Here is a 56163-nt window from a genome sequence, read left to right as displayed (position 1 = left end):
CGACCTCTCACACCACCGTACGTACCGTTCGGTATACGGCGGTTCCATTAAGTTTGACGCAGAAATTCATATCGATTATATAAACTTTTCAACCCTCGGTGACTCCAATACAAGTTATTGAGGGTTTTGTGTAAGATTGGACTACAGGCTATTCTCCAATATTTCTTTCTGGAGTTTCCCCATTCATATGCCTTTTGGTCAGGGACACCTAGACCTTTGAGTTTTCTTACTCTTGTCCTCGGTTTCTTCCATTGTTTCCATTCAAGCATACGGAGTCTCCGTCTAATCCACTCATCAAATTCTTTAAATTTACTTGGTGTATCAGCCAATGCAAAATATCCACACCATCCCGTTAGATATTGATTTAGTTTCTCGATTCTAACTTCCATAGGAATTTGTTTAGAACGGGAGGTTAACTCCCGTATTTTAGCCTTAAACCTTTTAATACTTTCATTGGCTATTCGAACCTTCGGTTTCTTATTGACCGTAAAGCTAAAGCCAAGAAACTTTCGTTTCCACGGGCGATCAACTGCTGACTTTTCTCTATTTACTTTGAGCTTTAATTTCTGCTCAATAAAGCATGTAATTGAGTTCATCACTCGTTCTCCAGCTTTCTTCGATTTCATGTAAATATTACAATCATCGGCGTAGCGGACAAACTTGTGACCTCTCCTTTCTAACTCTTTATCAAGTTTATCCAAAAGGATATTCGAAAGAAGGGGGCTCAGTGGACCTCCTTGTGGTGTTCCTTCTTCTGCATCATAGACTACACCATTCATCATAATTCCTGCTTGGAGATATTTCCGTATAAGTTTCAAGACCAGCCGGTCTTGGATTCTACTTGCTAATATCCCCATTAACTTATCATGATTGACTCTATCAAAGAATTTCTCCAAGTCCATGTCAATCACCCATCTATAACCTTCACTTATATATTCCCTTGCTTTACGAACCGCATCATGACCTCTTCTATTTGGTCTAAACCCATAACTATGTTCTGAGAAGGTTGGGTCAAGAAGTGGGGTTAGAACTTGGGCGATAGCCTGTTGAATGAACCGGTCTGTCACGGTAGGTATTCCTAGTAATCTTACTCCACCGTTCGGTTTCGGGATTTCGACTCGACGGACTGGGTTAGGTTGATAGGTACCTTCCCTTAATGAATCACAAAGAGTTTCCCAGTTCTCATAGAGATGTCTTCGTAGGGATTTTACGGACATTCCATCTATGCCGTGACTCCCTTTGTTCTTCTCCACACGTTTAAGTGCTTCTATTAAGTTTTCCCGTGACAGAATCAGATCCATTAACATGTGATATTTCCTTTCGACGTGAACGTAGAAATCTAATTATGTTATTCCTGCTCCACCCTCATGAAGTCCCCTGTGGAATTCACCACTTCCTCCTTCAAGTAAGTCCTTTCGGATTGTCTGCTTCTATACAGGAATTATATGCCTAGTTCTCGTTCTTCCTAATAGTTCAGTCCTTCCCATTCCATCTCGAGTTGGAATGGTACTATGACCTCGGCTGACTTCTGATTGTTCAGCTGTCCATCGCTGGATAGGTTACCAAGGGAACTTGGCGTTCCAATCAGACCTCCCCGGGTAAGAGTACAGTCTTTCCCTCCATCTATCTGCTTCATTTACTCTGTACCACCTTCGGCAGTAAGGACTTCGTTTTGTTGTGCAAACTCATCCAATGGTACCTAGCCTTATATGAAGTTCGTGTTCCTCAGACCGGAGGTTTGCCGCTCGCTTCCTTCAGATTCTGCGTCACCACAGACACCCTTGCGTTAAGCTAACCATTACTACTGCCTTCATGGTTCGGGACTCTCACCCTATAGACTGCACCCATGCCGGGCGCACACAAAAAAATAAGAATCCGAATGAAGGATTCTTCTTTATAAAGGGCTGTCTCATCTGTCCTTATAAAAAAGACAGGCGGAGAAATCATGATTCTCCGCCTGTCTTTTTATTTTCTATCAGAAAGGATATTTAAGTACAGGCTTGCGGGCGGCAAGCGTTTCATCCAATCTCTTAATGACTGTCGTGTGCGGCGCTTCTTGAACAAGCTCCGGCGTTTCCTCCGCTTCCCTGGCAATCTGAATCATTGCCTCTATAAAGGAATCCAGTGTTTCCTTCGATTCCGTCTCGGTCGGCTCAATCATCATCCCTTCTTCGACATTAAGCGGGAAGTAAATGGTCGGCGGATGATAGCCGAAATCCAACAGCCTTTTAGCCATATCCAGTGTCCGCACTCCGAGCTTTTTTTGCCTTCTGCCGCTCAGAACAAACTCATGCTTGCAATGGCGGTCATATGGAAGGTCAAAGTAAGGAGCCAGCCTGCGCATCATATAATTCGCATTAATAACCGCATTTTCCGTGACAGCCCGCAGCCCATCCGGCCCCATTGAGCGAATATAGGTATATGCCCGGACATTGATCCCAAAATTCCCGTAATACGGCTTCACCCTGCCAATTGCCTGAGGCCGCTCATAGTCCATCTTATACTTGCCATCTTTTTTGACAATGACCGGCTTCGGAAGATAAGGAATCAGTTCCTTCTTGACGCCTACAGGACCCGAACCAGGGCCTCCGCCTCCATGCGGCCCTGTAAATGTTTTGTGAAGATTCAGGTGGACAACATCGAAGCCCATATCTCCCGGGCGCGCCTTGGAAAGAACTGCGTTCAAGTTGGCTCCGTCATAATAGAGCTTCCCGCCTGCTTCATGGATAATTTCAGACATCTCTAAAATATTTTCCTCAAAAAGTCCAAGCGTATTCGGATTAGTCAGCATCAAAGCAGCCGTATCAGGGCCAACCACACGCTTCAGGTCCTCGATATCCACCAGCCCGTCTTCGTCCGACCTTACGGTTACCGTTTCCAGTCCTGCTACAGTGGCCGAAGCAGGGTTCGTTCCATGCGCTGAATCGGGAACAATTACCTTCGTACGGTGAGTATCTCCATTCGCTTCATGGAACGCGCGAATCATCATCAGACCGGTCCATTCGCCGTGAGCCCCGGCAGCAGGCTGAAGCGTTACTTCATCCATGCCGGTAATTTCAATTAAATGCTCCTGAAGATCATACATCAGCTCAAGTGCGCCTTGCACAGTATTCGGATCCTGATATGGATGGATATGGGCAAAACCGCTCAGCCTGGCAGCGTTCTCGTTCATTTTCGGATTATACTTCATCGTACAGGAACCAAGCGGGTAAAAGCCGGAATCCACCCCGTGGTTGCGCTTAGAGAGAGCTGTATAATGCCGCATAATATCAAGTTCCGAAACTTCCGGCAGTCTTGCTTCCTCTGTGCGGATATATTCAGCCGGAAGAAGCTCTTCCAGGGCTGTCTCTTCAATATCGATTTCCGGAAGGCTGTATCCAATCCTTCCCGGCTTGCTAATTTCGAATATCAATGACTGATCCTGCTTATTCATGCTGTCCCCCCACTTCCCTTGCAAAAAGATCCATTTCCTCTTTCGTCCTTAATTCCGTTACGGCAACAAGCATATGATCAGCCAGTTCCGGATAGGCGTTCCCAAGATGGAAGCCGCCAATGATCCCCTTCTCCAAAAGTTTTTGATTCGTTTTTTCAAAAGACTCCGGAAGCTTTACGACAAACTCATTAAAGCAAGGTCCATCCAAAACGATTTCAAGTCCCTGTTCCTTCAAGACTTTTTTCGTATAGTTTGCTTTTTGCAGATTCTGTACGGCCATTTCCCTGACCCCTTTTTTCCCAAGGGCCGTCATGGCCACAGAAGCAGCCAGGGCATTCAGCGCCTGGTTTGAACAGATGTTAGAGGTCGCCTTATCCCGGCGGATATGCTGTTCACGGGCCTGAAGCGTCAGGACAAAACCGCGTTTGCCATCTTCATCGACTGTCTGGCCAACAAGCCTGCCCGGCACTTTACGCATCAGCTTCTTCTTCACAGCAAAATAACCGCAATGGGGGCCGCCAAAGGCTGCCGGAATTCCAAACGGCTGCGCATCGCCGACAACGATATCTGCACCCAAGGAACCAGGAGGCGTCAAAACGCCGAGAGACAGAGGATTGCTTGAAACTATAAACATCGCTTTATGTGAATGAACAAGCTCGCCGATTTCTTTTAAAGGCTCAATCCTGCCAAAGAAATTAGGATATTGAACGATAACGCCGGCCGCTTCCTCAGTCAGCAGGCTTTCCAGCTGTTCAAGATCGGTAACACCGGCTTTGTGGGGAATCTCGACAATCTCTACATTTTGGCCTTTTGCATACGTTTTGACCACATCTCTGGACTCAGGATGAACAGAAGCAGAGATCAATATTTTTTTCCTTTTCGTCTGACCCGCACTCAGCATGGCCGCTTCCGCTAAGGCAGTTCCTCCATCATACATGGATGAATTGGCGACATCCATGCCGGTCAGTTCACAGATCATGGTCTGGAATTCAAATATAGCCTGCAGCTCCCCTTGGGAAATCTCCGGCTGGTACGGAGTATAAGCCGTATAGAACTCTGACCTTGACAGGACATGGTCCACAATGACCGGCATATAGTGATCATATACACCAGCCCCCAGAAAGGACGTATATGATTTGGCATCGGCATTCCGCGCTGCCATTGCAGACAGCTCCTTCAGCAGCTCAGGCTCCGATTTAGCCGGTTTTATCTTGTAATCTCCCCTGAAACGGACCTGCTCCGGAATATCATGAAAAAGCTCATCTGCTGACTCAACGCCAATGGCTGCAAGCATTTCTTTTTGATCTTCCTCTGTCATTGGTAAGTAACGATGTTTCATCCTTGATACCATCCCCTCTGTATTAACGTGATCGTTTATAAAATGGTGTCGCTGTCACGACAGCCTTCAGCCTTTTTGAACGGATTTCCACTTCAACCTCGGTTCCCAATTCTGCATATTCCTTATCGACAAGTACCAGGCCGACATTTTTCATGAGCGTCGGAGACTGTGTTCCTGTAGTGACCTCCCCAATCAGCCTGCCGCCGCTGTAAACCGGGTAGCCGTGCCGCGGGATGCCTCTGTCAGCCATCTCGATTCCCACAAGTTTGCGGGGTGCCCCTTTTTCCTTTTGTTCACGCAGAATAGCCTTGCCAAAAAAATCAGCCTCTTTATCTGTTTTTACAGCAAAACCAATCCCCGCTTCAATCGGCGTAATGTTTGGCGAGAGCTCCTGTCCGTACAGAGGAAGTTTGGCTTCAAAGCGGAGCGTATCTCTTGCCCCCAGGCCAATCGGCAGTACGCCCTCTTCTTCTCCCGCCTGCAGAATATCTCTCCAAAGCTTTGGTCCTTCGGCACCGGCACAATATATTTCAAAGCCATCCTCTCCGGTGTAGCCGGTCCTGGAAACCATAGCGTCCGTCCCATTTAAATTCACATGCTCCTTGAAACGGAAAGACTTGATTTCACTTAAATCATCCTTTTCTGCAAGCTTTTGAAGCACCTTTTCTGCAAGAGGGCCTTGCAATGCCAGCTGGGCATACTGTTCTGAAACATTGTTGATTTCTACTTTTTCGATCCTATTTGCCTTTAACCAGTTAAAATCTTTATCAATGTTTGCCGCATTGACCACGAGCAAATAATCCCCGTCTGATTTTTTGTACACAATTAAATCATCGACCGTACCGCCATTTTCATAGCACATCACAGAATACTGGGCACCGCCGATTGGAAGCTTAAGAACATCATTGGTCAGCATTCTTTGCAGGAAGGCAATACTTTCGGAGCCTTTCACCTCAATTTCGCCCATATGGGAAACGTCAAACAGCCCCGCCTTCGTGCGGACCGCTTCATGCTCTGCCTTGATTCCTGAGAATTGAACGGGCAGTTCCCATCCGCCAAAATCAATCGTTTTTCCTTTACTTTCTTGGTAGACCTCAAATAATGGCGTCCTTTTTAAATCCGTCATATGGAATCCCTCCGCTTTACATGTATGGTATTTTCAATGATTTACGGCAAAACTGGGCATAAAAAAAGACAAAGAAAAAAGCCTGTTTCGCTTTTTTCTCTGTCCTGATACCTGAAAGTTTACCTTTTCTAAGGATTTCCCCTTTGGTGGCCGCCTTGCCCAATGAAAACGGCGCTCTCCAGAGTTGCGTCCCGCAAGAGTTCTTTTGCCTGAGAGATTCACTGCTAAGCTTGCTCCTTCGGCGCTACATGGTCGTAGTCTCTCCCCTTGCTTTCATCCGCTTATTCTATTGAATGAGAACTATCAAACAAGGAAAATTCGTTCTTCACGCGTGAAGTCCATTATTCCTTGAGGCAAATGAGCTGTTTGATGATAAATTCACGGAATCCTGAACATAATAAGAGAAATGAAGAGATCATAAGACACCGGCTCAATTAACTGATAATTCAAAAGATACCTTCATCCTACCCTATGCAGGCCTTTCCTGCAATCTATTTTTTCAGTTTAGCAGCCTGTCTTTTCAAAAATTTGGTGCTTTCATCCGGGAAAAGCCGGCGACCCAGAAAGGAGTTAAAAGCATGAAAATCAACATCGTTTCAGAAGAAAACTGGCAGAATGATTTTATTCATAGAATCGAAGAGGACGGTCCATGGGCAAACTGGGAGCTTTATAAGCTTGCTGTCAAAATGGAAGAAGAACTGATTATCCCTGAATTCGAAGGGCTTCAGGCTCCTAAATATCTCCCGCAGCTGACCCCTCTGCCGCATCAGCTTGAAGCAGCCCGGCAGGTTGTTGAGGAAATGAACGGAAAAGCGATCCTGGCAGATGAAGTCGGACTCGGAAAAACCATTGAGGCCGGGCTGGTCCTGAAGGAATATATGATCCGCGGACTCGTGAAGAAGGCTTTAATTCTGGTACCGGCCTCCTTGGTCACACAATGGGCTTTTGAATTAAATACGAAGTTTCATATACCTGCTGTTACGCAGCGAAAAAGCTACGTATGGGACTCCTGCGATATCATTGTTTCCTCTATTGATACGGCGAAAAGAGCCCCCCATAAAGACATCATTTCTCAGCAGGAATATGATCTGATTATTATCGATGAGGCGCATAAGCTGAAAAATAATAAAACGAAGAATTATGAATTCATACAGGGGCTGAAAAAGAAATTTTGCTTATTGCTTACTGCCACCCCTATTCAAAATAAAGTGGAGGAAATTTTTCATCTTGTCTCCCTGCTGAAGCCCGGTCACTTAGGGAGCGCTTCCTTATTTTCCGAAAAGTATAAAGGGAAGGGGCGGAGCCTTCATGATGACCAGCATTTGAAAGAACTCATCAATACGGTGATGATCCGGAACAGAAGAGCGGACACCGGGATTGAATGGACAAAAAGGATCGTCGAAACGGTCATCATCGATTTCTCGCCGACGGAACAGGCGTTATATGATGCCGTTTCCCAATTCAAAATGGAAGCGGACGGCACGAAAGGCAGCGCCTTCTCCTCCCTCACCCTTCAGCGCGAAGCCTGCAGCAGCCGGGAAGCCGTCTATTATACGTTAAAGAATATGAAAGAGAAGCATGAAAACCCATCCCCTGCTCTAGTGGCAGAAATTGATCAGCTGATAGAAAAGGTGAATGAGACGACTCGCAATTCCAAAGCAGAAAAAGCGCTCGAGCTGATTAAAAAAATGGATGATAAAGTGATTATTTTCACCGAATATCGTGCAACCCAGCTATACCTTCAGTGGTACTTCAAGCAGCATGGCATTACTTCCGTCCCTTTCCGGGGCGGTTTCAAACGCGGGAAAAAAGACTGGATGAAAGAATTATTCCAAAAGCATGTCCAGGTCCTGATTGCTACAGAAGCAGGCGGCGAAGGGATTAACCTTCAGTTTTGCAATCATCTGATTAATTTCGATCTGCCTTGGAATCCTATGCGGCTCGAACAAAGAATCGGCCGGCTGCATCGTCTGGGCCAGGAAAAAGATGTGATAATTTATAATTTTGCTACGAAAAATACGATTGAAGAACATATTCTCAAGCTTTTATACGAAAAAATTCATTTATTTGAGCGTGTCATCGGAGAACTGGATGATATCCTGACAAAACTGGATATCGGGAATATGGAAGAATATTTGATTGACATTGTAGGAGAGTCCAGGACTGAGGGAGAAATGAAAGTCAAGATGGACAACCTCTCTTCCCTTATTCAGTTCGCCCAAGAAATGAAAGAAGGTGAAGTTCATGCAGCAACAGGAAATACATGAATGCCTGTTAACCTACTTTTCCGCAAATAATTGTAAGATTGTTGAAAATCATCCTGCCTATCTGACGGTACAGCTCACAATCGAAATGGATAAAGAATTAATGAACCGGCCCTTTTACTGGCATTACCTTGAAAAAACGGGCGGAGTTCCAAATCCGGCTAAATTGACCTTTATTACGGATCCGCAAAACGCGCCGGAGAATGTAAGCGGGGAAAAGATTCATTTTGGCTCTCCCAGGCTGCATCAAATCATGGCATCTGCCAAAAGACTTTCCAGTTTTATCCGGCTCTATCAAAAAAACAGCAGCACTCAAAACTCCTTGTTTCCCTGGCTTTCCATCAATGTAAAAATCTCTTACACATGTGACCGGAGACGGGAAGTTTTCAAATCAGTCGGCCTCAATCTCATCTCCGGAGAAATTCGGGAAGGGTTCCATGCTCAAGTTCAGAAGCTCGACGTTACACCAAGAATCCCGGATTACTCGTATACCCTTTCACCGCTGATTAGGCCTAAAAGCGGATTAAAAAGACTGGACACCTATTTACGGAAAAGCTTTGAGACAGAGGAGCACAGCTGGGCAGTGGCGGCCATAGAAAGGTGGCAAAATGACCTGCAGCTGCTCGAGCATTTTTATAAAGATATGGAGGAAAAGACCGCAAGCTATTATACCGAAAAAGAAGCACTGAAAGCCCAATACGAGCCGAGTATCACCATTGATATCATCAATGGCGGCCTGTTTTACTTAAACGATCAAGCCATTTAACTATAAAAGCGGATACCCGAGAATAAGGCATCCGCTTTTTTTGATGTTTTAACATTATCCATACAGCAAAGAAATAATGATTTCCGATACTGTTTCCCTTCTTAGAAAAAATCAAAAGTTGGTCCGTACCATTACAGATTTTGCGGTGTTTTTCAAAACAATCAGCAGGAGGAGATATATCATTTTCAGAATAGAGGTCAATGTAAGCTTAATTGGAGTAATGATGCTGCTGCGGCACTGCTTTATACATTTCCGTCGAAGGTCTAAGCAGCAAATAATATTCGGTCATTATTGAAGGATATAAATTACCGATACAGTATGAATAGGAATAAGACAAAAAAACTGCAAAACTTCATATAAATATTTTTTGCTGTTTATGGATGTTCATCCAAACCGGCTGCCTCTGAAAGATGCTCACAAATGTTTTAGACTTGTTTTCAGTCTTATAAAAAGACTTCCCAGCTCTATTTTACAAAGGTCTTCCTTTCCTCAGCCACCAACTGAATATGATGCTTTTTTATTCTTCTCATCAGCAAAGACTGCGTAACACCTAAAAGTTTTGCGGCTTTTCTTGTTGAATTTTCTTTCTCCAGGGCCTCTATAATCATCCGCCTTTCTATTTCATCCAGCATCTCGGGCATTGTCGTTTTATTTGAAAGCAGTCCATTAGGCATGACGTTTTGTTTCATCATTTTCTGCGGCAGGTCTTTTTCCTCAATAAGCTCGTCGTCTGATAAAATTACAAGACGCTCCATTAGATTTTCAAGCTCACGTACATTCCCAGGCCAGGAATAGTGCATAAATGTCTTGAGCACCCCTTCTGAGAAGTGCTTCTTTTGATTGTGTTTGCGATTAAAAAGATTGATATAATACTTCGCCAAATTTTCAATATCATCACGGCTCTCACGCAATGCGGGCATTTTCACAGTTAATACATTCATTCGATAAAATAAATCGGATCGGAATGTCCCTTCTGCTGTCATGCTTTCCAAATCCTGATTAGTCGCTGCGATAATTCGCACATCAGCTTTTACAGGCTCCCTGGCACCAATTGGCAAATAGGTTCTCGATTGAATGAAATGTAAGATTTTTGCTTGTAAGCGTAACGGCATTTCTCCTATTTCATCCAAAAACAAAGTACCCCCTTCTGTTGTTTTAATTAATCCTGGTTTCCCCTTTGAAGCGGCACCGGTAAATGAACCTTTCTCGTAGCCAAATAGTTCTGACTCCAGCAGGGAATCAGGTATAGATGCACAATTAATCTTCACGAGAGGCTTTGCTCTTCTTCTGCTTAGCGAATGGATCATTTCAGCTGTCAGACTTTTTCCTGTGCCTGTCTCCCCTACAATAAGCGACATGGTGTCTACAGCCGCAATTTTCTCAATAATTTTATTAGCTGTTACCCTGCTTTTACTTTTCCAGTTAAAATTTTCACATTCCATTTCATCCTTATTGATCTGCATATTTGTAAGCTTTCGAATATATGCGCTGTATTTCTCCAATAACTCTTCAATTTCCTGAAGTTTCGTCGTGTTTTTTACGACCTCTGTTATATCTCGGCAATGAGCGACAGCTGCAATTATAGTTCCGTTTTTATTTTTCACCAAGTGACCTGTGGCAATATACCGTCTTCCCTGGGCAACTTCTTGGACAGCACTGACATTCTTCCCCGCTTCCAGTGCCTTACGGATGACAGATGGTTTAAATAGGCCTTCTTTTTCTAAGTCTCTCACATTTCTTCCAATAACTTTACTCCTTGGAAGACAGAACATGGACTCACTCACCGTATTTATCCACAGGGTTGTTCCTTCGTGGTCTGAAATATAAATGGCATCATTTATAGATTCCAAAATATCGATAAAAAATTCTGAATTTTCGTTAAATAAGTCAAACAATTTCTCCAAATCTTTTCCTCCATTTCATTTTTTGAGTTATTTTCGATTCAATTTGGCCAACGTTTGCCCAATTTAACAAAAAAATCGAGTTGAAAACAATTCAGTTGAGTTATTTTTAAAAAATTCTACTTCTTTTTTTAAATAAATTCTATAAATTTCATGAAAAAACAGGAAAACAGGCCATTTTTTGTTTTTTTATTTGGCATGAATATTGCATCACTAAATGACAGGAGGTGAAAAGTGTGAAAACAGAAATTTTTTTTGATTCTTCCCTAAAGATAGACAAAGAAGAATCTGCACTATATCGAATTAATAAAGAGCGTCTTATGTCTGCGATCATGACGAGTGCTGAAAACGGAACTCTGCCTAAAGGGGGTCTATGCAGATTGGCCCTAAGCGAAGAGGATCAAAGAATAAGAGATTTATTTAAGGATTGGATGAAGGAAGAAAGGCTTGACGTTCGGATTGATGATGCAGGGAATATGTATGGACGAAGACAAGGGAAAAACAAAGATGCCCTCCCTGTTGTAATCGGATCACATCTCGATACACAGCGAGTTGGCGGAAAATATGACGGAGTTCTGGGGGTAATGGGAGCACTTGAAGCAGTCCGAACACTGAATGATTATGGAATAGAGACTGAAAGGCCCATTGAAATTGTGAACTTTACCAATGAAGAAGGAGCCAGGTTTTTACCCTCCATGCTTGGGTCAGGTATTGTGGCAAATGCCATTACCTATGAGGAAACAGAAAAAATCAGAGATAAAGATCAGCTGAAATTTGCAGATGAGCTGAAGAAAATAGGATATAGAGGTTCTGCTGAAAACAGACTGAAGGAACTGTACTGTTATGCAGAGCTGCATATTGAACAAGGTCCGGTACTTGAGGCAAACAATAGGAACATCGGCATTGTCACAGGTATTCAGGGTATCAGCACTCTGGAAGTAGTCATTACAGGGCGGACAAGCCATGCCGGCACTACCCCTATTGAGAATAGAAACGATGCTATGCTGACTGCAGCAAAAATGATTCAAACCGTTTACATGTCATATGAAAGATACCCCGGTTCATTACTGACAATCGGCCAAATACAATCACTTCCTAATGTAACAAATTCGCTGGCCGGTCAAGTGGTATTCTCCATCGACATTCGGCATCCAGAGGATCCAGTGAGGCAGCTGATTACAAAGGAATTAAAAGAAAAACTAAGTACAATGGCACTCATTGATAAGATGAATCTTCATATCAAAGATCTGATGGAAGTAAAAGCCGAAACATTTTCCACAGATATAGTAAAAGAAATTCAATCAGCAGCTAATAGACTCGGCTGCAGTTCAATGAAGGTAATCAGCGGTGCAGGACATGATGCAAAATTTATGAATCAAATGGCTCCTGCAGGAATGATATTCATCCCGAGAATCGGCGGCGTCAGTCATTGTGAGGAGGAATACAGCACAGAAGAAGATATTGAAAAAGGCGTACAAATTTTGTTTGAGCTGGCACTTCGATTTGCAGACCGCAAAGAAAAAATACAAAGATAAGGAGAAGGATAGTATGAAAACAGCAACTGATTTGAGTTTAGAAAAGGTTTTCCAGCAAATAGACAAGTCATGGGATGCAGAAATTAACTTTTTACAAACGCTATGCCAATTTCCATCTACTCTCGGCAATGAAGCACCTGTTCAGCACTTTATTGCTGAGTTTTTGGAAAAAGAACTGGATCTGACGGTATCAAAGGTGATTCCCGATCCCCTCAAGCTATCCTCACATCCAGGTTATTCCGAACCCGAATGGCCCTATGATGACAGACCGGTTGTCATCGGAGAATATCGTTCAGAAGGCGATAAAAAAGGCAAAAGTGTGATTTTCCAAGGACATATAGACGTTGTCAGTCCAGAACCTGTTTCATTATGGGAACATAATCCATGGGGAGCCGATATCGTCGGCAGCAAAATGTACGGCCGTGGAACAGCTGATATGAAATCAGGTATAGCTGCAATGATTTTTGCCTTAAAAGCTGTACGCGATGTCGGAATCAAACTTTCATCTGACGTCATTATTAAAACGGTAACAGAAGAAGAGTGTACCGGGAATGGCGCTCTAGCTGCAATAGAAGAAGGTTTTAAAGCAGATGCTGCCCTTATTCCAGAGCCGCTTGGACGAAAAGGACTAATTGCTCAGGTTGGCGTGATTTGGGTAAGGATGAAAATTAAAGGTTTAGGTGCACATACAGAAAGGGCTGACAAAGCCGTAAGCCCGATTATTGAAAGTTATAAAATGATTGATGCCCTATTAAATTATGAACAAGAATTAAATAATAAGAAAAAACATAAAGATTTCGCTGACCATCCCCATCCTTATAATATCAATATCGGAAAAATCCATTCAGGAGATTGGACTTCGACTGTTCCTTCCGAATGTACGATTGAAGCAAGAGTAGGTTTTCCGCCAGGAATTAACCCGCAGGACATAAAAGACGATTTAAAATCCTTTTTACTGGCAGCTGCGGGAAAAGACGAGTGGCTAAGCGAAAACCTTCCGGATATTACATTTTACGGATTTCACGCTGAAGGATTTTCCATTGACCCGAATCAAGAGTTATTTGATGTTTTAAACAAAGCACATATGGCCATTGGAGAAACACCTTTAGAATTTAGATCCTTTACCGCTACAACGGATGCTAGATTTTATAATCTGTATTATGACATTCCTGCCACATGTTATGGACCCACAGGCGAAGGCCTTCATGCACCGAACGAATGGGTTGACCTCGACAGTGTTAAACAGGTAACCAGAACGTACGCCGCATTTCTGATGAAATGGTGCAAATATCGCGAGAATGAAGAGTAGGGGAAACTAAAAAAACTCAAAAGGCCCGGCCCGCAAACATTGACATCACGAGGGAACCTGTTTACTAAAATATCAAATAAAGTGATGGTGATAAAGGATGTCAACGATAAATACTCATGATAGCATTCCTGAAGAACAGCGAAAGAAACTAGTTAAAAGAGCGGCTTTGGCAAGCGTGGTCGGAACCACGATTGAATGGTATGATTTCTACATTTATGGCACAATGGCCGCATTGGTCTTTCCTAAATTGTTCTTTCCCGAATCGGACCCTTACATTGGGCTGCTCCAGTCATTTACCACACTCTTTATAGGCTTTCTTGCCCGGCCGCTTGGCGCTGCCTTTTTCGGGAATTTTGGCGACCGCCTCGGACGCAAAACATCATTAGTCGCAACCCTCCTTTTAATGGGTATTAGCAGTACGCTCATCGGATTATTGCCCCCTTATGAAAATGTCGGGATTACCGCAGCTATTCTGCTTGTATTTTTACGTTTCTGCCAAGGGTTCGGAGCCGGAGGTGAATGGGGCGGTTCTGTTGTCCTTTCGGTGGAATGGAGCTCTAAAAAAAGACGCGGGATTATGGGAAGCATGACGCAAATAGCATCTCCCATCGCCTTGCTCCTTTCATCAGGAGCCATTTCCCTTACGATCTTTTTAACGGGAGACCACTTTTATACTTGGGGATGGAGAATTCCCTTTCTGATCAGCCTTGTGCTTGTTTTCATTGGATTTATAATCAGACGCGGGGTAGCTGATTCTCCTCAGTTCACAAAAATGAAAAAAGAAAACCGCCTGGCAAAACAGCCAGTGAGAGAAGTTTTCAAGAGATATCCTAAAGCATTATTTTTGGTCATTTTCTCCAGTTTAGCTCAAGGTGTACCTTTCTATGTATTTACTACCTTTGCTATCAGTTATGGAACAGAACAGCTGCATTTAGATAAGCAGTTCCTGACTAATACCATCCTGTTGGTATCTATAGTCGAAATCATTGCAATCCTCTATGCAGCCCATTTATCAGACAAATATAATAGAAAAACGGTATTTTATGTCGGAAGTCTATTAACCATTTTGGTTGCATTCCCATTCTTCATGCTGCTTGATACAAAGACACCTGGATTAGTGATTCTGGGAATGTGTTTATCCATTATTGGCGCCGGAACCGTCTATGGACCTTTGGCCGCCCTTATTGCAGAGTGTTTCCCGGCAGAACTAAGGTATAGCGGAACCTCACTGGGTTATCAAATCTCCGCCGCTGTCCAAGGGCTATCCCCATTACTATGCGTGTATTTATTAAATACATTTAATAGCACTGTTCCAATCAGTCTCTATCTTATTGCCGCCTGTGTTATTTCGATCATCGCGGTATCTCTGTTGAAGAAAAACTCAAATAGAATGGATATGGATATCGCCAGTTAAAAATACAGGCTAGGACGGACAGCTTATAGTCTTCTTACTTGGTCTCAGCCGGCACAAAGCCGCAAAAAACGGATGCCCATATGCGGCATCCGCTTTTGCTATTTGTTTTTTTTCAGCATCATCGATATTGCAAAAGGAACAATCCCGAACCATTCAGACACTTTCGGAGGTTTGTTTTCCTTCCGCTCTCTTCTTTCCTCTTTCCGCTCCTGTTTCCCTTTGCTGAAAAAAATCAGAATTTGTTCTGTTAAATATTGAATATATGCATTTGTTTTCACAGACATCACCCCGTCCCTCAGTATGCCCGAATGATGCCTATCTTATCCGTCAAACGCTGCCGCTTCTGAACTTCATTCCACTTTTTCTGTCATATCCCTCTGGGTCTTATCAAACTTCATAAGTGACAGACTTTTTTGTCCGTCCTTGGAAGTTGCATAAAAGGTCAGGCCAATCTCGCTGACTGACTCGTCCGTTACTTTATAATACACGTCCCCATTTGGGTAAAATAAAAGGCCTTCTTTATAATCCGTTTGCCCCGCTTCCCAGGATTCCCTCCACTCCAGTGCTGCCAGCCTGATCAGATGATCGGCCATTAATTTCCCGGCTGCTTCATGCGTGAATTTTTTGTCTCCCATAAACTGTTCGACGGAATAGAACGTAACGGACAGTAAGATCGCTGACAAGATGAGGACTACAGGAAGGATCATTCCCCTTTGGTTATTCAGCAGCTGTCTGAACCGGCACCCCCTCTGTAAGGACGGGATAAATTTTTCGCTCATAGAGATGCCCTCCTTTATCTTTCACCGAAACAGCGAGCCCCTTCCCTTCCTCCTCTACATGGAATGCGGCAATTTCCTGGAGAAAAACTTCATGACCTGTTCCATTCACCTGTCGGCGGATTTTATCTTGATATTGTTCAATCGTAATTAAGTTTCCGGCATTCATTAAAACAAGCTTGCTTCCCGCGGCCTTCTGCTCTGAAGAAAGATGAATCTCATGCTTCAATTGAGTGCAAAAGATTTCCCATTCTTTCTCATTCAAACCGTCTCCAGACACGGTCTGCTTATTTATTATTATGAAAAGCTGGAGCAGGCACATTGTGATCACCATAAAAATAACGAGAGAAGACAGCATTTCCACCAGGGTAAACCCTTTTTCATTTGGCCGCATCGCAAACCACTTCCGTCTTTCCGCTCTTGGTCTGATATTCAATACATGCTTCATGAAAAGGGCTTGATGGACCTGCCTCTGTCCAAGTTAGGCTGAACGTATGGTTTTGATAGTGAATTCGTTCAGAGGACATGCCTGCATCTCCGGCCATATAGGCCTCCAATCGTTCATACAGCAGCTGGCCCGCATGCAATTTGAGCCAGGAATCGTATTGATCGGCCTGTACCTTCGTCAGGATAGGCAAAACTGAGAGGATAAGAAAAAGGCAGATGGAAAAAGCAGAGATGCTCTCTACGTACGTAAATCCGCTAGACTTTGACAAGCAAAAATTTCCCCTTTCCAATATAAATGGTCAATTTATATTTATTTTTCGGGGTTTTAAACTGTAAGGTCCCGCTGTTAGAGGTGACGCCGGTGGGAGTAAAGCTAATTTTGTTCGGAAGGCTTCCTTTTTGGTAGGCAATGTCCGGAGGAATCGATCGTTTCAGCAGGTTTTTTCCATTATTAGACTGCACAGCATACTGATCCTCTGAAAGATAAAAATGGACGGTTTCTGCATGGGAAAGCGCATATTGCTGACTGTAATAAAGGTCATCCTCAAATTGCTGAATAAACTGCTCATTTTTCAGTTCTTCCCCAAAAGATGGATAGGCCGCAGCAGCAAGACTTGTCAGCATCAGGAAAACAGCCAGGACCACAAGAATCTCACTCAAGGTAAAGCCTGACTGCCTTTTATTTGGCAACCGTTACTTCGCCTCCTGTTCCAATAGACACTTTGTCACCATTTGGACAGGATGTTTCTTTTAAATATTCGCCTTCCAGATCGCTGACGCTTGCCGGCAGCTTCTTATGATCAATCTGATAAGCCTGAACTTGGGATTCAACCATCTTGATAAAAGCTTCACAGCCTTTATCCTGGATAATCGATTGATGCTTTGTAATATTCGGAATGGTGATCAATAACAGAATGCTGATGACGAGAAGCACAACCAGCATCTCTATTAACGTGAAGGCATTTTGCTCTTTTATTTTTTTTACAGCTAAACGAGCATATTTACTATCTTTCATCTCCATTAACGTAAATCCTTTTTGGTTCATATTCCCGCTTTCCTCCTTTAGCTTTTCCACTCTGCTCTGAGAGATCAGGAACTTGCCTAAATCCCCTCCAACAGAGAAAACATCGGCAATAATACGGCCAAGTAAATGGATATAATCAAAAGGCCAATAAAGGAAAAGAGCAGCGGCTGAATCACTTTCATGATCAGATTCATCCGTTCTTCGATCTTCCCTAATAAATAACGGCTGTAGTGAAGAAGCTCTGCATCAAGCCGGCCGTATTTTTGCCCATTCAACGCAATAAGAGGTAAATTTCTCTCAAAAAACGGAGATTCTTCAAAAATAGCTGCCAATGACCGACCGCTGACTAAATCATTCTCGATTTCCAAGCACAACTGTTCGTAAAAGGGCTGCTTCTGATTGGAGGCAAAAATCCGGAGACTCTCATTGATCGATAAGCCGCCGGACAGGAGACCAGAAAGCTGGCTGGAAAAGAAATAGGTGTCATACAGCCTGGCAAAAGTTCCGGCGACAGGAAGTTTCAGCAATTGTTTTCTTTGCTCCAGCGGAGGCATCCGGTCATACCAGAAACGTTTGGTTAAAAAGAGAGCAAGCAGCAGGAGAACGAAGAAAAGAGGAAGTTTGGGAAGAATGGCTGAGAGTACTAGAACAGCCTGCATAAAAAAATTTTTTTCTACATCCATAGAAAGAAAGAGCTGCTCGAATTTTGGAAGAAGAATTCCTTGAAGGACATAAAAGATGGTCAGTACTACCATAAAAAGGAACAAAGGATAGACAAGGAGATTTCTGAGCTTCTCCAGATCATTTGACCGGCTGTGAAAATACTTCCCCCCTTCCTTCAGTGCTGAAGATAAATCACCATATTGTTCACCGTAATATACATAGCTGACCAGCTGAGCATGAAACTGGATATCTAAAAGAACCTGATGAAAGGAAAGGCCGCTCCGCAGTCCAATCATCGCCTTTTCCAAATCCGCTCTTCTATGCTCATTTTCTTGGAATTTCAAAAAATCAACAGCCTGAGCCAGATGAAATCCATTTTCAAGCAATTCACCAAGCTTCGTAAGAAAAGCTGCCTGGTCCTTAAGCCTCCATTTTTGCCGCCTAAGCCTTTTCCATAACATGTTTTTGGAATTCCTCCTGTTCCACATATCCCATGGCCACTGCTTTTCTCATTTCATCCTTCAGCGTTCGATAACATACTGTACCGCTCTGGCCTTTTGCCAATTTCAACACCTCCTGCAGCGGTTTTCCATAGAGAAGCTCATAGATGCTCGCTCTTTTATTCCTTTTGCCTGCATATAGATCCTGACAGGTACAGTCCCCTGAACAAACCGGGCACTTGAGCTCTACCAGGCGCTGGGCCGTGACTGCAATAACACTTTGTTCAATTTCAAGACTGCTGACCCCAAATTCCATTAACCGGGAAACCGCCCCGGCCGCATCCCGGGTGTGCATCGTCGTTAAAATTAAATGCCCGGTCAAGGCTGCCCGCACCGCAATGCGGGCAGTTTCAGCATCACGGATTTCCCCAACCATAATGATATCGGGATCATGCCTGAGTGCAGCCTTCAGCCCAACCGAATACGTAATGCCTGCTTTTTCATTGATCTGTACCTGGAGAACTTTTTCTGAAATGCTTTCGATTGGATCTTCGAGGGTAATAACATGGCGGTCAATCACTTCATTGGTGTGGTGGAGAAGCGAATAGAGGGTTGTCGTTTTGCCGCTGCCTGTCGGGCCGGTAAAAATGATCATGCCGTGGGAATGCTTCAGCAGCGCAATCAGTTTTTTGATAGTGTTCGGAAACAGGGAAAGCTGTTCTAAGGGAAGAATGTTTTGCTGAGGGATGAGCCTGATGACCAGACTTTCAGACGAAGAAGCGGGCAGTGTCGATAAACGGAGGCCTACGATTATACCGTCCTGTTCAACCGTTATAGCGCCGCTTTGCGGCCTTCTCTTTTCCCCTATATCCATGGATGCCAGGAATTTCAGGTGAGATATGAGCCGCTCCGTTTCATCAGGGTCAAGGATTTCCTGCGGAAAAAGCCGGTTATCAATGCGGAATTGAACCAGAGGACCTTCCTTCCGCGGCAGAATGTGTATATCCGAAGCCTTCAGACGGATGGCGCGGGATATAATGACGTCAGCCAGTTTTTCTGTGGCTATCAAATGATTTTCACCTCCTCTGTTTAATTAGATTCGACTTCTTTTTACATTTTTCCTTCTGTTCCTCGAAAAAAATAAAACTAATATAAAAAGACTGGGCTATTTGGGGGAAGAAGTTCGCCAAATCAAAAAGTTTCCTGGCGATTTTAATGTCCTCTTGACTCCCTATCAGCAAAGAACTTACCAATACCATTCCTGTAAATATATCGAAGCCATTACGATTACAAACAAAATAAGAAAGGTCCAGACTGGACCGACTTCACGGTTCTTATCCTTGAGCAACTTAATGAATGCAGCTTCCAAAGCCGCACCTAGAAGTACCATGACAACAAGTGCCAAGATAAACCACCAAAAGGACTTGTCCTCAAAAAATTCAACTCCATAAAAAATGAGGATCAGCAGAAAGATTGAGCTTGCCAAGATATCGCTTAAGTAGTTTTTCTTTCTTCGCCAGAAAGCAGTTTTTAGAATCCATTTAATCTTATTCAATACTTTATCTCTCCTTAGATCGCTGCTACATTTCTATGTGCTTTTGCTAATATTTGTTTTATAAAGTTAAATTCCGCTTCTCTTTATCTTTTTCATGCTGTGCTTAAAAATAAGCCAGTCTCAGCCCTTCGCCTCTCTTTTCGGATCAAGGAGGCGGTTTGCTTAAAAACCAGAACAGCCTAAATGCAAACTAGTTCCATTAGCGGCTTTACTCTCCCGGCCGATTATTTTATAATGGAAATGATTCGAATGATTGGAAATAAAAGGAGGCTTACGAGATGGATCGGATGTTCAGGGTTTGCGGCTTTTGGACAGGTATCATGGCTATTTTCTTTTATTTAGGCGACATGTACCAGACCTCTTTGCTTTTCTTCGGCCAAACCGTTTTTTTCGTTCTTTTGAGTTATCTGAAATTATCTGAACGCATGTACTTATATGTTTTTGGTGCATATCTAACCATTTTCTTCGCAGGATTTACTTATTGGAGTGTGTTCATGATGACCCCGGGAGCTTCCCACTAAAAATACGGATACAAAACCCATGATGGATTTCATGGGTTTTCTGTTTGAAACCGTTCCGTTTTTCTCAGGCTCCTCTCGGATACAAAAAGCCCGGATGAGCCTTTATCAGCGGCCATCCGGGCAGTTTCATTATAATAGCTGACGAAGAAACGGATTGTTTTCCTTCTCATCAAGTATCGTCGTAACCGGCCCATGTCCGGGAAAAACAATGGTATCATCCGGCAGCGGGAGCAGCTTTTCTTCGATGCTCTTGAACAGTGTCGGTTCATCGCCTCCCCTTAAGTCTGTCCGGCCGATGCTGTTTTGGAACAGAGCATCTCCTGAAAATAATAAGCGGTCTTCTTTTTGAAAGTAGGATACGCTTCCCGGCGAATGCCCGGGCGTTTCATATACTTCAAAAGAAAAGCGGCCGACCGTGAGCGTCTGTTCCTTCGTCAATAGATGTTCCGCCGGTTTCATCCTGCAAGGGTTATCAGGAAACCATTTGGCTGAACCGTTCCATTCAGGATCCATCAGCCAGCCCTTTTCTTTTTCATGAATATAAGCAGGAATCGAGTACTTTTCCCGAATGGCATCCAATGCTCCAATATGGTCAAAATGAGCATGTGTCAGCAAGACGGCCAGCGGCTTCAGATTCTTTGTCTGAATGAACTGAATAAGTTTCTGCGCCTCTTCTCCCGGATCGAAAATCACGCATTCTCCTTCTTGATAGGCAATATAACAATTGGTCTGCAAAGGACCCAGCGGAATTTGATACCACTTCATCTTTGATCACTCCATCTCTTGATTGATAGCTCCATTGTACCTCAATTTTTGAGGAAAAGGCAGGAATGAAAATCCCTTCATCCGCCTCGACAAATCAGTAAAAAAACAGTAAACTGTAAACAAATGAAAACATTTCCATATTTAAGGTATAACAGTTAAAGCGGGACATACTATTGTTCAGAAGCAACAACACTCACTAATCCAGTGTTTGAGGGAGGAGCAGGATTATGTTATTAATGGTCATTTTTGGGCTTGTCACCCTTCTTGCCTTGGCTGCTGTCGTTACTTCATTCAAAAACAAAAACATCCTGGGTTTCTTATTTGCAGCGGGAAGCGTCGCTGTCTTCGGTTTCTTTACGGTTATGACAATCGTCCATCATGGATTCCCTGTCACCCATTAATTGATTTGAAAACGGACCAATGGGTAAAAAACAGAAAAGGCACCGAGACATCCCGGTACCTTTTCTGTCATCCAATCCAGTCATGCCTGGCATGACTGGATTTTTTTCTTTTTAAGCCGTTCTCCTTGGTGCATCCGGCGCTGACACATTAAGGCGCTGAAGAATTATAGGAGAGCCTTATTTTTTTATAAGCTGGCGCACTCCACCAGTTTTTAGATCAATTAGTTTTTCATACTTTTTTCCATACAAACAAAATCTTTCATCTGACGAACAGCTGATGGGCTCATTCTCCATGCCCTTGAGCAGTTCTGTCCGTTTCCCTGTCTGCCAGTTAAATTTCAGCAGATTGAATTTGCCGTCATACACGTCAATATTATCGGTTTTCTCCGGCACAAAGGTCAGAAATTCCTTGATTTGTTCATTAAAATCATAGTAAGGGATAATCCATTCAGAAAAACCATCCAGATGGGGGAGCGACATAGAGGCCGTTTTATGCGTGCTTTCATCTGTAAACTTATATGTAGCGCGCCTCCTGTTTTCGGTTTCCACTTGTATGGTCATCAGGACATCCTTCAGTTTTCTGAAATGAACGACGTCAAGCATGAGCGTTTCCGTCCTTCCGCCATCCACTTCCTTCTTGATCAGCGGTGCTGTCAAGGCCGGCTCATCCTGCCGCCAATCCAGGTACAGCATATTCTCTTTGTCATCCCATTGTGCAAATGGCTGAGGATACTCAATCGCCTGCAAACGATCCTCTTCAATGTTCAACACATAGCTATTATAGGACCAATCCTTAGAAAAGACAGAAAGGAATAAGCTATCATCCTTATAGGCATTCCATTCATATGTCAGTTCATAGGCTGGAAGGGTAACCGAACAAAGGCTTTTTCCCATGCGGTCAAACGCTTTGATGGTTGTGTGACCCGTCGATTCGGATGAAGTAGACAGGATATACGATTGATCAGGATTGACAGACACTTCTGTAAAAGGCTCGTTAGATTGATAAAGGACCTTTTTTTCATTCGTCTTCCAATTCCATTTCTGTAAGTCTGTTTCATCCTGGCCCTTCTGCCGGCTGGAAAAGAGCACGGTATCCTGATCCAGCCAACCGTATACAGCTTCAATCTCCTCTCCTTTTTCCGGAGTTAACGGATGGAAAAGGACGCTGTCAGGAGATTCCTCCTTTATTCCCGGCTGGCTTCCTTCAGGTGAAGGCTGCTCGCATGACACAAGAAAGAAGCAGGTGGAGATTATACCGAAAGCCAATAGAAACTTTCGCAAATCCTCATACATTCGTTTCGATCCGGCTGCCCGCTTCCATGCAGCCTCTAACATTTTAATCTCCACGCACCTCCCAAAATATAAATAAAACGCCTTCTATAAGAACCTTTGCCATTAAGCTTCAGCCAAAAACAGCAAGGCATCCGCAAGCGAAAAGTTCCCGCGTTTCATTTGGAGGTCCCTGCCTCTCTTACTAAGAAAAAAACAGCCCAAAAGACGTTTTTTCCCTTTCGGAAAGAGTAACAACCTTACGCCCTTCATTATAAAACAAATTTCTGCCATTGACCGTTAATATGAATCTTTTTTTTTCAGTAATTTTTCTCTCTGTTTCCAGTAAAACTATATTTATAGCTTTCTTAACACCCTTTATTAAGACCTGCCATGAGCAGCGGAAGCGTTTCTTTGTAAATGGACGGCATCATCGACAGCGGAAGCGGATTGATCCCTTTTCCTAATTCAATGGTAAATCCCGGCTTTTTGAATTCCTGAATGAACCAATCTTTAAAACCCGCATGACTGTCGATATTTCTGACAGCCTTATACCCGCTTTTCTCTTCAAATTCCTTTGCCAGTATGAAAGCTTCCTTTGGCTCAAAGCCTCCATATCCCCAATAGAACTCCCTTCCCTGTGTATGCAATGCCAGTACTCTGTCAAAATTCCGAGACTGAGCAAGGGTTTGAAGAGCCATTGCCTCCGGTTCAGATAAAGGATAGTCTCCAGGATAGTCTCGCGGGGCTGGCTGCTTCGGACGCTTTCTCTCCTTCTCAATCTCCCAATTTGCCGGATATTGATTATTTAGATCCACTCCGTTAATGTTCGCCTTCCAATTAAAAAAATTTGTTTCTCCGCCATTCATATCCAGTACATCTGTCTTTCCCTCTGCCGCCTCCATTCCGTGCAGGACAAGATCCACCCCATCCGGATTCACCATCGGAACAATAGAAACCAACACCTTTTTATACAACGGGAGGCATTTTATTCCAGCTAATGCTTCTTCGTTGTTCATCGCCTTCAGAAGCTCATTCAGCCATTTCATTAAGACGGCGGAAGTAATCCATTCGTTCGCATGGAAGGAACCATTATAATGAACGGATTGCTGTCCCCTCCCAAACCTGACCTCCATAATATCCTTTCCGAGCACAGATTGCCCGATAGACTGAACATCGATGAATGAATACGCTTCAGCCAAAATTTTAAGGTCCTCCAGCAAGGCGGAATAGTCATAAAATTTTTCAGCTTTAAAAAGAGGCGACTGGATTCGCACCGGAACATAGTCCTCCGTCTTTTCATTGCATAGTTTGAAATTATCCGGGTGAAGGCCGCACCAAGGGGCAGCTTCGGTAACCGCTTCAGCCAGATGTTCTTTTATCAATTGGTAGCCAGGAATCTTGATCTTCACTCCATCCGGAAGGACGGCGGGGGCATGAGGGTTTGAATCTTCCAATAAAGGCAGCGGGATGTTAAAACACGCACTGTATTTCGCTAAACAGTCACCATACCTGCTGATAATCTTCATCTAATCCCTCCTTCAGTCGTTTTACTTTATGAAGAGACCTAGAAAAAGATGACGTCAGTTCGAATCCCCATCCAGAAATCTCAGCAGGTCTCCGTAGATGATCTGATCGGAATAGTCCAGCTCCCGCCCGGCCCTTTCCTTCTCCTTTTCGCATGAAGCCGGCAGCGTTACTTTTCCCGTCTTTTTGTCATAGCAGGTTTCCTTTGTATAGACTGTCTCTTCTGTAATGAAGCTGCCATCCCGAAGAACCGTCATCCTGCTGTTTCCTTTTGAAAATACATCCTGGCCGAATCCCGGTTCATTCGATTCTATCCCTAATAAATGTAAAATAGTCGGCCTTACATCAATCTGTCCGGATACCTGTGACATCACTTCCCCCTCTTTTCCAGGAACATGGATGATCAAGGGCACCCTTTGCAGCTGTATGGATTCAAACGGAGTAATGTCCTTTCCCATTAATTGGCTCATCGCCGCGTTATGATTTTCTGAAATCCCGTAATGATCCCCGTATAGGATGATAATGGATTTGTCATACAGCCCCTCCTGTTTCAGTTCCTTGATGAACTGTTCTAACGCTTCATCCATATAACGGACCGTCGGAATATAGCGATTCAGTGTAGCCGACCGTGAATCATATTCATCCATCGTCCTCACTTTTTCCGGCAATGTGAAAGGAAAATGATTCGTCAGCGTAATCAGTTTGGCATAAAACGGACGGGGCAGCTCTTTAAGATGGACAGCCGATTGGTGAAAAAAATCTTTATCATTCAGGCCCCAGTTAATCGTGTCTCCCGGGGCAATTCTATAATCTTCCTGATGATAAAACCGATCATACCCTAAGGACTGATACATGACTTCCCGGTTCCAAAAGGATTTTCCGTTCGCATGTAGAGATGCTGTGAAATATCCATGTTCCTTAAGAATTTCAGGCGCTGCCCTGTATTCATTCTGGGCGTGGGTAAAAAATACAGCCCCCCTCCCCAAAGGATAAAGGGAGTTTTCAATGATGAATTCCGAATCAGAAGTCTTTCCCTGCCCCGTTTGATGATAAAAATTTTCAAAATAAAAGGATTCTTTTAAAAAACGGTTCAGGAATGGAGTGATTTCTTCCCCATTTACCTTTCGATTAATGACAAAACTTTGCGCAGATTCCATAGAAATCAGGATGACATTTTTTCCTTTCGCGGCCGCAAACATTTCATTGTTTTCACTTTGCTTACTCTTCAGGTAATGCTGAATTTCGGCCAGTTCGCCGCTGTTTGCCATCGCCTTTTGGGCAGAAACCCTGGATTGGAGAAATACATCGTAAAGATGGTAATGATAGGTTCCGATATTTTTGACAAGCAAGTTTCGGTCAAACGCCCTTGTGAATAATTCAGGGCGTTCCCACTCCGCAAGTGCAAACAGGAGAAATGTAAGGCCCATTGCCGACAGGAAATAAAGCCGGCGCATTCTCTGTCCTGAGGGATAGCTGGAGAACCGATGCGGCCTGAACCATACAGCCAGAACCAGAACGGCCCAATCCGTAAAATATAAAAAATCCGTGTACTCAATGAGTTCATGCATACTGCTGCCCAAATCATTCATATTGCTTGTTTGGAAAAGCAGGGGAATGGTTAAGTAATCCGAAAAAAAGCGGAAGAACAGGAGATTGGCAAGCAGGAGTCCGGTCAGAAGGAAATGGGCAGTCAGAATATAGGCCGTCCGGAGACTCCCTCTAAAAAAGAGACTGATGCCGAGAATAAGCATCAAAAAACTCACAGGATTTAGGAACAGAACAATTTCCTGGAACCAGTCATCCCCTTTTAGCATGAAGCCTGTTTTATAGACTGCATACGTTTTAATCCATAGCAGGATCAAGGATAGATAGAGCAATGAAATACTGTGATGGAAGCCTGCCCTCATTTCAAATCTCCTTTCTGGAGGGGATGATAGGAAAACGATTTCAATTCAGGTGTGCCGAGGGTGTCTCTATAAAGAAAACACCGCCCTGGCTGCTGCTTTATTCACTGCCGGCCAATGAAGATTTAATAAGCCAGGCAGCACCAATCACACCGGCATCATTTCCCAGTGTTGCCAGACTGATGACTGTCGATTTCTTCACACGCTTGAAGGCATACTTTTCAAAGGCACGCCGGACCGGATGAAGCAGAATGTTTCCTGCCTGGGAGACCCCCCCGCCAATCACAATCTTTTCCGGATTCATAACATTCCCTGCATTGGCCAATGCCAATCCTAAATAATCGCTGACCTGCCCAACTACTTCATTAGACAGAGGATCTCCGGCTTCAGCGCAGGCAAATACTAATTTAGAGCTCAATGGATGGCCATCATCGATTTTCTGTTTCAGCAGGGAGCTTCCTGTATGGCGGGTAAGGGCTTCCCCAGCAAGCCGTACCACACCGGTAGCGGACGCAACTGTTTCCAGGCAGCCTCTGTTTCCGCAATTGCATGGAGCTCCGCCCTCAGGCACAACCGTAATGTGGCCGATTTCGCCTGCAGCCCCGCTTACTCCATGGACAATCCTTCCGCCGGTTATCACCCCGCCGCCGACACCAGTTCCAAGAGTAATGCAGATCACATCTTTTGCACCTTTTCCCGCACCTTTCCACATCTCGCCTAATGCGGCCATATTGGCATCATTGTCAATAACAGCAGGCAGCCCTGTTTCCACTTCCAGCAAATCCTTCAGCGGATAATCCACCCATCCTAAGTTGATCGCTTCAAAAAGGGAACCGTTCACTGAATTAACCGGACCCGGTGCTCCAATCCCAATCCCAAGGAGCCTGCTTTTTGATTCATTTAATTCTTCCATTTTGTTGTCAATCGTTTTCGCAATATCTGTTGTAATAAATTTCCCTTTTTCAGACAGATTCGTAGGGATTTCCCATTTATGCAGGATTTCTCCGTAATAATTAATAAGGGCGAGCTTAATTGTCGTACCGCCGAGATCCACACCCATCAGCCATTTCTCCATTTATCTCACCCTTTCACCTATTCATTTCTTTCTCACGTGCAATTTGCTGCCGCAATACTAAAACAGCATGCTGAAACTCCTTTACATCAATCATCTTGAATTGATACAGCTCACGTATTTCAGTTTCCATCAGTTCAAGGTCTGCAAGCCTATTACCCGTATAAATGATTGTTCCAAACCTCTTTAATAATTGCTGTATGTCATAAACTGTGTTCATATTATGGACTCCTCTTTTTTTCTATGAAAAGTATAGCGAATCCAGGTTCCGCCTACAAGTAATAATCAGGAAGGCCTTTGTTCAACAGCGCCCCGATTTCTATTCGTCTTCACTCATAGATTGCCAGCCCGATTCATATAGTGAATGGACTAGCTTTTAACGGGAGGCAAAACATGAAATCATATAGTGTTTACAGTTACCTTATTGTTTTCATCAGTATTCTTACTATTTTATATTATTCCAATCGGCAGGATGCAGAGGAGACCATTACGTACTTTCCCATCGATGCTTCTCTTCATTTCGAAGATGCCGCTACCCATCTGATTCCCAGACAGGATGGGGATTATCGGTTCGCCCTTTCTTGGAGGGTAAGTTCCGCTCTCAATCAAAAAGCTTTTCTGAGACAGGACGTTTCCCTGCTTTATAAAAACGGACGTCTGAACGGGATCCTGAGAGATTGGAAGCAAGATGCTGCCAGACTGTCCCAGGTAGAAAAGTATCAAGAAAAAGCAGCCAGCCATTATCAGGCAGTCACTTTCCATTATGCGGAAAACCATCCGAAGGAAACCATCTTTACGAGCGCACAGCAATTAAGCAAAGACGGTGTTTACCTGTTAACCAAGCCGATTTTGCAATATTTCCGGAATCCCGGTTCCGCTTTGCAGACCAAACGGAAGGAAGAAATGGATATGAAGGAAAAGGAGCTGCTTGACAGGAGCCTGAATCAAGGGCTTGAAACTTATAACCTGCGTAAGGAGCAATATAATATCCTGCTGCTGACTGACCTGCCTGCAGGAAAGAACAGCTGGCTGTCGGCCTTTCCCCGTTCCCAGCGTGAGGAAATCATCGGGAAACTGTGGGAAGGACTATATAAAAATTATGTTCTCGGCATCAAAAAAGAGGATGGCACTGTTTTGGACCCAAAAGGCAGCACCATCCCCCATTTACTTGTAGCTAAGGATGCAAGTGAATTGATCGTTTTATTAAGAGCCAAAGACGGCGAACCCGTCATGCTCCGTCAAAGGGTGGCTCGGTAATGCTCAGCGGCTATAGCCGATTTTCAGGAGAACAGCCGTAAGAATAACCGTTCCAACAAGGAAAAGCAGTTGTCTGGTCCATGCCTTCTTTTTCGGCAGATGTACCGCTCCTGCAGCCAAAAAGCCGCCGATAAGTCCGCCAATATGGCCGGCATTATCAATTCCGGAGATTGAAAAGCCAATCCCGAGATTGATGATAATCAAAATGATAACGGAAGAGCCGATTGTTCGAAAAAACAGCTTCGGATGTGCCACCCCGAAGTAGAGCAGCGCCCCAAAACAGCCAAAGATGGCTCCGCTGGCACCGGCTGAGATCGTATTAGGCATGATCAGAAAGCTGGCAAGCGATCCCATAAATCCGGAGAACAGATAAATTACCAAAAAGCGCATGCGGCCATAGATTCTTTCCACATCACTTCCGATTAAATAAAGAGTTACCGTGTTCATGAGCAAGTGAATAAAACCAATATGGATAATGATCGGTGTAAAAAAGCGCCACCATTCCCCGTCTGCGATGGCCGGTGTATATTTGGCACCGTATGCAATCAATGTTTCTGGATTCGTAGTCCCTCCATCCGCCCACATGAACAGATACATGACCATTTGCAAAAAGATAAATACATATGTAAAGAATGGTTTGCCGGAGTGAAATGCGCCCTGCTCTTCTTTTGCTTTTGCAAGAGAAGCAGCAAATGCTTCCTTCTGCAAGGCCTCAAGATCCGACTCTTCAATGGTTGCCGGCACTTCCATGTCAAGCAGCAGTCCCAGCTTCTGCTCTAATTCGTCAAGCTGATGGAATCCTGATTCCGTATTCAAAATAAAGGAATCCACCTTTGTTTTCCCGAGCTGGTAAGGCTTACCGGCAAAATCGTAATCATCCACAGGAGCATACTTCGATACATATACACTAAGAACACTGATCGGTTTTTTCATAAGCTGCTTACGGATGTCCTCTCCATTTCGCAGCGTTCGGTTTATGTCTCTCTTTAGCCAGCTTGCCCAATCTAAATCATGCAGCATCAGTCGTACGACCGGATAGCTGTTTCGGTTCTCGCTCTCGAGCCAGATTTCTTGCAGGCTGTCTGTCATCGTGATCAGACGATAGTTATGTTTTACCGTAAGCTGGCGCACAATAGCCAAGAATAAATATTGTTCCTGAAGTCCCAGTGCATTCTCCCCCTTTTTGGTTAGCAGCGTACTTCATTTTTCTCCTTATACTATATGCGAAAAGGTGAATAATGTAAAACGCAGCGACCCGTGATTTATATAGGCATTTCAACACAGAAAAAGAAGGAGCCTTAAGTAACAGGTCCCCTTCCCAGATTCTTCATTCATTTGAATTTGGCTGATTAAACATGCCGCTCATCATCTTTTCCCTGACACCCGGGAGATTCATGGATTTACTGACGAAAAAGCGCCGTAACGTTCCATTTGTCAGCACCAGGTTCAGTAAGCGATACCTATTTTGGAAAGCAGCATAGGCAAGCAGCCCAATCAGGAAAAAATTCATCATACTGCGTATCATATTCATCCCTCCTGCTCTTAGTTTGGATAAAAGGAAGAATTTTATGAATGATAGAAGTAAATTATGAGTGGGAACGGTTGAAAAGCCGGTTCGGTGTCAAGATATGATTAACAGGGATATCATGGCTTTCCAGGGGCAGCTGGTCAACTAACTGAAGGTCAAAGGCAAGAGCCGCTGTGCTGGCATTAAACCCTGTCAGAAACCGATCATAATACCCGCCTCCGAAGCCAAGCCGATATCCATCAACTGTAAAGGCAAGCCCCGGAACGATCAGCAAATCTATTTCATCTTTTTCTGCCTTCACTGTCCCATCCACCGGTTCCAGCAGACCGGAATAAACTTGTTCAAGCTCCGCAAAGGAATGAATCCGTTTGAACTCCATACTTCTGTGCTGCGGAAAACACTTGGGTACGGCTACTTCCTTCCCCTCTTTCCATGCCCTCTCAATGATAGGCCTTGTAGAAATTTCGGGGTGGATCGCAATCGTGATTCCAATGACTTTCGCCTGTTTCCATATGTTAAGCGAAAAAAGATGTTCGGCAACTTCGAGTGATTGGCGCTCATGCTTCTTCCGAGGTAAATCGGAAAGAGCCTTTTTCATTTCTTGCCTGATCTTCTTTTTTACTTCGTCACAGTTCAAGGTCTGTCCCTCCCTGTAAAACCTTTTATGAAACAAAAAAAACAACAGGAAAATTCCTGTTGCTTACTTTGTTTCACGGTGTACAGTACTGCGTTTATCTCTTGAGCAGTATTTTTTAAGCTCTAAACGATCTGGGTTGTTACGTTTATTTTTTTTAGAAATGTAGTTGCGTTCTCCACATTCAGTGCAAGCCAACGTAATATTCACGCGCATGTGTATCCCTCCAAACATTATGTCTTTTCACATAGGACCTTTCTATAATAGCATTTTTCCATGTGAAATGCTAGTCTGTTTTTTGGGAAATGAAACAAATCTCATTTCTGCTGGGCAAGGAAAAGCTGGTCATTCACTCTTTGGGCCTCTTCTTTGCTGTCGGCCTGAATAGCCCAGGCTGACGCTTCCACACATTCACCTGGTTCCAGTCTGGATTCCAGCGTGAAAATGCTGGTAACCTCCCCTTTGGCCAAAGGAGAATAAGAAAGGATACCTTCTTTCAATGACTTAAAGCAGCCGTTCTGGTACAGACCGCCTTTTCCCTGGATGCAATACTGCGAAATGCCCTTTCCTTTAAAAGCACCGCCAAGAAGTACGACCGAATTGGAGCCTATATGAAGAATCGCCTGCTCGGGCGGGCTGTAAAAGGCGACGGCCTTTTTTTCGAAAGCATTTTCATATCGGAAGAAAAATTTAGGATGCTTCACTTTAAACGAGTTATTCTTTATCGTCAGCTTGGAAATAAGCAGCCGGTCTTTCTTCTGTGTTTGTAAAAAGGTTCTGATTTCCCCATGCGGGTAGCGGCTCATCAAGTCGTCTTCAGGGTACCAATCAAATCCTTCATCAATCCATAACCCTGATTTTAAATTGAGACGTGAGAATTCCTGATCATCCTGCGGCAAGTATGGAGACAGCATATTCATCAGTTTTTCCCCCTTCAGTTTTTTAAGTCTCTTCCTTTTTATATAGTAGAAATCAGTCTAAGGATTTTTTTGAATTTTCTGTATTCGTTTTTTGTATTAATACTATGTTAGCACCTAATGGTATAATGGACAATGAACAGATTTTGTCGAAAGCTTCCCATTCAGGTATACAAAGGGGCGGAACGGGTAAATATTTTTCACAATGCATGAACGGTTTTTGTTTCGACATTTCTTTTTTATCACAGCTTCTTCCGCCCCAGATATTTCGAGGTGATGATATGGAAACGGTCATTGTTATTCTCTTTTCAATCGGCATTATTTTATTAATAATCTCTTTCTTTAAAAAAGACAGGGTTGCTAAATTGGAAGAAGAGTTCGAGCAGGCGACCTTAAACCAACTGCAGGATATTTACCAATTAAAGAAAAAAATCAAAGTACTAGAGGAAGAACTGCTGATCCAGCAGCCATCCTCTTATTTACCCCAGTCCGGGCAGACCGGCACCGGCAGGACGGCTGCCGGCACTGTCAACGAAATCCTGAAAAGCCAGGTCATTTCTCTGTACCGGCAAGGAGTGACCCTGGAACAAATTGAAAGGCAGTCCGCACTCAGCAGACAGCAAATCCAGGCAGTGATTGACTCTTTGCCTCCAAAGGAGCTGGAACGATGATGAAAGCTGCACTGCAGGGATTTGCGGCAGGCCTCATTGTTTCTGCTTCGATCATGGCCGGAGTCCGCTTTCTGGGCAGCCCGGAACAAGAAGAGGCAAAGCCGCAGACCATGGACGTTTCAGAAGCGAAAGCTTTTCTTGAACAAAAAGGCTATACGGTAACAGAAGACCTAAACAAGGCCTCGAAAAAAGACACGGCGTCCAAAACCGAAAACGTAAAGAAACCAGAGGAAACGAAGGAAAAGGAACAAGTCCATTCTTTCAAGCTGACGGTTAAAAGCAATATGAATTCGCAGGAAATCGCCAGTATACTGGAAAAGGAACACATCATTAAGGATGCCGGCGGTTTTGAGGCTTATATGAATGAGAAAGGACTTTCCAAACGAATTCAAATCGGTGAATTTGTTTTAACCGACTCGATGTCTTATTCTCAAATCGGCAAGACGCTGACAAACTGATTAGGTGCCGAAAAAAAAAGAACGGCGATCTTTTGAATGAATTCAAAGGATCGCCTTTTCATTAGGAAACTGGTTAACAGCTAAGTTTCCTTTTCTTTATACTCTCCCCGGCATTATCCGAAGCGGCCGGAAATATAATCCTTCGTCCTTTTATCATCCGGATGCGAGAAAATTTTATTCGTTTCTGCATACTCAACAACTTCTCCATTTAAAAAGAAGGCTGTTTTATCAGATATTCTTGCTGCCTGCTGCATATTATGAGTGACAATAACAATTCCGATATCCTTTTTTAATTCCTCAATCAGCTCTTCGATTTTCAAGGTTGAGATTGGATCAAGCGCAGAAGTAGGTTCATCCATCAATAAAAGATCCGGTTCAATGGCAAGGGAGCGGGCAATACAGAGACGCTGCTGCTGTCCCCCGGAAAGACCGTACGCATTTTTCTTGAGACGGTCCTTTACTTCATCCCACAGAGCCGCCCCCCGAAGACTTTTTTCAACAATTTCATCCAAAAGCTTCTTATTGCGAATGCCGTGGATTTTTGCGCCGTAGGCCACATTTTCATAGATCGATTTAGGAAATGGGTTAGGCTTTTGGAACACCATGCCCACCTGTGTCCTCAGATCTTCCGCTTTATAAGATTTATCCAGAATATTTTTACCGCGGTATTTAATCTGTCCCGTTGTTTTCACATTGGGAACAAGTTCGCTCATCCTGTTAAGAGTTTTAATGTAAGTGGACTTTCCGCAGCCAGACGGTCCTATTATCGCTGTCACTTCTTTTTCACAGAATGCCAGGTTAATATCCTTCAGCGCTTGGTTGTCACCATACCAAAGATTCAGGTTCTCTGTTTCATAAACCATTTCTTTTGGGGCTGATTGTTCATTCGATTTAGTCGTTTTCGTTGGGAATTTCACGACTTCCTGCGTCAGTGTCAGGCTCATACATGATTCCTCCTGTCAGTATCGTTTTTGAAATTTATTTCGAATCAGGACAGCCACTGAATTCATGGCAATCAATAATAATAGCAGAACGATAATGCCGGCAGCTGCTACGCTTTGGAATTCTTCCTGCGGCCGGGATGTCCAGTTATAAATTTGCATTGGCAGCACAGTGAACGTATCCATCACTGACTGAGGCAGAAAAGCAATGAACATTGGAATTCCAACTACTACCAGCGGTGCCGTCTCCCCGATTGCCCGGGAAAGTGCCAAGATCCCGCCAGTCAAAATCCCTGGCAATGCTGCGGGAAGAACAATTCTGATAATCGTCTGCCAATTTGTCGCTCCCATTCCGTAAGAAGCTTCCTTCAAATTTGACGGTACAGCACGGAGCGCTTCTTGAGAAGCAACAATAATAATGGGCAGAACTAGAAGACTCATCGTCAGACCTGCAGCAAGCACCGAGCGATCGAGGGCCATTGCACGGACGAAAATGGTAAGCCCCAGCAAACCGAAAACAATGGACGGAACGCCAGCTAAATTGGTGATATTCACCTGAATAAAAGAAGTCCATTTATTTTTAGGTGCATATTCTTCCAGATAAACCGCTGTTCCCACCCCCAATATAAGGGATAGCGGAACAACTACGAACATGAGCCAGGCCGTTCCGATTAAAGCAGCTTTTACTCCGGCTTCTTCCGGCCTTCTTGATGCAAAGTTTTGAAAAAACTCCATGTCCAGCGATGCCATTCCTTGAGTCAATATCCGATAAAATAAGATCCCCAGTACCAGGAGACTAAAGCAAGTGGCAGCTGCAAAAAGCACTTTGCCGATTGTGTTTTTCAGCAGTCTCCTGGATGAGTTCTTGGACATCTGGCTTTTGTCTATGATTTTCATGATTCATATTCCTCCCTAAATTTGCGGGAAATGAACTGGGCCAACAAATTCATAATCAGTGTGAAGACGAACAGCGTCAGGCCGACTGCATAAATACTATAGTAGATTGTCGTCCCAAAACCGGCATCTCCTGAGCTGACCTGTACGATATAGGCTGTCATGGTCTGGATCGATGAGGTAACATCCAAGGAAGTGCTTGGCGTCGATCCTCCAGCTACACTGACAATCATGGTTTCACCTATTGCTCTCGACAGAGCAAGAACAATGGATGCCATAATGCCTGAAAGCGCCGCCGGCCAAATGACCTTGAAAGTCGTTTCGAGTTTTGTTGAACCTAGCGCATAGGCCCCTTCCCTGATTGATTTTGGAACAGAGACTAGTGCATCCTCTGAAAGCGAAGCAATCATAGGGGTAATCATAATTCCGATTACAATACCAGGGCTTAATGCATTAAACAATTCCAAAGAAGGAATAATCTCACGCAAAACCGGTGTGACAAAAGTCAAGGCGAAGAATCCATATACAATCGTTGGGATCCCGGCCAGCACTTCCAAAATCGGCTTAATGATTCTGCGAATTCGTTCTGATGCATATTCACTCAAAAAAATGGCTGTGGAAAGCCCTAATGGGACAGCCACAATAGCCGCAATGACGGAAACCTTTAAAGTTCCCAGGAAAAGAGGAAGAATCCCGAATGATGCTGCTTCTCTAAAGGGCTGCCAGGCTGTCTCTGTAAAGAATTGCTGCAGCGGCACCCGTTCAAAGAAGGTAAATGTTTCAAAGATCAAGGTCAGTACAATTCCAATCGTTGTAAGGACCGAGACGGCAGCAATAAGAAATAAGAGCCAGGGGATGAGCCTTTCAAACCTCATCCCAATTCTCTTGCTGGCCTTCTTTTCCTGAATGATTTGCTGGACAGATTTTACTGTCAATTGGCTCTGTGCCATAATAAATCCTCCATTCGTGTCTTACGGAGTTGCTTGCTGTTCAGATAAGAGAATTACTTTTCAAGTTCGTCCAATAGTTCAAGATCTTTATCATAATCCTCTTGTTCTAAACTGATATAGCCTACTTCTTCAGCCAGTTCACTTGCGTTTTCAATCGCAAATCTTGTATAATCCGCTACTTGTTCTTTATCTTTAAACGCACTGTTAGATACATAAGTGAAGAGTGGTCTGGATAGTGGAGCATAATCTCCGTTTTTGATTGTTTCGTGATTCGGTTCAACAGCGCCTTCTCCATTATCAATCGGCACAACTTTCAGCTGGTCTTTGTTTTCAGCATAATAAGCATATCCGAAGAGTCCAATCGCATTTTTATCCCCTTCTACACCTTTGACCAATACGTTATCATCTTCTGAAAGTGTTGCATTTTCTACCATCGGTTTTTCTTCCAGGATGACTTCATTGAAGTAGTCATATGTGCCTGAGTCGGTTCCCGGTGAATAGAATTTAATCGGCTCATCCGGCCAATCAGAGCGGATATCAGACCATTTCTTCTCTTTGCCGTTATCATCAATCCAGATTTCTTTTAATTCTTCAACTGTTAAATGATCAATGAAGTCATTCTCTTTATTTACAACGATGGATATTCCATCGTAAGCAAGTTTCAGTTCCGTGTAATCCACGCCATTGTCTTCCAGGAGTTTCTTTTCTTCGTCTTTCACAGGCCGGGAAGCGTTGCTCAGATCGGTCTCTTTCTGGATGAATTTCTCAAAACCGCCGCCTGTCCCGGAAGCACCGACAGAAACTTTCACATCCGGCTGTTCTGCCATATATTCTTCAGCAACTGCTTCCATGATTGGGAAAACAGTGGACGATCCGTCTTGAATGACTTCCCCTTTCAGCTGACCGCCTGCAGAATTTCCTGACTTGTCAGATGAAGCATCATTATCTCCGCATCCTGCTGTGATTGCTAGTACTCCGCCCATTACGGCTGTCATTGCTACCTGCTTGTATCGTTTCATTTTAAAACCCCCTGAGATAGTGTTTATCTTGTCTACACATTCATCTTACTTAACCTCTGTAAACGGGGTTTGAATGATTTGTTAATATTCTGTAAATGACGTGTATCGATTTCGTTAATTTCTGCGAAAATGGTCCCATAAAACAGAGACATCCGCCCAAAAATATCCATTCAAAAGTCCAAATCCGGGGGATTCCGCAGTAGTTCAGATGGAGGAGAAGCATACAATATCAGGTTTTTTTAGTCTTCTTCTTTACTTGAGGCAGCAGGTGAAAAGATGGAGATCAGAACTGTTTTTTATCAAACTTACGCTTAGTTAGCACTTGCTTTTCCAGGTGTAGAATTTAAGAGGATATGGTCAGCAGACAAGAATCCGTTATTAAAGTTGATTGGAACGGAGGCTGGCGACCCCGGCAGCAAAAGCATGGTATACGATGGACAGCCTTACGAGGGCTTTAACAGATATGCTTACACTTTTTGGGGTGTTTTAAAAAAGCCACTTGACTTGGATATCAACGGATTTCACCTGCAATTCCATCCATAAGTGACAAAAGGCATAGAAAGGGGGGTCTCTCCTCTCAATGCCTTTTGCCACAATCTGAAGCTCCCTGCTTAGTGCAGAAAGCTATTCTATTAGTCTTCTTTTTTCTGACTGTCTCTTATTTCTTTTTGTTCTTCTTGAACGTCCTTGCCGTTATTGACCTCTGTTTTAGTTGTTGACTGTTCATTATCTTCTTTGGCACGTTCTTTTTTCAGTTCGAAATACTTATCCAGGATTTCTTCGCCGATTTCCTTATTCATGCTGTGGCCGCTGTGCCCCTGATATGCCCATGGAACTACAACAGCAAACGCTACTTCCGGGTTCTCAGAAGGTGCATAGCCAACCAGCGTCAGGTTCATCGTTTCCTGTGGTTCGTCATATTTTTCACGGTCTGGACCATCATAGAAAGATTCAGCTGTCCCTGTTTTGGCAGCAGCGTGATAGGATTTTCCGCCCAGCCACGTATAGGCAGTTCCCCCCGATTCCTGAGCAACCTTTTCAAACCCTTGCTGTACCCGTTCAATCCATTCACTCTTCATCTCAATTCGATTCAGGACAGTCGGTTTCATTTCTTCTGCTATCGGACCAAGTGCTTCGTTATCATCCTCAGGATCACGGATTTCTTTCACCATATGCGGCTGCATCCTGTTCCCGCCATTTGCAATCGTTGAGACATACTGGACAAGCTGCATCGGTGTATACGTATCATATTGGCCGATAGCAAGGTCCAGAAGCTTACCGGGAGAAGTTTCAGATCCTTTAAAGCCGGCCATCTCATTCGGCAGATCAATTCCTGTACGGACACCCAGGCCAAACTGAGCAAAGGAGTTCCGGATGGTAGAAAACGCCGAAGTATCGATATCAAGCGGCTTATTCATGACATAGTGTCCGCCGGCAATATTAATCGCTGTACGGAACATATACACGTTGGAGGACACTTTTAATGCGGTCAGATCATTAATGTTTCCGAAATTCTTATAGGAACCTTTTTCAGGAGTTCCTTTGATTTTCAATTTTGTATCATAGAAATAACTGCCGGGCTTAATGGCGCCTTGCTGGTACCCGGTCAATACTGTTGCTCCTTTTACAGAAGAGCCCATTGCATAAGAGGTTGTAATATTCCCAAGCGCAAAGTCTTCGATAGAAGCTTTTCCTGTTTCTTTATCCTTGACATACTGCTTACCCGCCATCGTCAGGATTTCACCTGTCTTCGGATCCATCATGACAGCAAATGCTCGATCAAGGAATTTCGTATTCCCCATCTTTTTCTTGGCAATCAGATGCTTTTCAAGGATTTCTTCTGTAGCCAGCTGGAGATCCATATCAATGGTCAAAACCAGGTCTTTTCCGCGCTGGCCTTCGGTGATAACTTCTGAATCGACAACATTGCCCGATTTGTCAGTCACATTGCGGATTTTAGCCTTTGTTCCCTGAAGAACATCTTCATATTCTGCTTCAATATAACTTTTCCCTACCCGGTCATTCCGGCTGTAATCCCTTGCCAAATAGTAGTCCAGGCTGTCGCTCGGAAGACCTTCTTCAGAGGAAGAAACCTTGCCAAGCACTGACTTTAAGGTTTTATTGTACGTATAGTACCGATCCCAGTCTGTCATAATATCCACACCAGGCAGTGAATCAAGGTTTTCACTTACCTTGGCAAACTCTTCTTTTGAAACATCTTTATTCTTCACAATTTGCGGAGTCAGGGCATATCCTCCTGCAAATTCACGATAAATCGCAAGTACCTCAAGCTCCTTATCGCTGAAGGAATCATATTCCTTCTTCGTGATTCTGTCGAGCTGCAGATTATACAAATCCTTTTGTTCAAGCTCCCCTTCTGTTACCTTAGCCCTTTCTTTATCTGTAATTTTCTTCTCGGCCTGCTTAGGGTGTAACAAAATCCAAAAATCCTTCTTATCTCTCTCCGTAACTTTATCTGGTTCCTTTTCGATTAAGTCAGCCAGCTTTTCAGCCGTCTCAAGCATCTCTTTAGGTTTCGTTCCTTGTTTTCTCGTATAAGTGATTGCATCCAGCGGTTTATTATCCACCATCACCTTAAGGTTCCTATCATACATTTTACCCCGCGGCACTGCATTATTCACCGTTACTTCTTCCGTTCTTTCCACTTCTCTGAGATACTCATCCCCATACACAATTTGCACGAAGCTGAGCCGCAAGATCAATACGGAAAATAATAGAAAGACAACCAAAAAGACCATATTTAACCTAAAAGGAACATGCGTTTTTTTCTTTTTCTTTTTTTTCAAACTGAAGCCACACACCTTTTCCTTAATCCTTGAACAATACTATTCATTTTATAGAAAGTTGGCAGCTTTTTCTACAATCTTCTACTTGAAAAATTATACATTTTCACAAATTATGCTTTTACGCCCTCTGAAAAACGAACTTTCCGAATGAAAAAATAAATACATAGATGTCCAGCCCCAGCAAAAAGCAGGTAAAACGGCAAATATTCCTTCGCCTCGAAAAAAGCCGTAAACAGGATAAAACCAACGATAGACACAATCCTTCCGAGATGTACGAAAAGCTCTCTGACCACAATGTATTCAATTCTCATTTCAGTAGCCTTCCAGGCATTCCCTATTACATCATAAGTCAGGGAAATATACGGGACCAGGAGCACAGGATAGGCAAGCGAAATCAAGGAGCCGTAAATGAGGAGAGTGACGAAAGACAGGCGTACAGTAATTAAAATGACGGCTGCATATAAAAGCAATCCCCCAGCCAATATAGCCTTCTTCCGCATCGGCTCTTTAATCAGCCTTGAAGCAAAATAATAGGCAATAAAAGAAATCAGGGAGCTTAAAAGACCATAGCTTCCTAAAGCAAGTTCACTGCTCGTCTGTAAATAAATGAGGATGGAAATAACAAATACGAAAATCCCTTCACGCAATCCCTGAAAAAAGTGGGCAGAAGTGACCAGCCGCCAATTCCGATCATGTCTCCGTTCCTGGATGATCCTGACGAAAGAAAACTTCCCATGAGCCGGTCTCCGCTTCAATGAAAAGCTGAGCAGGACGGCTGAAAAAAACAAAAGCAGCGATAACCCGAACACAAAGGTATACCCGGCATTTCCCTTAAATAGAGTAATAATAAAACCCGATAATATCGGTCCGGCCATCCCAGCCCCTGATGACATGGCACCAAGGAGCCCATTAAAAAAATCTCTTGTCTCCGGTTCCGTAATTTCAAAGGTCAGAACATTAAAAGCCAGCCAGTAAAAACCGTAGCCAACACCCAGAAGCGCTCCGAGAAGCCATAAAAAATCAGTGGCCCTGTCCCCGACAAAAAGAACAGACAGATAAAAAGCAGCAAGAAAAATAACACCGAGCCGAAGAACAATCGTCCTGTCCGCCTTCTTAGCCAGCCTGCCTGCGAAAACAAAGGTAACAGGCTGCACAAGGACAACCATAAGGTTATAAAAGGCCAGATCTAAAATTTCTCCGGATTGCTTCCAAAGGTATACATTCACGAACGTATTCGATAAAGCAATACTCAAACTGTAAATCCCGCCGATCAGCAAGAGCAAATACAATTCCCGGTTTGCCGAGAGCTTATTCAGCAGGTTATGTAAAATCGTCATGATATAACTCCCCTTTTGATTACACCCTATTCTTTGATACAAACAGGGCAATTATGTACGGGGACAGATTTTACCATTCTTTTACACTCGTTTTTTCTGCTGAAAATAGCGGCCTTACAATTGATTCCAAAAATGGCCCGTTTCTTTGGAATCTCGCCTGCCGTGCTTCTCCGCAGGGTTTATCGTATGAAATAGTTCTTCTTAATAAAAAAAGGGATCGGGAAACCCGATACCCTCGCAAACGAAAACAGGAACCCTTTGTAAGAAAGGATTCCTGTTTAGCTAAGCAAAATAAATTATTTTGCCGCGCTGTAACGTTTTGCTACTTCATCCCAGTTTACAACATTCCAGAAAGAATTGATGTATTCAGGACGGCGGTTTTGGTAGTTAAGGTAATAAGCATGTTCCCAAACATCCAAACCTAGGATTGGCGTTTTGCCTTCCATGATTGGAGAGTCTTGGTTTGGTGTGCTTGTGATTTCTAGTTCGCCGTTATTAACAGCAAGCCAAGCCCAGCCTGAGCCAAAGCGAGTTGCAGCAGCTTTTGCAAATTGTTCTTTGAAAGCGTCGAAGCTTCCGAATTTAGAAGAGATTGCATCAGCTAATTCGCCAGTTGGCTGTCCGCCGCCGTTTGGAGAAAGAATTTGCCAGAACAATGAGTGGTTAGCATGTCCGCCGCCATTGTTGCGTACCGCAGTGCGCGCTGATTCAGGAACAGCATCCAGGTTCGCAATAACTTCCTCAACGCTTTTGCTTGAAAGTTCTTCGTTGCCTTCCAAAGCTGCGTTTAGGTTTGTCACATACGTGTTATGGTGTTTTGTGTGATGAATGTTCATTGTTTCTTTGTCGATGTGTGGCTCCAATGCGTCATAAGCATATGGTAATTGCGGTAGTTCAAATGCCATGAATAATTCCTCCCTATGTATCTCAGTTTTTTTCATGCCATCGGTCTTTTAACCGCCCGGCACGTTAATTTAAGAGTATCAAAATTTTTCCTTTGTTTCAAACGTAAGGGCTTGTCACGGAGATTTTTTTAGACAGGATTCGCCGCTTACCCAAAAACGGCATAAAGGAAATAAGCAACCATCAAAAGCTGGATGATTCCTTTTGTAAGAACACTGCTTACAAAGCCGATTACAGAGCCAAAGCCGACTCTTGCAGCTGTCCGCAGGTCTTTTCTGTGAACAAGAAGTTCGGCCAGTATCGCTCCGATGAACGGTCCGATCAGAATGCCAAGAAACGGAATCACAAACGGGCCGGCCACAATGCCAATCGTACTGCCCCAAATTGCTGCCTTGGAACCTCCATACCTTTTTATACCCATTAAATTGGCAACATAATCTGCTGCAAACAATAAAATGACAAATAAGATCTGAACGGTCCAGAAAAACCAATTAAAAGGCTCGAATGAATAGAAAAAACCATAAAGTATGATTCCAATGAAAATAAACAGGACACTTGGGATAATCGGAAAGATTAGCCCTATAAAACCAATAGCAAACATTAAAATGATAATCGACCAAAATAGTGTATCCACTCCAAAACCCCCTTCCTGTATATATGCTTTTTTTCCAATAGAACATAATAATCCATCATTGCCCTAAATACGTACATGATAAACGCGTGTCCATAAAAACTTTCATGCCCTTCCTAATTATTTTTCAGACATCCCTCAAATCGACAGGTTCCTTCCGGATTATTCACTATACTTATAAGCAATGAGTATGGGAGGGGTAAAAAAGAATGAAACAAACCAAACAAGATATAGAATGGCTGCTGTTACTTTCAGAAGCAAGACGGCTCGGAATAACAATAGAAGAAATCCGGCAATTTCTCAAACTGCATCTGCTTCCTTCCCCCGAACGCGGGGCAAACCATCGTGTAAAGGCTGAACGCTGAATTTTTTAGCATAATGGACAGCCTTCCTCCATATATATAGCGATAAATGGCTCTGGAGGATGATGGATGAAACGGTTACTTTTTTTTATCTCGCTAGGTTTCCTTCTTTATATCATATATTTTGACCTGACAAACGGAACATTGCCGGCCGCTACCGGCATTGCCGAAAATCCAAATACATCCGTTCCGGCTTCCCGCCAGGCATCCGAGAGTACAATACCGTTTAAAGTGCAGGAAATCAAACCGGGAGATACACTGCTGTCTTTAATAGAAAAGCAAAATGGATCCGCCGCTCCTGAAATAGAGCAGATGATTGACGACTTCCAGTCATTAAATGAAGGTACAAAGCCAGAAGATATCCAGATTGGAAAAAGGTACAAGATCCCCGTTTATAAGTAATTTGGAAGAGCGAAACATCCATTTTCTTGTCAACTGGCACTCAACATTGATACAATAGCAAAGTGAACAAGCTAATTTAAACTCGATCTATTTCCTAAAGGAGAGAATTTCCACGTGAGTGAAATCATACATCGTACAAAAACCAGACCAATAAAAGTAGGAAACTTAACCATCGGCGGTAATAACGAAGTCATTATCCAAAGTATGACAACAACAAAGACACATGATGTCGAAGCGACTGTTGCCGAAATTTTGCGCCTTGAAGAAGCAGGCTGCCAGATTGTCCGTGTTGCCTGTCCGGATGAAAGAGCGGCTGAAGCTATCCCTGAAATCAAGAAACGCATTCATATCCCGCTCGTTGTGGATATTCATTTTGATTATAAACTTGCTTTGAAGGCAATTGAAGGCGGCGCTGATAAAATCCGGATTAATCCTGGAAATATCGGACGCCGTGAAAAAGTAGAAGCGGTTGTAAAAGCAGCTAAAGCAAAAGGGGTTCCAATCCGTATTGGCGTCAATGCAGGTTCCCTTGAAAAGCGGATAATCGAAAAATATGGCTACCCAACAGCCGACGGAATGGTTGAAAGTGCTCTGCATCACATTCAGATTTTAGAAGATCTTGATTTTCATAACATTATCGTTTCCATGAAAGCATCAGATGTCAACTTAGCCATTGAAGCTTACGAAAAAGCAGCAAAGGCCTTTGATTACCCGCTTCATTTGGGAATCACTGAATCCGGCACACTTTTCTCAGGTACCGTAAAAAGTGCTGCAGGTCTTGGAGCCATCCTCAGCAAAGGAATCGGAAACACTCTTCGCGTTTCTTTAAGCGCAGACCCTGTAGAGGAAGTAAAAGTGGCCCGGGAACTTTTAAAAGTATTCGGTCTTGCATCCAATATGGCTACTTTGATTTCATGCCCTACATGCGGAAGGATTGAAATCGACTTAATCTCAATCGCTAATGAAGTAGAAGAGTACATTCAAACCATTAAGGCACCTATCAAGGTTTCTGTACTCGGCTGTGCCGTTAATGGTCCCGGTGAAGCCAGGGAAGCTGATATCGGAATTGCCGGAGCACGCGGCGAAGGTCTTCTTTTCCGAAAAGGAAAGATTGTCCGAAAGGTTCCGGAAGAAACAATGGTCGAAGAACTGAAAAAAGAAATCGACAAAATTGCCGAAGAATACTATGAAAAACAGAGACTGGAAGCAGAACAAAACGGCCAAACCGTCTAAAAATAAAGACATCGGGAAATAAGTTTCCGATGTCTTTTTCTGCTGTCTCTCCTTGTCAGGAAAACAAGAAAAAGCTTGGACCCATTCGGATTCAAGCTTTTTTCTTTTCTAAAAGAAAGGCATGATAAAAACGGCTGTCAATATAGAAGCTATCCCGATCCCGATCGCCCAGGCTCCCATGCTTTTTGCCCCTTTGCTCCGGGCGACGAAACCAACGACGATGCCTACGATCCCTAAAATAAACGGAACCATAAACAAAGAGAGAATGGATGCTGCCAAAGCAGCGAGCCCCCATCCCATTCCGCTGTTGGCTGCAGACGGTGCCTCTTCTGTATCTCTGGATTTTCCGTATTCCCTCTGAACGGGAGCGGACAATTCTGCCGATGTTTCCTCCCTGTACGTTCCATTCGGTCTTGTGCCGGAAGTGCGTTTTTCTCCTTCAAAACTGCGGTTATCCGCAGGATCGGATTCATTGTAATAGCGCTCATGCTTCTGGTCATCGAATGAGGTGACAGCCGTATCTTCTGATCCAGACTTTTCACTCATTCCGGAAGTACGTGTTTCATCCATTTTTGACAATCCTCCCTTTCTTTAGTAGGAGCCTTTTTAGTATTTCCGAAAGGGAGAAAAGCAACGTGAAAATACTTTCATTCTTTTACAAAAACCTCCACTTCACATAAAGGTTTTTTATGAACATAAGCTTTTATGATACACTTATTTTGAATTATGAACCTAAGGAGCTGTATCAGCATGAAGAAACGGTTTGGCATTGATATCGACGGCACTGTAACCCGTCCGGACACTTTTGTTCCTTACTTAAACAAAGCTTTCCAATTAAATCTCACCTATGAGGACATCAACCAATATGAATTTTATCCTTTTGTGAATGTCCCGAAAGAAGATTTCAGGAAATGGTTTATTGAAAATGAACCGATTATCTATGCAGAATCCCAAATGGCCGAAGGAGCCAAAGATATTCTGCATCAATGGGCAGACATTGCCGACTTGTATTTTATCAGCGCCCGGGACTATAAGCTATTTGAGGTTACTCAGAAGTGGTTCACTGCAAACGAATTGAACTATCACCAGATTGAGCTTATTGGTTCGCATGACAAAATAGCCGCCGCTAAAAAATATTCGGTCGATTTATTCCTTGAGGATAAGCATGACAATGCGGTAGCCATCTGTGAAGAATGTCAGATACCTGTCCTTCTCTTTAACACACCGTATAATCAGGATCCTGTTCCGGAAGGAGTAATCCGCATCAATTCCTGGACTGAAGCTGGATTGTGGGTAAAGAAGTGGCTGAATACATAACATTGTAAGGGCTGCAATCCCTGCTCTTCATGCCCTTTTACGCTCCAGGTAAGCTGCAAGCTTTTATAAGCATGCAAAAGGCCTGCAGCCAATTTATCTGTGTTTGCTGCAGGCCTTTCACCTATTCATTCCTCTTCTTTTCGAATATGTGACAGGCATTTCACTGCCCGAACAATCCCTCCATATCCTGTGCACCGGCAAAGATTGCCGGCCAGTGCTTCCTTTATGTCCGATTCATCCGGACAAGGAACCTTGTCCGTGAGTGCCTTCACTGCCATAATCATTCCGGATGTACAATACCCGCATTGAAATCCGCCTTCCTGTAAAAAAGCCTGCTGAATCATATGAAGGGATTCACCGCCCAAGCCTTCGATTGTAGTAATGTGTTTTCCATCGATTTGATAGGCCATCAGCAGGCAGGCATTCGCCAGCTGCCCGTCTACCAAGATTGAGCAGGCGCCGCATCTGCCAATTCCGCAGCCTACTTTTGTGCCCGTCAGTAATAACTCATCCCGCAATAGATCTGCTACTCGTGATGCGGCTTTCACCTTTACAGTATGATGCTTCCCATTGACATAAAAAGAAATAGCCATCATGCCAAGCTTCTCATCAGAACTGCCCATTGCCGTCTGATCTTTCACGTCCATGAAAGCACCCCCTTCTCATTAAGTTGATCCAGCAGAACTTCCGGCGAAACGGGAAGACTTTGTACCCAAATGCCCGTTGCATCATGAATGGCTTTCACAATCGCCGGAATGATGGCGATCGTGCCAATCTCCCCGATTCCTCTCGGGCCGTAATGATCCCCTTCGCATAAATCTTCTACCGCCCATACATTTGAATGGAAAGGCACATCCGCTATGCTTGGAATCAGGTAAGAATCGAAATTTTCCGTTTGATAGACACTGTTTTCCATAACGGCATGCTCCATCAGGGTGTATCCTAATGACATCACCGCTCCTCCTTCAATCTGTCCCCTGTACCCATTCGGGCTGATCACCGGTCCTGCTGCAATCACCTGGTCGATATCCGTTACTTTCACTTGCCCAGTCAGCATATCCACCTCCACTGCCACCCGCACACTGCCAAAACTGTATAAATAATGGCCTCCGGCTACAGGGTCCGGTGTCACCGGAAAATCAAAGCCGGTCTGAACAGAGATTCGGTCTGTGCTGTGCTGACCCAGTTCTTTATAGGTAATCACCTGCTGTGCAGATATACGATCCCACAGTCCGCCTTTTCCAGTACAAAGCCGGTCCGGATCGATTCCCAGGAGTTCGCCCGCTTTTCGGGATAACAGCTGACTAAATGGCTGTTTCATTTTTTGAACGGAATGCCAGACCATGGCTGTTCCTCTTGATGCAGTCGATGATCCAGATACCGGCACGGCCGCCGTATCGCCAATTAAGATACTGACCTCTTCCGGCAAACAGCCCATTTCTTCAGAAACAATGTTTTCAATGACCGCAACCAGCCCCTGCCCGCATTCTTCAAAACCAAAACCAGCTTCTATTTTCCCTTCTTTCGTTAAGGACAGTCTGCCGCCTGCGGGATCCATCCTTCCATGCCCAAGCCCGCCTCCATGCATTGTAATAGCAATTCCCGTTCCTTTTCGTTTCCATTGCTCCGGCTGTTTTCTTTCTGTACGGCGCTTTTGATCCAACTGGATAATCTCCTCCAAGACATCTCGTGCTCCATTCGTCGGGACGATCCTATGGCCTAACGGTCCTCTGTCATGCGTGCCGCGGATATTCCTCCTTCTCAGTTCAGCCGGATCCAGCTTCAATGCTTCCGCCAGCCTGTCTATCTGGCCTTCTAAAGCAAATGTTACTTGATTGCCCCCAAACCCCCTAAACTCTCCTGAAACACCGTTATTCGTAAAAACAGACACCCCTTCAATCCCTGCATTCGGAATGATGTAAGGTCCTGATGCATGCTCTACGGCAAAGTCAAGGATAGCCGGTCCCAATGTCGCATAAGCTCCCGTATCTGCAATAATTTCAGCTTCATGAGCCTGAATCTTCCCGCCCGCATCTGCTCCAGTCTTCATGCGGATTTTCATGGGATGCCGTTTTAAACCTGCTTTGAGCGATTCCTTTCTTGTATGGTGAATCTTTACGGGACGATTCGCTTTTCTTGCCAGCAATACGCCGCAGGGCTGAATATTCAATTCATCTTTTCCTCCGAAAGAACCGCCCATAGGACTGGAAACAATCCGGATTTCTTCTTCAGGAACGGCCAAAATCCGTGAAAGCTGAAAGCGGTCCTTGAAACCATGCTGGGTTCCGGCATACACCGTGATGGTTCCGTCTGGCTCCGGACAGAAAACTCCGCCCTCGGTTTCCATATAGGCATGCATTTGCCGCGGCAATTCATAGGTTTCCTCCACTATCTGCACACATTGTGAAAATCCATCCTGAAGATTCCCTTTATGATAGGATGCTTTATGAAGAATGTTGCCATCTGGATGAAGCTTAATAGCATCAGGCCGAAGGGCCTTCTCCGGAGTATCCAGGACAGGAAGCTCCTCATATTCAACTTTAATCAGCTCCAGTGCTTTTAGAGCAATAGTTTCAGTTTCCGCAGCTACAGCTGCAACAGCATCTCCTGTATACCGCACCCTTTCTTCGCATAAAACCGGCTGATCGGGGAACACAATACCAAAACGGTTGAGACCGGGAACATCTTTTGAGGTAATCACTGCAGCAACCCCGGGCAGCTTTTCTGCTTCTTCGATATGGATCCCTGTAATCCTGGCATGAGGATAGGGACTTCGCAGGATCTTTCCGTGCAGCATCCCTTCAAAAGATAAATCGGTTAGATAATGAAGACTGCCCGTTACCTTCTGTTGGCCGTCCGGCCGGGTTCGATCCTTTCTTTCTCCAATATTAAAGACCATCGTTCCCGCTCCCTTCCTCCTGCAGTTTGATTTGCAAATTAGAAACGATAAGGTTTGCGGCTGCTTTTTTGCGGTAAGCTGCCGATGAATAGGCATCAGGCACCGGGTCATATTCGTCCAATATGGCATAATACACGTTCTTCCAATCCAATTCTTTTATTTCTTTTCCCAAAAGCAGTTTTTCCGTTTCAAACAGTCTCCTCGGAAGAGTATCGCCGCCTCCCGCTGCTATTCTTACAGCAGTGCAGATCCCCGGCTGCCCGCATTCCACAGTCCCCGCGACTGTAACGATGGAGGGTACGAAAGCCTCGCGTCTCCCCAGTTTCCGGCTGAATATCCGGCTGGATTCCGGAAGAGAGGGGAGAAGAATTTCTGTCAGCAGGCCTTCCTTTGTCATCCCTTCATTATGCCATGCAAGCAGGTCCCTGATAGAAGTGTGAAAGGAGAAATCATACAAGCTGGCCTTGGCGTTCAGCACAAACAGCAAGGGGAGAAGATCACCCGTTCCTCCCGATATATTTCCGCCTATTGTCCCCCGGTTCCTGACTGCCGGAGAAGCGATATCTCCCGCCGCATTCCTTATTTCCTTCGGGGTCAAGGGATGCCTTTTTAAGTTTGAAAGCGTGATGAACGCTCCTAAAGACAGATATTCCATGCCGCCGTAAACCTTGGTACCGATCCCCGAAAAACCGCTGATCCGCTCCAGGCTGATGAGATGTTCTGGAACCGGAATACCTTTTTCCCACTTTAATGGAAGAAAGGTTCCCCCGGCGATAAATATGGCGTCATTTCCGTATTTCTTTTTCAGCTCCATGGCTTCTTCACATGTTTCCGGCATCCATACCGATGCTGCCTCCAAAGACACCGAATAGGCATTCCTAGTCATCATTCATCCAACCTTTCGCATGTTCATATTGTGCCTGTGTATCGATATCATAAAAAGGGAGCTCTGCCTGTACAGCTACAAATTTCCCGTCATGCCTGCTGTTTCTGATTAATTGCCTGGCCCCTTCATCCCCTTCAAGCTTAAGCAGATTTGGGAACATCCTTTTTGTAAAAAGCACCGGCGGCCTGGCCATTTGCTGATGCAAGGAGGCAATGAAACTCCATTCCTTTCCGTGTTTTTTTTCCTTATAAAAGACCGAAAGCAGTTCATTGAGCATACCTGCTGTGACAAATGGCTGATCCGCCAGCAAAAGAAGCACCGCTTCAGCCTCCCTCTGCACGGCGCATTCAATCCCTTTTTTCAAAGAATAGGCCTGGCCTCTCCATGCCTCGAGGCTTTCTTTCTGTGTCCACCTGCTCCCTACTCTCCCTCCCTTAAACAGCGGATTCATCCAATCGAGAGGATCCCCAGCCTGTGTGATGACTAAAAGATGATCCAATTTTGATTCCAAAGCTGCTGCAAACGCGAAATTGCCTACCATGCTTTTCCCAAGAGGAAGGAGAAGTTTGCTGCTCCCCATTCTTCGGCTGCTGCCGGCAGCTAAATAAACCCCGACAACACCGCCCTTCTCCGTACTCATGACAAAGCCGCCTTTTCCTCCAAGGACCGCGGTATCCTAACAGTCTGAATTAATTCTGCAACAATACTGACGGCAATCTCTTCAGGGCCCTTAGCCCCAATGGCCAGACCGGCCGGAGAGCGAATCGAATGTCTGTCTTCTATTCCCCTCAAAAGACGCGCAGTCCGGTTTTCCGATCCCAGTACAGCTAAATAAGCCAGCTCCTTCCTCTGCATGTGTTCAATCAATTCTTTATCTCTCTGGAAGTTATGGGTTTGAATGACTACTAAATCATCACTTCGGAACCTGATTTGCTTCACACTTTCATTCGGGAAACCTTCGATGAACTGATCGGCCCCCGGGAAATGTTCAGGAGTCAGCCTGGCCGCCCGCCAGTCTGCTACCATTACAGAGAACCCTGTCGCAGAAGCCAAGGCAGCAAGAGGCTCCGCATCCGGTCCGGCTCCAAAAATGATAAGCCTCGGTTTCGGCTGATAATAATGTGTAAACAGCCAGACGGATAATTTCTCATCCCAAAGCAGACCGCTTTTCAAATCGGGCTTCTGCAGCTCTTTTATTCGATTGGCCAATGCTTCGTCACAGCGGCCAAAAGTCCGGCCATTATCCGTCAAAAAGACATACTCATTTTTAATTGAATTTTCAGATATTTTTCTCACTGCTAATACACCGGTTCCTTCTTCCATAAACTTCTGCAAAGCGAACAAGTGTCTTTTCAGCTCATTGTCCACCGGTTCTGCCCAAATATGCAGAACACCGTTGCAGCCTGCTCCCTGCCCCCATAAAGTATCATCATCTCCACTCATGTCATAGCTCAGCAGAAGAGGTGATTCCTTCACCGGCAAAAGCCTTGCCTCAAGATCTTCTTCCATGCATCCCGCGCTCAGCAAACCGATTCGTCCGCCATCCTCTTTAAAAAGCATAGATGTCCCTTCCTTTAAATAAGCAGAACCTTGAACATCAATAATTGTCGCTAAAACGCTCCTCCCTTTCTCTCGTTTGAGTGAGGATATAATTGTATGGATATATTCCATCAGCACGCCTCCCGTACAAAAAAATATTTCAGGCTTTTTATTTTGATATGATATAACATTTAATGGTAGTTTTCTTAACATAATATCAAAATCTGAAAAGTCTGTCATTGTTTAATTTAAATAAAAATTATGAAAGGCTGTGACTCTTTCTCCAAAAACCTCAGTCTTCAATCCATACCTAACATAGATTTTGTTATATTTCCTTACAATCTTTATCTGAATTTATATAAATAAAGATATCAGTCAAAAATAAAAACCATCAAATTTCTTTATAAAAAAAGAAAATTTGATGGTTCTTTGCTTATGCTGCATGAATTCTTGAAAATTTTCTGATGCAGCCTCTTACATATGATATTTAATTCGCTTTATTGGATGTGGCATTCGGGACAGCGGCCGTATATTTCAAATTTATGGCCGGAAATATCAAATTCCTTTAAGCTGTCTTCTAATTCTTTCATAGGACAGGTCTCAATTTCCTTTGTCTTGCCGCATTCCAGACAAATAAAGTGATGATGGTGCTCTGAGTGGCCGCAGGTAAACCGGAAATGTTTTTCGCCTTCCAATTCCGTAGCCTCAAAAATCCCCAAATCGACAAACAGTGAAAGATTCCGGTATATGGTGTCAAAGCTCAATCCAGGGTAATCTTTTTTCAGACTTTCCAGAACATCTTTGGCAGTCAGATATTTATCACTTGAAGAGAAAAGCTGAAGCATTTCTTCTCTTTTACCTGTGTGCTTGTAGCCTTTTTCCTTTAATAATTGTATTGCAGCAGTTACGTTCAAATGAACACCCCATTTATCGTGATTTCCATTTATCGATCAGAATTGAAATAACCAGGATGAGAACAGCAAGCATAACAATGGTACCGCCGGGAGCCAGATCCAATTGATAAGATAAGATCAATCCCCCGATGACAGACAGCTCACCGAAAAGAACGGAAAAAGCCATCATCTGCTTGAACCCTCTGGCAAACCGTAAACTGGCTGCAACAGGCAGGGTCATTAAAGACGATACAAGAAGGATGCCGACAATTCTCATGGATGCGGCAATGACCAAGGCTACCATGACAATAAAGATGAAATGAATGGCCTTAGACGGGATGCCGGATGCCTTTGCGTGCTCTTCATCAAATGACAACAAAAATAATTCCTTATATAAGGCAATCAGCGTCAGGACGACAGCTGCCCCCACACCTACGATAAGAAACAGGTCATTCCTGCTTACTGCACTGACACTTCCAAATAAATAGCTGTACAAATCAGCATTAAAGCCGTCTGCAATGGATATCAGGATAACACTCAGCCCGATTCCTCCTGATAGAATAATTGGAATGGCCAGTTCCTGATAATGCTTATAAATGCCTCTCAGTTTTTCAATAAAAAGTGATCCCGCTACAGAAAAAGCCATCCCCATATAGAGCGGGTTCAGTCCGGCTAAACTGACAAAACTTTTTTGAAGCAAAAGGCTGAACGCGATGCCGGCAAGAGCCACATGGCTCAGCGCATCGGCAATCATCGACATCCGCCGGACCACGACAAATACACCTAAAAGCGGTGCGAGCACGCCGATAATAATGCCTGTAATGAAAGCATTCTGCAAAAATTCATATTGTAAAATCCCCGATAACATTCAGCTTCCTCCAAAATCTAATGGTTATGATGGATGAGCTGAACATCATGTCCATGCATCGATGATAGCTCTTCTTCATTCAGTTGATTATACTCCGAGGCATCTCCGTGAAAATGGAGCCTCTTATTCAGGCAGGCCACATGCGTCACTTTTTCTGTGACTGCACTTACTTCATGAGTGACCAAAATCAAAGTGATCCCCCAATTTTTATTGAGCATCTCCAGCATCTCATAAAATTGATGGACGTTTTTGGAATCTACCCCAACAGTCGGTTCGTCCAGGATCAGCAATTCCGGCTCACTGACAAGAGAACGCGCTATGAACACACGCTGCTGCTGGCCGCCTGACAATTCGCCAATATTGCGGTGCCGGAAATCCAGCATTCCTACTGAATCCAGTGCTTCCATAACCTTAGCCTTTTCTTCTTTGCCGGCGAATTTAAATAATCCAATTTTCTTTGTCAGGCCGCTTTGAACGACTTCAAATACAGTTGCCGGAAATCCAGAATTAAAGGAATTGGCTTTTTGGGATACAAAACCGACCTTTTGCCAATCTTTGAACCGGCCTGCTTCTTCTCCAAACAGCTCGATTTGGCCTTTCTGAGGCTTTAAAAGTCCGAGCATCAGCTTTAACAATGTGGACTTGCCCGAACCATTCGGTCCCACAAGCGCTAAAAAAGCCCCCTTCGGCACTTCAAGCGAAACATCTTCCAGAACGAGGTCTTTCGAATATTTATAAGAGAGATGATTCACTTTAATCATCGGATTTGCTTTTCTTTCCAATGGTATCACCTATTTTTTAAGAATGATTACGATTTACTAAAATAGTATATAAGAAAGAAGCGGACTTGTAAAGAAATCAGTCCCATTTCTGTTCAGTTACTGACTAGTGCTTCATATGTTCTACAAAGGGGGGAAGTCTGTGAAATTATTTGAAATGATGGTCAATCATAAAATTAATCATATCCAGCCAGATGAACTGCTTGCGCTTGCCCGTCAGCATCAGGTAGCTTTGACACAGGATCAGGCGGTAAAAATCACAAAACTGCTGAATGGGAAAAATATCAATATTTTTCACGCTGGACAGAGACAGCAGGTCATTAACCAGATTGCAGCGATTACCGGAGTTGATACGGCAAGGCAGATTGAGATGATTTTCAGAAAGCTGACAAACAACTTTTAAGTTAGCTTTATATCCAGACGGAAGTTTCATATAGCAATTTCCAAGACCACTCGTGATAACGGGTGGTTTGTGCTGTGAATGAACGTTTTCTATGATCTCTTCTTTAAAGGGGCTGTGAGGGTGATTTTCGCTTTCAGGGGCCGGCTTGTTTTCCGCGGACGGCGGAAGCCTTCTCGTTGCCGTCACGGTGCTCTGCGGGGGTCTCCCTTTGACACGCTTCTTTCTTGCCCCTCTCCATTTCGGGTGAGGCGTTTAAACAATCTGATTTTGTCTTACAGACCTTCGGTCTTTTCTATACAATCGAGTAGGAGGGGGTGATTAACCCCCGACCTCTCACACCACCGTACGTACCGTTCGGTATACGGCGGTTCCATTAAGTTTGACGCAGAAATTCATATCGATTATATAAACTTTTCAACCCTCGGTGACTCCAATACAAGTTATTGAGGGTTTTGTGTAAGATTGGACTACAGGCTATTCTCCAATATTTCTTTCTGGAGTTTCCCCATTCATATGCCTTTTGGTCAGGGACACCTAGACCTTTGAGTTTTCTTATTCTTGTCCTCGGTTTCTTCCATTGTTTCCATTCAAGCATACGGAGTCTCCGTCTAATCCACTCATCAAATTCTTTAAATTTACTTGGTGTATCAGCCAATGCAAAATATCCACACCATCCCGTTAGATATTGATTTAGTTTCTCGATTCTAACTTCCATAGGAATTTGTTTAGAACGGGAGGTTAACTCCCGTATTTTAGCCTTAAGCCTTTTAATACTTTCATTGGCTATTCGAACCTTCGGTTTCTTATTGACCGTAAAGCTAAAGCCAAGAAACTTTCGTTTCCACGGGCGATCAACTGCTGACTTTTCTCTATTTACTTTGAGCTTTAATTTCTGCTCAATAAAGCATGTAATTGAGTTCATCACTCGTTCTCCAGCTTTCTTCGATTTCATGTAAATATTACAATCATCGGCGTAGCGGACAAACTTGTGACCTCTCCTTTCTAACTCTTTATCAAGTTTATCCAAAAGAATATTCGAAAGAAGGGGGCTCAGTGGACCTCCTTGTGGTGTTCCTTCTTCTGCATCATAGACTACACCATTCATCATAATTCCTGCTTGGAGATATTTCCGTATAAGTTTCAAGACCTGCCGGTCTTGGATTCTACTTGCTAATATCCCCATTAACTTATCATGATTGACTCTATCAAAGAATTTCTCCAAGTCCATGTCAATCACCCATCTATAACCTTCACTTATATATTCCCTTGCTTTACGAACCGCATCATGACCTCTTCTATTTGGTCTAAACCCATAACTATGTTCTGAGAAGGTTGGGTCAAGAAGTGGGGTTAGAACTTGGGCGATAGCCTGTTGAATGAACCGGTCTGTCACGGTAGGTATTCCTAGTAATCTTACTCCACCGTTCGGTTTCGGGATTTCGACTCGACGGACTGGGTTAGGTTGATAGGTACCTTCCCTTAATGAATCACAAAGAGTTTCCCAGTTCTCATAGAGATGTCTTCGTAGGGATTTTACGGACATTCCATCTATGCCGTGACTCCCTTTGTTCTTCTCCACACGTTTAAGTGCTTCTATTAAGTTTTCCCGTGACAGAATCAGATCCATTAACATGTGATATTTCCTTTCGACGTGAACGTAGAAATCTAATTATGTTATTCCTGCTCCACCCTCATGAAGTCCCCTGTGGAATTCACCACTTCCTCCTTCAAGTAAGTCCTTTCGGATTGTCTGCTTCTATACAGGAATTATATGCCTAGTTCTCGTTCTTCCTAATAGTTCAGTCCTTCCCATTCCATCTCGAGTTGGAATGGTACTATGACCTCGGCTGACTTCTGATTGTTCAGCTGTCCATCGCTGGATAGGTTACCAAGGGAACTTGGCGTTCCAATCAGACCTCCCCGGGTAAGAGTACAGTCTTTCCCTCCATCTATCTGCTTCATTTACTCTGTACCACCTTCGGCAGTAAGGACTTCGTTTTGTTGTGCAAACTCATCCAATGGTACCTAGCCTTATATGAAGTTCGTGTTCCTCAGACCGGAGGTTTGCCGCTCGCTTCCTTCAGATTCTGCGTCACCACAGACACCCTTGCGTTAAGCTAACCATTACTACTGCCTTCATGGTTCGGGACTCTCACCCTATAGACTGCACCCATGCCGGGCGCA

The 56163-nt window shown here is 43.9% G+C and carries 60 protein-coding genes and 2 riboswitches; of the genes, 15 read left to right on the top strand and 45 right to left on the bottom strand.

Going from position 1 to position 56163, the window contains the following annotated elements:
* Window positions 1-47 precede the first annotated feature (47 nt).
* The 5 genes from ltrA (BQ4305_RS08570) to gcvT form a co-directional block, all read right to left on the bottom strand.
* Complete coding sequence (gene ltrA, locus BQ4305_RS08570; protein ID WP_110926134.1) at window positions 48-1307, bottom strand: group II intron reverse transcriptase/maturase; 1260 nt, start codon at window positions 1305-1307, stop codon at window positions 48-50.
* 158 nt (window positions 1308-1465) lie between these two features.
* Complete coding sequence (locus BQ4305_RS21390; RefSeq protein WP_199880500.1) at window positions 1466-1636, bottom strand: hypothetical protein; 171 nt, start codon at window positions 1634-1636, stop codon at window positions 1466-1468.
* Window positions 1637-1975: 339 nt separating this feature from the next.
* Window positions 1976-3433 carry an aminomethyl-transferring glycine dehydrogenase subunit GcvPB gene (gene gcvPB / locus BQ4305_RS08560; RefSeq protein WP_110927434.1) on the bottom strand — a complete coding sequence of 486 codons (1458 nt, stop codon included), beginning with the start codon at window positions 3431-3433 and terminating at the stop codon, window positions 1976-1978.
* Window positions 3426-4772 (bottom strand): aminomethyl-transferring glycine dehydrogenase subunit GcvPA, encoded by a 1347-nt coding sequence (gcvPA, locus tag BQ4305_RS08555; protein WP_110927433.1) that lies wholly within the window; start codon window positions 4770-4772, stop codon window positions 3426-3428. The genes gcvPB and gcvPA overlap by 8 nt, the downstream gene beginning before the upstream one ends.
* Window positions 4773-4794: 22 nt before the next feature.
* Window positions 4795-5898, bottom strand: a complete 1104-nt coding sequence (gene gcvT, locus BQ4305_RS08550; RefSeq protein ID WP_110927432.1) for a glycine cleavage system aminomethyltransferase GcvT — start codon at window positions 5896-5898, stop codon at window positions 4795-4797.
* 97 nt (window positions 5899-5995) lie between these two features.
* A riboswitch (glycine riboswitch) is annotated at window positions 5996-6082 on the bottom strand.
* A 3-nt stretch (window positions 6083-6085) separates the two neighbouring features.
* Window positions 6086-6175, bottom strand: a riboswitch (glycine riboswitch).
* Between the two features lie 301 nt (window positions 6176-6476).
* Between gcvT and BQ4305_RS08545 the strand changes: the two genes are divergently transcribed.
* Both BQ4305_RS08545 and BQ4305_RS08540 read left to right on the top strand, forming a co-directional pair.
* Complete coding sequence (locus tag BQ4305_RS08545; RefSeq protein WP_110927431.1) at window positions 6477-8165, top strand: DEAD/DEAH box helicase; 1689 nt, start codon at window positions 6477-6479, stop codon at window positions 8163-8165.
* Window positions 8143-8928 carry a YqhG family protein gene (locus BQ4305_RS08540; protein ID WP_110927430.1) on the top strand — a complete coding sequence of 262 codons (786 nt, stop codon included), beginning with the start codon at window positions 8143-8145 and terminating at the stop codon, window positions 8926-8928. Before BQ4305_RS08545 ends, BQ4305_RS08540 begins: the two co-directional genes overlap by 23 nt.
* A 464-nt stretch (window positions 8929-9392) precedes the next feature.
* Here BQ4305_RS08540 and BQ4305_RS08535 read toward each other — a convergent pair whose 3' ends face one another.
* A complete protein-coding gene (locus BQ4305_RS08535; protein ID WP_110927429.1) occupies window positions 9393-10832 on the bottom strand; it encodes a sigma-54 interaction domain-containing protein in 1440 nt (479 codons plus the stop codon).
* 233 nt (window positions 10833-11065) lie between these two features.
* Between BQ4305_RS08535 and BQ4305_RS08530 the strand changes: the two genes are divergently transcribed.
* From BQ4305_RS08530 to BQ4305_RS08520, 3 genes are all read left to right on the top strand, one after another.
* Window positions 11066-12364, top strand: coding sequence for a Zn-dependent hydrolase (locus BQ4305_RS08530; RefSeq protein WP_110927428.1), 1299 nt, complete (start codon window positions 11066-11068; stop codon window positions 12362-12364).
* A gap of 13 nt (window positions 12365-12377) precedes the next feature.
* Window positions 12378-13673, top strand: a complete 1296-nt coding sequence (locus tag BQ4305_RS08525; RefSeq protein WP_110927427.1) for an ArgE/DapE family deacylase — start codon at window positions 12378-12380, stop codon at window positions 13671-13673.
* Window positions 13674-13770: 97 nt separating this feature from the next.
* Entirely contained in the window at window positions 13771-15087 is a 1317-nt protein-coding gene (locus BQ4305_RS08520) for an MFS transporter (protein WP_110927426.1), read from the top strand.
* A 98-nt stretch (window positions 15088-15185) separates the two neighbouring features.
* Here the strand turns inward: BQ4305_RS08520 and BQ4305_RS08515 are convergent, their stop codons facing one another.
* The 9 genes from BQ4305_RS08515 to BQ4305_RS08475 form a co-directional block, all read right to left on the bottom strand.
* A complete protein-coding gene (locus BQ4305_RS08515) occupies window positions 15186-15365 on the bottom strand; it encodes a YqzE family protein (RefSeq protein ID WP_110927997.1) in 180 nt (59 codons plus the stop codon).
* Window positions 15366-15437: 72 nt separating this feature from the next.
* Complete coding sequence (comGG, locus tag BQ4305_RS08510) at window positions 15438-15866, bottom strand: competence type IV pilus minor pilin ComGG (protein WP_110927425.1); 429 nt, start codon at window positions 15864-15866, stop codon at window positions 15438-15440.
* Window positions 15805-16257: a competence type IV pilus minor pilin ComGF gene (gene comGF / locus BQ4305_RS08505; protein ID WP_199880628.1), complete on the bottom strand. Its 453-nt coding sequence runs from the start codon at window positions 16255-16257 to the stop codon at window positions 15805-15807. The genes comGG and comGF overlap by 62 nt, the downstream gene beginning before the upstream one ends.
* A complete protein-coding gene (locus BQ4305_RS08500; RefSeq protein WP_110927423.1) occupies window positions 16244-16579 on the bottom strand; it encodes a type II secretion system protein in 336 nt (111 codons plus the stop codon). The genes comGF and BQ4305_RS08500 overlap by 14 nt, the downstream gene beginning before the upstream one ends.
* Complete coding sequence (gene comGD / locus BQ4305_RS08495; protein ID WP_110927422.1) at window positions 16566-17000, bottom strand: competence type IV pilus minor pilin ComGD; 435 nt, start codon at window positions 16998-17000, stop codon at window positions 16566-16568. The genes BQ4305_RS08500 and comGD overlap by 14 nt, the downstream gene beginning before the upstream one ends.
* Complete coding sequence (gene comGC, locus BQ4305_RS08490) at window positions 16990-17325, bottom strand: competence type IV pilus major pilin ComGC (RefSeq protein WP_110927996.1); 336 nt, start codon at window positions 17323-17325, stop codon at window positions 16990-16992. Before comGC ends, comGD begins: the two co-directional genes overlap by 11 nt.
* 86 nt (window positions 17326-17411) lie before the next feature.
* Window positions 17412-18458 carry a competence type IV pilus assembly protein ComGB gene (gene comGB / locus BQ4305_RS08485; protein WP_199880627.1) on the bottom strand — a complete coding sequence of 349 codons (1047 nt, stop codon included), beginning with the start codon at window positions 18456-18458 and terminating at the stop codon, window positions 17412-17414.
* The gene (comGA, locus tag BQ4305_RS08480; protein ID WP_110927420.1) at window positions 18439-19506 is read right to left on the bottom strand and encodes a competence type IV pilus ATPase ComGA; all 1068 of its coding nucleotides are present in this window, start codon (window positions 19504-19506) and stop codon (window positions 18439-18441) included. Before comGA ends, comGB begins: the two co-directional genes overlap by 20 nt.
* A gap of 177 nt (window positions 19507-19683) precedes the next feature.
* A complete protein-coding gene (locus tag BQ4305_RS08475; RefSeq protein ID WP_110927419.1) occupies window positions 19684-19992 on the bottom strand; it encodes a hypothetical protein in 309 nt (102 codons plus the stop codon).
* A 278-nt stretch (window positions 19993-20270) separates the two neighbouring features.
* Between BQ4305_RS08475 and BQ4305_RS08470 the strand changes: the two genes are divergently transcribed.
* Window positions 20271-20513, top strand: a complete 243-nt coding sequence (locus BQ4305_RS08470; protein WP_110927418.1) for a DUF2626 domain-containing protein — start codon at window positions 20271-20273, stop codon at window positions 20511-20513.
* A 129-nt stretch (window positions 20514-20642) separates the two neighbouring features.
* Here the strand turns inward: BQ4305_RS08470 and BQ4305_RS08465 are convergent, their stop codons facing one another.
* Entirely contained in the window at window positions 20643-21278 is a 636-nt protein-coding gene (locus BQ4305_RS08465; RefSeq protein ID WP_110927417.1) for an MBL fold metallo-hydrolase, read from the bottom strand.
* Between the two features lie 227 nt (window positions 21279-21505).
* On the opposite strand from BQ4305_RS08465, the gene BQ4305_RS08460 reads away from it, so the two are divergent.
* A complete protein-coding gene (locus BQ4305_RS08460) occupies window positions 21506-21679 on the top strand; it encodes a DUF2759 domain-containing protein (RefSeq protein WP_110927416.1) in 174 nt (57 codons plus the stop codon).
* A gap of 177 nt (window positions 21680-21856) precedes the next feature.
* On the opposite strand, the gene BQ4305_RS08455 is transcribed toward BQ4305_RS08460, so the two are convergent.
* The 5 genes from BQ4305_RS08455 to BQ4305_RS08435 form a co-directional block, all read right to left on the bottom strand.
* Window positions 21857-23026: a YqgU-like beta propeller domain-containing protein gene (locus BQ4305_RS08455; protein ID WP_199880626.1), complete on the bottom strand. Its 1170-nt coding sequence runs from the start codon at window positions 23024-23026 to the stop codon at window positions 21857-21859.
* Window positions 23027-23316: 290 nt separating this feature from the next.
* Window positions 23317-24477 (bottom strand): M14 family metallopeptidase, encoded by a 1161-nt coding sequence (locus BQ4305_RS08450; RefSeq protein ID WP_110927414.1) that lies wholly within the window; start codon window positions 24475-24477, stop codon window positions 23317-23319.
* A 54-nt stretch (window positions 24478-24531) separates the two neighbouring features.
* Window positions 24532-26382 carry an LTA synthase family protein gene (locus BQ4305_RS08445; protein ID WP_110927413.1) on the bottom strand — a complete coding sequence of 617 codons (1851 nt, stop codon included), beginning with the start codon at window positions 26380-26382 and terminating at the stop codon, window positions 24532-24534.
* Between the two features lie 97 nt (window positions 26383-26479).
* Window positions 26480-27454, bottom strand: coding sequence for an ROK family glucokinase (locus tag BQ4305_RS08440; RefSeq protein ID WP_110927412.1), 975 nt, complete (start codon window positions 27452-27454; stop codon window positions 26480-26482).
* Window positions 27455-27467: 13 nt separating this feature from the next.
* Entirely contained in the window at window positions 27468-27671 is a 204-nt protein-coding gene (locus BQ4305_RS08435) for a YqgQ family protein (protein WP_110927411.1), read from the bottom strand.
* A gap of 173 nt (window positions 27672-27844) precedes the next feature.
* Between BQ4305_RS08435 and BQ4305_RS08430 the strand changes: the two genes are divergently transcribed.
* Entirely contained in the window at window positions 27845-28708 is an 864-nt protein-coding gene (locus tag BQ4305_RS08430) for a hypothetical protein (protein WP_110927410.1), read from the top strand.
* A gap of 3 nt (window positions 28709-28711) precedes the next feature.
* Here the strand turns inward: BQ4305_RS08430 and BQ4305_RS08425 are convergent, their stop codons facing one another.
* The 5 genes from BQ4305_RS08425 to BQ4305_RS08405 all read right to left on the bottom strand — a co-directional run bounded on the left by BQ4305_RS08425 (window position 28712) and on the right by BQ4305_RS08405 (window position 31790).
* Window positions 28712-29839, bottom strand: a complete 1128-nt coding sequence (locus tag BQ4305_RS08425) for a rhomboid family intramembrane serine protease (RefSeq protein WP_234396938.1) — start codon at window positions 29837-29839, stop codon at window positions 28712-28714.
* 196 nt (window positions 29840-30035) lie between these two features.
* Entirely contained in the window at window positions 30036-30233 is a 198-nt protein-coding gene (locus BQ4305_RS08420; protein WP_110927408.1) for a hypothetical protein, read from the bottom strand.
* Window positions 30234-30294: 61 nt separating this feature from the next.
* The gene (locus BQ4305_RS08415; protein WP_234396914.1) at window positions 30295-30873 is read right to left on the bottom strand and encodes a 5-formyltetrahydrofolate cyclo-ligase; all 579 of its coding nucleotides are present in this window, start codon (window positions 30871-30873) and stop codon (window positions 30295-30297) included.
* A gap of 63 nt (window positions 30874-30936) precedes the next feature.
* Entirely contained in the window at window positions 30937-31086 is a 150-nt protein-coding gene (gene rpmG / locus BQ4305_RS08410; protein ID WP_110927407.1) for a 50S ribosomal protein L33, read from the bottom strand.
* A 101-nt stretch (window positions 31087-31187) separates the two neighbouring features.
* Window positions 31188-31790 (bottom strand): hypothetical protein, encoded by a 603-nt coding sequence (locus BQ4305_RS08405; RefSeq protein WP_110927406.1) that lies wholly within the window; start codon window positions 31788-31790, stop codon window positions 31188-31190.
* A 278-nt stretch (window positions 31791-32068) separates the two neighbouring features.
* On the opposite strand from BQ4305_RS08405, the gene BQ4305_RS08400 reads away from it, so the two are divergent.
* Both BQ4305_RS08400 and BQ4305_RS08395 read left to right on the top strand, forming a co-directional pair.
* The gene (locus BQ4305_RS08400) at window positions 32069-32458 is read left to right on the top strand and encodes a hypothetical protein (RefSeq protein WP_199880625.1); all 390 of its coding nucleotides are present in this window, start codon (window positions 32069-32071) and stop codon (window positions 32456-32458) included.
* Window positions 32455-32916 carry an endolytic transglycosylase MltG gene (locus tag BQ4305_RS08395; RefSeq protein ID WP_110927404.1) on the top strand — a complete coding sequence of 154 codons (462 nt, stop codon included), beginning with the start codon at window positions 32455-32457 and terminating at the stop codon, window positions 32914-32916. The genes BQ4305_RS08400 and BQ4305_RS08395 overlap by 4 nt, the downstream gene beginning before the upstream one ends.
* A 113-nt stretch (window positions 32917-33029) precedes the next feature.
* Here BQ4305_RS08395 and pstB read toward each other — a convergent pair whose 3' ends face one another.
* The 8 genes from pstB to BQ4305_RS08355 form a co-directional block, all read right to left on the bottom strand.
* Window positions 33030-33779: a phosphate ABC transporter ATP-binding protein PstB gene (gene pstB / locus BQ4305_RS08390; RefSeq protein ID WP_234396937.1), complete on the bottom strand. Its 750-nt coding sequence runs from the start codon at window positions 33777-33779 to the stop codon at window positions 33030-33032.
* A 96-nt stretch (window positions 33780-33875) separates the two neighbouring features.
* Window positions 33876-34754 carry a phosphate ABC transporter permease PstA gene (pstA, locus tag BQ4305_RS08385; RefSeq protein ID WP_110927402.1) on the bottom strand — a complete coding sequence of 293 codons (879 nt, stop codon included), beginning with the start codon at window positions 34752-34754 and terminating at the stop codon, window positions 33876-33878.
* Window positions 34751-35701 carry a phosphate ABC transporter permease subunit PstC gene (gene pstC, locus BQ4305_RS08380; protein ID WP_110927401.1) on the bottom strand — a complete coding sequence of 317 codons (951 nt, stop codon included), beginning with the start codon at window positions 35699-35701 and terminating at the stop codon, window positions 34751-34753. The genes pstA and pstC overlap by 4 nt, the downstream gene beginning before the upstream one ends.
* Before the next feature lie 53 nt (window positions 35702-35754).
* A complete protein-coding gene (locus BQ4305_RS08375; RefSeq protein ID WP_110927400.1) occupies window positions 35755-36720 on the bottom strand; it encodes a PstS family phosphate ABC transporter substrate-binding protein in 966 nt (321 codons plus the stop codon).
* Window positions 36721-37352: 632 nt separating this feature from the next.
* Window positions 37353-39479: a peptidoglycan D,D-transpeptidase FtsI family protein gene (locus tag BQ4305_RS08370; protein ID WP_199880662.1), complete on the bottom strand. Its 2127-nt coding sequence runs from the start codon at window positions 39477-39479 to the stop codon at window positions 37353-37355.
* Between the two features lie 158 nt (window positions 39480-39637).
* Window positions 39638-40864 (bottom strand): MFS transporter, encoded by a 1227-nt coding sequence (locus BQ4305_RS08365; protein WP_110927398.1) that lies wholly within the window; start codon window positions 40862-40864, stop codon window positions 39638-39640.
* Between the two features lie 296 nt (window positions 40865-41160).
* Window positions 41161-41769 carry a superoxide dismutase SodA gene (gene sodA / locus BQ4305_RS08360; RefSeq protein WP_110927397.1) on the bottom strand — a complete coding sequence of 203 codons (609 nt, stop codon included), beginning with the start codon at window positions 41767-41769 and terminating at the stop codon, window positions 41161-41163.
* A 146-nt stretch (window positions 41770-41915) separates the two neighbouring features.
* A complete protein-coding gene (locus BQ4305_RS08355; RefSeq protein WP_110927396.1) occupies window positions 41916-42401 on the bottom strand; it encodes a DUF456 domain-containing protein in 486 nt (161 codons plus the stop codon).
* Between the two features lie 206 nt (window positions 42402-42607).
* On the opposite strand from BQ4305_RS08355, the gene BQ4305_RS08350 reads away from it, so the two are divergent.
* From BQ4305_RS08350 to ispG, 3 genes are all read left to right on the top strand, one after another.
* Window positions 42608-42763 (top strand): anti-repressor SinI family protein, encoded by a 156-nt coding sequence (locus tag BQ4305_RS08350; protein WP_110927395.1) that lies wholly within the window; start codon window positions 42608-42610, stop codon window positions 42761-42763.
* 66 nt (window positions 42764-42829) lie between these two features.
* Window positions 42830-43162: a LysM peptidoglycan-binding domain-containing protein gene (locus BQ4305_RS08345; protein ID WP_110927394.1), complete on the top strand. Its 333-nt coding sequence runs from the start codon at window positions 42830-42832 to the stop codon at window positions 43160-43162.
* 123 nt (window positions 43163-43285) lie between these two features.
* Window positions 43286-44395, top strand: coding sequence for a flavodoxin-dependent (E)-4-hydroxy-3-methylbut-2-enyl-diphosphate synthase (ispG, locus tag BQ4305_RS08340; protein ID WP_199880661.1), 1110 nt, complete (start codon window positions 43286-43288; stop codon window positions 44393-44395).
* A gap of 108 nt (window positions 44396-44503) precedes the next feature.
* Here the strand turns inward: ispG and BQ4305_RS08335 are convergent, their stop codons facing one another.
* Complete coding sequence (locus tag BQ4305_RS08335) at window positions 44504-44965, bottom strand: DUF4190 domain-containing protein (protein WP_110927392.1); 462 nt, start codon at window positions 44963-44965, stop codon at window positions 44504-44506.
* Between the two features lie 180 nt (window positions 44966-45145).
* On the opposite strand from BQ4305_RS08335, the gene BQ4305_RS08330 reads away from it, so the two are divergent.
* On the top strand, window positions 45146-45712 hold the full coding sequence (locus BQ4305_RS08330) for a 5' nucleotidase, NT5C type (RefSeq protein WP_199880624.1): 567 nt from the start codon (window positions 45146-45148) through the stop codon (window positions 45710-45712).
* A 125-nt stretch (window positions 45713-45837) separates the two neighbouring features.
* Here BQ4305_RS08330 and BQ4305_RS08325 read toward each other — a convergent pair whose 3' ends face one another.
* From BQ4305_RS08325 to BQ4305_RS08290, 8 genes are all read right to left on the bottom strand, one after another.
* Complete coding sequence (locus BQ4305_RS08325; RefSeq protein ID WP_407640148.1) at window positions 45838-46359, bottom strand: (2Fe-2S)-binding protein; 522 nt, start codon at window positions 46357-46359, stop codon at window positions 45838-45840.
* Window positions 46350-48611: a xanthine dehydrogenase subunit D gene (gene pucD / locus BQ4305_RS08320; RefSeq protein ID WP_110927391.1), complete on the bottom strand. Its 2262-nt coding sequence runs from the start codon at window positions 48609-48611 to the stop codon at window positions 46350-46352. Before pucD ends, BQ4305_RS08325 begins: the two co-directional genes overlap by 10 nt.
* A complete protein-coding gene (locus tag BQ4305_RS08315) occupies window positions 48601-49500 on the bottom strand; it encodes an FAD binding domain-containing protein (RefSeq protein ID WP_110927390.1) in 900 nt (299 codons plus the stop codon). The genes pucD and BQ4305_RS08315 overlap by 11 nt, the downstream gene beginning before the upstream one ends.
* The gene (locus BQ4305_RS08310; RefSeq protein ID WP_110927389.1) at window positions 49490-50137 is read right to left on the bottom strand and encodes a nucleotidyltransferase family protein; all 648 of its coding nucleotides are present in this window, start codon (window positions 50135-50137) and stop codon (window positions 49490-49492) included. The genes BQ4305_RS08315 and BQ4305_RS08310 overlap by 11 nt, the downstream gene beginning before the upstream one ends.
* Window positions 50134-51168, bottom strand: coding sequence for an XdhC family protein (locus tag BQ4305_RS08305; protein ID WP_110927388.1), 1035 nt, complete (start codon window positions 51166-51168; stop codon window positions 50134-50136). Before BQ4305_RS08305 ends, BQ4305_RS08310 begins: the two co-directional genes overlap by 4 nt.
* A 365-nt stretch (window positions 51169-51533) precedes the next feature.
* Window positions 51534-51950: a Fur family transcriptional regulator gene (locus tag BQ4305_RS08300; protein WP_110927387.1), complete on the bottom strand. Its 417-nt coding sequence runs from the start codon at window positions 51948-51950 to the stop codon at window positions 51534-51536.
* Between the two features lie 13 nt (window positions 51951-51963).
* Window positions 51964-52797, bottom strand: coding sequence for a metal ABC transporter permease (locus tag BQ4305_RS08295; protein WP_110927386.1), 834 nt, complete (start codon window positions 52795-52797; stop codon window positions 51964-51966).
* A 17-nt stretch (window positions 52798-52814) separates the two neighbouring features.
* Window positions 52815-53558, bottom strand: coding sequence for a metal ABC transporter ATP-binding protein (locus BQ4305_RS08290; protein WP_110927992.1), 744 nt, complete (start codon window positions 53556-53558; stop codon window positions 52815-52817).
* Between the two features lie 160 nt (window positions 53559-53718).
* Between BQ4305_RS08290 and BQ4305_RS08285 the strand changes: the two genes are divergently transcribed.
* Window positions 53719-53979 (top strand): DUF2624 family protein, encoded by a 261-nt coding sequence (locus BQ4305_RS08285; protein WP_199880623.1) that lies wholly within the window; start codon window positions 53719-53721, stop codon window positions 53977-53979.
* Between the two features lie 373 nt (window positions 53980-54352).
* On the opposite strand, the gene ltrA (BQ4305_RS08280) is transcribed toward BQ4305_RS08285, so the two are convergent.
* Window positions 54353-55612: a group II intron reverse transcriptase/maturase gene (gene ltrA / locus BQ4305_RS08280; protein ID WP_110927384.1), complete on the bottom strand. Its 1260-nt coding sequence runs from the start codon at window positions 55610-55612 to the stop codon at window positions 54353-54355.
* A 158-nt stretch (window positions 55613-55770) separates the two neighbouring features.
* Window positions 55771-55941 (bottom strand): hypothetical protein, encoded by a 171-nt coding sequence (locus BQ4305_RS21385; protein ID WP_199880500.1) that lies wholly within the window; start codon window positions 55939-55941, stop codon window positions 55771-55773.
* Window positions 55942-56163: the final 222 nt, after the last annotated feature.

This window comes from Bacillus massiliglaciei (genome assembly GCF_900098925.1).
Classification (GTDB): Bacteria; Bacillota; Bacilli; order Bacillales; family DSM-1321; genus Peribacillus; species Peribacillus massiliglaciei.
This window is presented reverse-complemented; position numbering and strand designations above follow the sequence as displayed.

Coding starts and splice junctions, on each gene's coding strand:
- BQ4305_RS08290 (WP_110927992.1), bottom strand. CDS start 53,558: ATGATTAAAGTGAATCATCTCTCTTATAAATATTCGAAAGACCTCGTT.
- comGF (WP_199880628.1), bottom strand. CDS start 16,257: ATGCGGCCAAATGAAAAAGGGTTTACCCTGGTGGAAATGCTGTCTTCT.
- ltrA (WP_110927384.1), bottom strand. CDS start 55,612: ATGTTAATGGATCTGATTCTGTCACGGGAAAACTTAATAGAAGCACTT.
- BQ4305_RS08430 (WP_110927410.1), top strand. CDS start 27,845: ATGAAATCATATAGTGTTTACAGTTACCTTATTGTTTTCATCAGTATT.
- comGG (WP_110927425.1), bottom strand. CDS start 15,866: ATGAGCGAAAAATTTATCCCGTCCTTACAGAGGGGGTGCCGGTTCAGA.
- pstB (WP_234396937.1), bottom strand. CDS start 33,779: ATGGTTTATGAAACAGAGAACCTGAATCTTTGGTATGGTGACAACCAA.
- BQ4305_RS08375 (WP_110927400.1), bottom strand. CDS start 36,720: ATGAAACGATACAAGCAGGTAGCAATGACAGCCGTAATGGGCGGAGTA.
- BQ4305_RS08540 (WP_110927430.1), top strand. CDS start 8,143: ATGCAGCAACAGGAAATACATGAATGCCTGTTAACCTACTTTTCCGCA.
- pstC (WP_110927401.1), bottom strand. CDS start 35,701: ATGGCACAGAGCCAATTGACAGTAAAATCTGTCCAGCAAATCATTCAG.
- comGB (WP_199880627.1), bottom strand. CDS start 18,458: ATGTTATGGAAAAGGCTTAGGCGGCAAAAATGGAGGCTTAAGGACCAG.
- pucD (WP_110927391.1), bottom strand. CDS start 48,611: ATGGTCTTTAATATTGGAGAAAGAAAGGATCGAACCCGGCCGGACGGC.
- BQ4305_RS08435 (WP_110927411.1), bottom strand. CDS start 27,671: ATGAACACAGTTTATGACATACAGCAATTATTAAAGAGGTTTGGAACA.
- BQ4305_RS08350 (WP_110927395.1), top strand. CDS start 42,608: ATGAAACAAACCAAACAAGATATAGAATGGCTGCTGTTACTTTCAGAA.
- rpmG (WP_110927407.1), bottom strand. CDS start 31,086: ATGCGCGTGAATATTACGTTGGCTTGCACTGAATGTGGAGAACGCAAC.
- BQ4305_RS21390 (WP_199880500.1), bottom strand. CDS start 1,636: ATGAAGCAGATAGATGGAGGGAAAGACTGTACTCTTACCCGGGGAGGT.
- BQ4305_RS08445 (WP_110927413.1), bottom strand. CDS start 26,382: ATGAGGGCAGGCTTCCATCACAGTATTTCATTGCTCTATCTATCCTTG.
- BQ4305_RS08525 (WP_110927427.1), top strand. CDS start 12,378: ATGAAAACAGCAACTGATTTGAGTTTAGAAAAGGTTTTCCAGCAAATA.
- BQ4305_RS08315 (WP_110927390.1), bottom strand. CDS start 49,500: ATGATGACTAGGAATGCCTATTCGGTGTCTTTGGAGGCAGCATCGGTA.
- BQ4305_RS08545 (WP_110927431.1), top strand. CDS start 6,477: ATGAAAATCAACATCGTTTCAGAAGAAAACTGGCAGAATGATTTTATT.
- BQ4305_RS08365 (WP_110927398.1), bottom strand. CDS start 40,864: ATGACGATTTTACATAACCTGCTGAATAAGCTCTCGGCAAACCGGGAA.
- gcvT (WP_110927432.1), bottom strand. CDS start 5,898: ATGACGGATTTAAAAAGGACGCCATTATTTGAGGTCTACCAAGAAAGT.
- BQ4305_RS08400 (WP_199880625.1), top strand. CDS start 32,069: ATGGAAACGGTCATTGTTATTCTCTTTTCAATCGGCATTATTTTATTA.
- BQ4305_RS21385 (WP_199880500.1), bottom strand. CDS start 55,941: ATGAAGCAGATAGATGGAGGGAAAGACTGTACTCTTACCCGGGGAGGT.
- comGC (WP_110927996.1), bottom strand. CDS start 17,325: ATGAAAGATAGTAAATATGCTCGTTTAGCTGTAAAAAAAATAAAAGAG.
- BQ4305_RS08520 (WP_110927426.1), top strand. CDS start 13,771: ATGTCAACGATAAATACTCATGATAGCATTCCTGAAGAACAGCGAAAG.
- BQ4305_RS08460 (WP_110927416.1), top strand. CDS start 21,506: ATGTTATTAATGGTCATTTTTGGGCTTGTCACCCTTCTTGCCTTGGCT.
- sodA (WP_110927397.1), bottom strand. CDS start 41,769: ATGGCATTTGAACTACCGCAATTACCATATGCTTATGACGCATTGGAG.
- BQ4305_RS08310 (WP_110927389.1), bottom strand. CDS start 50,137: ATGAGTACGGAGAAGGGCGGTGTTGTCGGGGTTTATTTAGCTGCCGGC.
- pstA (WP_110927402.1), bottom strand. CDS start 34,754: ATGAAAATCATAGACAAAAGCCAGATGTCCAAGAACTCATCCAGGAGA.
- BQ4305_RS08345 (WP_110927394.1), top strand. CDS start 42,830: ATGAAACGGTTACTTTTTTTTATCTCGCTAGGTTTCCTTCTTTATATC.
- BQ4305_RS08420 (WP_110927408.1), bottom strand. CDS start 30,233: ATGATACGCAGTATGATGAATTTTTTCCTGATTGGGCTGCTTGCCTAT.
- BQ4305_RS08325 (WP_407640148.1), bottom strand. CDS start 46,359: ATGGACGTGAAAGATCAGACGGCAATGGGCAGTTCTGATGAGAAGCTT.
- BQ4305_RS08330 (WP_199880624.1), top strand. CDS start 45,146: ATGAAGAAACGGTTTGGCATTGATATCGACGGCACTGTAACCCGTCCG.
- BQ4305_RS08335 (WP_110927392.1), bottom strand. CDS start 44,965: ATGGATGAAACACGTACTTCCGGAATGAGTGAAAAGTCTGGATCAGAA.
- BQ4305_RS08305 (WP_110927388.1), bottom strand. CDS start 51,168: ATGGAATATATCCATACAATTATATCCTCACTCAAACGAGAGAAAGGG.
- BQ4305_RS08295 (WP_110927386.1), bottom strand. CDS start 52,797: ATGTTATCGGGGATTTTACAATATGAATTTTTGCAGAATGCTTTCATT.
- gcvPA (WP_110927433.1), bottom strand. CDS start 4,772: ATGAAACATCGTTACTTACCAATGACAGAGGAAGATCAAAAAGAAATG.
- BQ4305_RS08370 (WP_199880662.1), bottom strand. CDS start 39,479: ATGGTCTTTTTGGTTGTCTTTCTATTATTTTCCGTATTGATCTTGCGG.
- BQ4305_RS08450 (WP_110927414.1), bottom strand. CDS start 24,477: ATGAAGATTATCAGCAGGTATGGTGACTGTTTAGCGAAATACAGTGCG.
- BQ4305_RS08465 (WP_110927417.1), bottom strand. CDS start 21,278: ATGAAGTGGTATCAAATTCCGCTGGGTCCTTTGCAGACCAATTGTTAT.
- gcvPB (WP_110927434.1), bottom strand. CDS start 3,433: ATGAATAAGCAGGATCAGTCATTGATATTCGAAATTAGCAAGCCGGGA.
- BQ4305_RS08470 (WP_110927418.1), top strand. CDS start 20,271: ATGGATCGGATGTTCAGGGTTTGCGGCTTTTGGACAGGTATCATGGCT.
- BQ4305_RS08440 (WP_110927412.1), bottom strand. CDS start 27,454: ATGGAGAAATGGCTGATGGGTGTGGATCTCGGCGGTACGACAATTAAG.
- BQ4305_RS08395 (WP_110927404.1), top strand. CDS start 32,455: ATGATGAAAGCTGCACTGCAGGGATTTGCGGCAGGCCTCATTGTTTCT.
- BQ4305_RS08405 (WP_110927406.1), bottom strand. CDS start 31,790: ATGAATATGCTGTCTCCATACTTGCCGCAGGATGATCAGGAATTCTCA.
- ltrA (WP_110926134.1), bottom strand. CDS start 1,307: ATGTTAATGGATCTGATTCTGTCACGGGAAAACTTAATAGAAGCACTT.